Source organism: Citrobacter sp. S-77, from assembly GCF_963864895.1.
Classification (GTDB): Bacteria; Pseudomonadota; Gammaproteobacteria; order Enterobacterales; family Enterobacteriaceae; genus Citrobacter; species Citrobacter murliniae.
Map to the genome: position 1 here is coordinate 2,319,170 of NZ_CAWLWU010000002.1, position 57,671 is coordinate 2,376,840.

Here is a 57,671-nt window from a genome sequence, read left to right on the forward strand (position 1 = left end):
CTTCCAGACCAAACTGGTGCAAAAACGCGAGAATCTGCAGCACTGGGATACGCAAGAAGATGTGCTGTCGCTGCTCGACGTGGTTCGCAACGTTAAGCCGGACATTCTGATCGGTGTTTCCGGGCAAACGGGTCTGTTTACCGAAGAGATTATCCGCGAGATGCACAAGCATTGTCCGCGCCCGATCGTCATGCCGCTGTCTAACCCGACGTCGCGCGTGGAAGCCACGCCGCAGGATATTATTGCCTGGACTGAAGGTAATGCCCTGGTCGCCACCGGTAGTCCGTTTGCTCCGGTAGTCTGGAAAGATAAGACCTACCCAATTGCCCAGTGTAATAACGCCTATATCTTCCCGGGTATCGGTCTTGGCGTCATTGCCTCTGGCGCATCGCGTATTACCGATGAAATGCTGATGTCTGCCAGTGAAACGCTTGCGCAGTACTCACCGCTGGTACTGAACGGCGAAGGTCTGGTGTTGCCGGAGCTGAAAGATATTCAGACCGTTTCTCGCGCTATTGCGTTTGCCGTCGGGAAAATGGCCCAGCAGCAAGGTGTGGCGGTGAAAACGTCTGCCGAAGCGCTGCAACAGGCGATTGACGAGAATTTCTGGCAGGCAGAATATCGCGACTACCGTCGTACTTCTATTTGACGGTTTTACCCGGCGGCGCCTGCCGCCGGGTGTTCAAAGCTTGCGCGAATCCATAACTTACGATTACACTTTCATCATCGATTAACATTCTGAAAAATAAAAGGAGGTAATTATGCTGTACTGTGAACGTTTCATCGCTTCACATACATTTGGCGATCGCCAGAGCTCAAGCGTTATCGGTATCGTGCTGCGATAACTTCTGCTTGAGCGAAGCTAACTTCTAAATCCCCTTCTCTCGGGCTTACCGGGTTATCGTCAGCGATGTTTGACGAGGCGTTTTCACGCCTGTAACTCTTGAGTAAGCAACAATGAGCACATTACTAACCGCACAATCCTTACACGTTGATACGGCATTCGGCGCGCTTTTCGACGATCTCACCTTTACCCTTAAAAAAGGCGACCGCATTGGGCTAATTGGCTATAACGGCTGTGGCAAAAGCACGTTATTAAAACTGTTGGATGGCACAATTACGCCCACCAGCGGATTAATTGCGCAGGCCAACCACTGTCATCTAGCCCGCGTGGAACAACATTTGCCGGACGACATTCTCCCGCTAACGCTACAGGAGGCGGTTCTTGCCCAGCTTCCCGAACATGAGCGCGCAGCTCAGCAGTGGCGGGTTGAATCGCTTCTCGCTGAAATGGGCTTTACGCCGGACAATTTGCATCTTACAACGCGAACTCTAAGTGGTGGGCAGCACACGCGGCTGCTGTTAGCGCGTGCGCTGATGCGTAATCCTGATCTCTTGTTGCTGGATGAACCGGGTAACCATCTGGATTTACCGACATTGCTATGGCTGGAGCAGTTCTTACAGAAGTGGTCCGGTAGTTTTGTGGTGGTATCTCACGATCCGCAGTTACTGGATGCCGTTACCCATGGAACCTGGATCCTGCGCGATCGCACCCTGCACGCTTTTGATCTGCCCTGTAGCGCGGCGCGCCAGGCCCTTGTCGACCGGGACGTCAGCGATGCACTACGCTATAAAGCTGAGCAAAAAGAGATTGATCGGGTCGCCGCCAGCGCCAAACGGCTGGCCACATGGGGACGGGTTTACGACAACGAAGATTTGTCCCGCAAAGCCAAACAGATGGAAAAACAGGTGCTGCGCCTGAAAGACAGTCAGACGGAAGTGACTGCAGGAAGTCAGTGGACACTAACATTACAGGGGGATGCTTTGCGTGCAGACCGTTTGCTGGAGATGACTCACCTGTCGGTCTCGCCGGCGCCAGATGCTGCAACGCTGTTTTCTATCGAAGGTATCAGAATCAAAAGCGGTGACCGCGTGGCGATTGTTGGCCGTAACGGTTGTGGAAAATCATCGCTATTACGGCTTATCTGGCAGCAATACCAGTCGCAGATGGCGTCCCGTTCACTGGTGTTACACCCTCGTGTCACGCTGGGGTATTACGACCAGACACTGCATCAGCTCGCGGATGACGATTCGTTGTTTGATGCGCTGGAGCCGTTTGCCCCACAGCCTGATGTTCGCAAGATGGCGTTGATTAGTGCGGGCTTTCCGTGGATCCGTCACCAGCAGTTAGTCAGCACGTTAAGCGGTGGCGAGCGTTCTCGACTGCTGTTTGTCGGGCTGACACTCGCCCGCTATAGCCTGTTGATGCTTGATGAGCCGACCAACCATCTGGACATGGAAGGCAAAGAGGCGCTGGCAAAAACGCTGCAGAGCTTTAGCGGTGGCGTGTTGCTGGTCAGTCATGATCGTCACCTTATCAGCCAAAGCTGTAACCGGTTTTGGTTTATCGATGATGGTGAACTCAGCGAATGGCACGATCTGGAAGCGATTAGCGCACGCATTCAGGAAACCGCTGATGAAATAAGCGCCAGTAAAACCCGGGTAAAAGTGGTGCCAGAAATGAGTCCTGACAGCGATGCTGTACTGGAACAGCTTCTGGAACTGGAACAACGACTGGCCGACGATCTCGCGCGCAAGCCAAAACACCAGAAGCCGCAACTTCAGGCGCAATGGCGTAAGGAGATTGAACGACTGAATTCACAACTTGAGTAAACATATTGCCGGATAAGCAAACTCATCCGGCTTACATGCGCAAATGCTCGTGTAGGCTGGATAAGGCAGTAAGCCACCATCCGGTTATTCCTGCGTAGTGCTTTCCAGATATTCCCTGACCTGCTTTTCCTTTTAACCCGTTAACGGCACTATTTTACAAAATAGCGCCCCGTAACGTTGCGTTTAATGGAACACTAATGATAGCGTTCCTCCAGAAGGAACAAGGAAGGCATGGATGATCGTGAACTTCAGGCACAAAGGATTGCGCGACTTGTATCTTCATGGGCGAACATCAGGCGTTATGGCAGAGCATGTCCGGCGATTACGGCACCGGCTCGCTGTTATTGATGCGGCAAGCAGGGTTACAGACATCAATATGCCCGGTTATAGACTCCATCCCCTGACGGGCGATCGTGGTGGAATATGGGCAATTTCTGTTTCAGGCAACTGGCGCATTACGTTTGAATTCGTCAATGGCGACGCGTACATACTGAACTACGAGGACTATCATTGATGAAAATGGCAAATCATCCCCGTCCGGGAGATATTATTCAGGAAGCGTTGGACGAGCTGAACGTCAGTCTGCGCGAGTTTGCCAGAGCAATGGGGATTGCACCTTCAACTGCAAGCCGGTTGTTAACCGGAAAAGCAACGTTAACACCTGAAATGGCGATCAAACTTTCTGTCGTGATCGGCAGTTCTCCGGAAATGTGGCTCAACCTGCAAAATACCTGGAGCCTCGCACAAGCAAAAAAAAGCGTGGATATTTCACGTCTGCGCAAGCTTACCGTTCAATAACGCACGCTTTATGCTGCAACAGCAGCCCGGATAAGCTTGCGCTATCCGGCATGGCATTATTGCTGAGGTTTTTTCTCTTTCCAGGCATCCCAGGCCTGTTTGATTTCTTGCCTCGCCGCGGCGGCGTCGTTAAAACCGTTTAGCTCAACCTTCTTGCGCCCTTCCGGCAGTTCTTTGTACACGCGGAAGAATGACTCCAGCCGTTGCACTTCGATTTTTGGCAGATCGCTCAGTTCGTTGATGTCGTCATAAGTCGGGTCAATTTTACTGGCCGGTACCGCGACAATTTTGTCGTCCTTCTCACCGCCGTCGATCATCTTCAACACGCCAATGGCACGCAGCTTAATCAATGTTCCCGGTGCCAGCGGCGCACGGGTATAGAAAATAACATCCAGTGGGTCACCGTCACCCGCCAGAGACTGGGTAAGTGAGCCATAGTTAGCCGGATAGGCAACCGGCATCGACTGGAATCGATCGGCAACAATAAAGCCGGTTTTGGCATCGGTTTCATATTTAATGATCCCACCTGCCGGGATTTCGGTCACGGCATAAAACTCTTGCGGGTTATTTTCCGGCTGAGGAAATTCAAGGATGTTCTGCGCCTGAGCTGACGCACAAAGAAACAGGCTAACTGCGAGTAATTTTTTTACCAGAAGCATTGTCTTTTACTCTCTATTATTGGAAAGACAACACCTTACGTTTCACAGATGACACAAACATGACGTTTTTTTGGCAAAAAAATGGCGCTACATCGGTAGCGCCATTTTTATCAGCAGAACGTTAATGGGCTATTTCAACCCTTCCTCGTTCTCTTTTTTCGCCTCTTCGCGTTCAACTTCGCGATACCAGCGCGGGTGATGCTTCTTCGCCCAGCGGCGGCTGACCTTCCCTTCGACCATGCCTTTAATCGATCCTTTCACCCAAAATGCCATGTACATATGGATAAGGATGGCGTGCATTAAAATAATGCCTGCCGCGGCGTGGATCAGCAGGCTGTAGCGCACAACCTGCATCGGGAAGAACTGCGCGAAGTACGGACGCCAGATAATAATACCGGTGATCAACAGCACAAAAATCATGCTCATGATTGACCAGAACATCATTTTCTGCCCGGCATTGTACTTACCGACGTCCGCCACTTTGTGTTCATTGCCCTTCAGCACTTCCACAATGTTTTTCAGCCACGGAATGTCTTTCTTATCCGGGATGTTGTGGTGAACAAAACGAACGAACATGAACATCAACGCGACGAAGATCAGCAGACCGAAGAACGGGTGCAAAATGCGCCCCATCTGCGGCGTACCGAAGGTTTGCGTCAGCCATTGCAACGTCGGGAAGAAAAACGAAATCCCCGACAGTGCGACCAGGAAGAAGCAGATCACCACCGTCCAGTGACAGGCGCGGTCGATAAATTTCGTGCGCACAATCATTTTCGACTTACTCATGATGATCCTCCTCGTCGTCGTCCACTTCCTTATTCGGGCCAATACCAATGTAGTGGTAAATCAGTCCGGCGAAGGTGGCGATAAATCCGGCGGCGGCCAGCGGTTTCAGCGCACCTTTCCACAAGTTGATAGAAGTATCAATCTGCGGATCCTTCGGCAAACCGTGGTACAACTCCGGCTGGTTGGCGTGATGCAGAACGTACATAACGTGTGTTCCACCCACACCCTGCGGGTTGTAGACACCAGCATGTTCGAAACCACGTGCTTTCAGTTTTTCCACACGCTGCTCGGCCATTTCCAACATCTCTTGCTTGGTGCCGAAATGTATCGCCCCGGTCGGACAGGTCTTCACGCAGGCAGGTTCCTGCCCAACGCTGACGCGATCCACGCACAGCGTACATTTATACACGCGGTTATCCTCTTTATTGAGGCGCGGAATATTAAATGGACACCCGGCAATACAGTACCCGCAGCCGATACAATGCTCTGACTGGAAATCAACAATCCCGTTGGCGTACTGGATGATTGCTCCGGCAGACGGGCATGCCTTCAGGCAGCCCGGATCTTCACAGTGCATGCAACCGTCTTTACGAATCAGCCATTCCAGCTTGCCGTTCTGTTCAGTTTCGGTAAACCGCATCACCGTCCAGGACTTGGCGCTGAGATCGGCGGGGTTGTCATACACCCCGACGCAATGACCCACTTCGTCGCGGATATCGTTCCACTCTGAACATGCCACCTGACAGGCTTTACAGCCTATACAGGTGGAAACGTCGATTAGTTTCGCGACTTCTGCTTTGTAATCACGTGCCTGAGGCGGCGGCGTGATGGAGTTTGTTGCGGACCTTTTAATGATGTCCTGCGTTTCCATAGACATATGTTCGCCCCCTTACGCCTTCTCGATGTTAACTAAAAACGCTTTGTATTCCGGCGTTTGCGAGTTTGCATCACCGACATTCGGCGTCAGGGTGTTGGCGATAAAGCCTTTACGCGCGACTCCTTCAAAGCCCCAGTGAATTGGGATCCCCACCGTTTCGACCTGCTGACCATTAACATGCAAGGTGCGCAGGCGACGCGTGACTACCGCAACTGCACGAATAAATCCGCGTTTGCTGCTGACCTTCACATAGTCACCGTTGGCAATACCTTTTGCTGCCGCCAGCGTTTCGCTGATCTCCACAAACTGCTCTGGTTGGGCAATCGCATTCAGCAAGGCATGCTTAGTCCAGGTGTGGAAATGTTCGGTCAAACGGTAGGTCGTACCGACGTACGGGAAGTCCTGTTTATTCCCCATACGCAACGCATCCGCTTCGTACAGACGCGCAGCCGGGTTGGAGATAACGTTCGGGTGCAGCGGGTTAGTTCCCAGCGGCGTTTCCATCGGCTCGTAGTGTTCCGGGAACGGCCCTTCCGCCAGCTTATCGATGGCGAACAGACGCCCCAGCCCTTCCGGTTGCATGATAAACGGATTGGTACCACTGCCCGGTGCTGCGTTGTTGAAGTCAGGGATGTCGTTGCCTGTCCACTTCGTCCCGTTCCACTTGATCAACATGCGTTTTGGATCCCACGGTTTACCCTGCGGATCCGCCGAGGCGCGGTTATACAGTACGCGACGGTTCAGAGGCCATGCCCATGCCCAACCCAACGTATTACCCAGCCCTGACGGGTCGGCATTATCGCGGTTAGCCATCTGGTTACCCTGCTCAGTCCAGCTACCGGTATAAATCCAGCAGGAGGATGCCGTAGTACCATCATCACGCAGGAGCGCAAAGCTGTTGAGCAACTGACCTTTCTTCGCAACCAGCACGCCGTTGGCATCATAAAGATCTTCCAGCGCATAGCCGTTATTCTCTTTCGCCACCTCTTCAGAATGCGGCTCGTCCGGTTGCTTATAGTTCCAGCTCATTTTCAGCACAGGCTCGACGCCCTTACCACCTTCAGTACGATACATCTCGCGCAGACGATGATAAATACCGGCCAGAATCTCGCCGTCATTGCGGGCTTCGCCCGGTGCGTCCTGACCTTTCCAGTGCCATTGCAGCCAGCGACCGGAGTTGGCAATTGAGCCGTCTTCTTCTGCGAAGCAGGTTGATGGCAGACGGAACACTTCGGTCTGGATCGATGCCGGATCGACATCGTTAGAATCGCCGTGGTTTTGCCAGAACGTTGAGGTCTCAGTTACCAGCGGATCGATAATCACCAGATATTTCAGTTTGCTCAGCGACTGAACCACTTTGTTTTTGTCCGGGAAGGACGCAACCGGGTTAAAGCCCTGACAGATATAGCCGGTAACTTTCCCGCTATCCATCATGTTGAAGTATTTGATGACGTCGTAGGACTGATCCCACTTCGGCAGCCACTCAAAGCCCCAGTCGTTCTCTTTCTGCGCTGCATTGCCGTAGAAAGATTTCATCAGGCTGACGAAGAACTTCGGATAGTTGCCCCAGTAGTTAACCTGTTCGGCCAGCGTTGCTTTTGGTGTGTTCGCCGCCAGATAGGTTTGCAGATCCGCCTGCTTCTCTGACGGCAGCGTCAGATAGCCTGGCAGGCTGGTAGAGAGCAGACCTAAGTCAGTTAACCCCTGAATATTGGAGTGACCACGTAAGGCGTTTACGCCACCACCGGCCATCCCCATGTTACCGAGCAGCAACTGGATCATCGCCATGGTGCGGATGTTCTGCGCCCCTACGGTATGCTGCGTCCAGCCCAGCGCGTACAGGAAGGTCGTGGTACGGTCGGCTGCACTGGTGGAGGCCAGCACTTCACACACTTTCAGGAAGTCGGCTTTCGGCGTTCCGCAGATGTTTTCCACCACATCAGGCGTGTAGCGGGAAACGTGCTGTTTCAGCAGATTCCACACACAGCGCGGATGGCTTAATGTTTCATCACGTTTAGCGTAGCCGTTTTCATCGAACTGGTAGTTCCAGGACGATTTATCGTATTGACGTTTTTTCGCGTCGTAACCGCTGAACAGACCGTCTTCAAAAGCAAAATCATCCCGCACCAGCAGACTGGCGTTGGTGTAGTGCTTAACGTATTCAGCGTTGATTTTGTTATTTTCAATCAGGTACAGCAACACGCCGGAAAGGAACGTAATGTCCGTACCGGAACGAATCGGCGCATAGATATCCGCAACCGAGGCTGTACGTGTAAAACGGGGATCGACAACAATCAGCGTGGCATCATTGTTGTTTTTGGCTTCCATCGCCCAGCGGAATCCCACCGGATGTGCTTCAGCGGCATTACCGCCCATCACCATTACGACGTTAGCGTTTTTGATATCAACCCAGTGGTTGGTCATCGCACCGCGACCAAATGTTGGAGCAAGACTTGCTACCGTTGGTCCGTGTCAGACGCGCGCCTGGTTGTCTACCGCCAGCATGCCGAGTGAGCGCACAAATTTTTGCGTCAGCATGCCGGTTTCATTACTTGCCGCAGATGCACACAGCATCCCGGTTGAAAGCCAGCGGTTTACCGTTACGCCCTGCTCATTCTTCTCAATAAAGTTGGCGTCGCGGTCAGCTTTCATTAGTTTTGCAATGCGGGAGAATGCTTCATCCCAGCTAATGCGTTGCCATTTATCGGAGCCCGGAGCGCGATATTCCGGGTAGCGCAGACGATTCTCGCTGTGCACATAATCCAGTAATCCTGCGCCCTTAGGACAGAGTGCCCCACGGCTTACCGGATGATCCGGATCCCCTTCGATATGGTAAATCGACTCTTTGGCGTTTTTTGCTCCATCACCCAGGCTATACATTAATAGCCCGCAACCTACGGAACAGTATGTGCAGGTGTTTCGGATCTCTTTCGCACGTAACAGTTTATAGTTTCGTGCCTGAGCCAGTGCCATCTTGGGTGCGAAACCCAATGCAGCAACTGTTGTTCCCGCCATACCGCCCGCGCAGATTTTAAAGAATTGTCTGCGGCTGACGTCCATTGCTTTCCTCTTTTTTGCAGGGATGCGTACACTGACATCCTCAAGTTGCACTGAAAGCGGCAACCAGGAAGATGGCGTGTACAACTTCGCGACGAAACTATCAGCTATATCCATAATTTTTTTGCGTCAAATCAATAACGAAACGGTTCCGCTACTAAATAGTGCAGTTTGTTTAACCTTCGTACCCCCAAGGGGTTAGGCAAAAGGTAATTAGTTGGCGTGTTTTAGTGTAAAGGTGCTATAAATTTCAGCTTCATTTTCGCCAGTACCGTGGACTGAAATTCAGCATGACAAAACAAAAAGCAACGTTAATTGGGCTCATTGCCATTGTGTTATGGAGCACGATGGTAGGACTGATTCGTGGGGTTAGCGAAGGACTCGGGCCTGCAGGTGGTGCCGCGATGATCTTCTCATTAAGTGGTCTCCTGCTTATTTTTACTGTCGGATTTCCAAATATCCGCAAAATTCCTGTTCGTTATTTAATCGCCGGTAGCGTACTTTTTGTCAGCTATGAAATATGTCTGGCGCTGGCATTAGGATATGCCGCAACCCGACACCAGGCTATCGAGGTAGGAATGGTCAATTATCTCTGGCCAAGCCTGACAATATTGTTTGCCATATTGTTCAATGGTCAAAAAACAACCTGGTTGGTAATCCCTGGATTAATTGTCGCATTGACCGGAGTCTGTTGGGTATTAGGTGGTGATAATGGACTCAAACCTGGTGAAATTATCAACAATGTTGCGACCAGCCCACTCAGTTATTTCCTCGCTTTTCTCGGTGCATTTATCTGGGCAACATATTGCACAGTGACCAATAAATATGCGAAGGGTTTTAATGGTATTACCGTGTTCGTTTTACTTACGGCAACGAGTTTGTGGGTTTATTATTTTATCACTCCTCAACCAGAAATGGTTTTCAGCACTCCAGTGACCATTAAGCTGTTTACCGCAGCATTAACGTTAGGATTTGCCTATGCAGCGTGGAATATTGGTATTTTACACGGCAACGTGACGGTGATGGCCGTTGGTTCATATTTCACCCCGGTACTGTCGTCTGCACTCGCGGCCGTATTACTCAGCGCCCCACTTTCGTTTTCGTTCTGGCAAGGCGCACTGATGGTCTGTGCTGGTTCCTTGCTTTGCTGGTTAGCAACACGTCGCGCCTGAAAAAGAAGCTGGGCTTTCAGAACCCGGCTACACTATAATCAAATTATGGATAATTAACGTTCATTTAGCTTGTATTTAATGTTTGCATTTGTTTAATTAAATGTTAAATATGTGATTTATTAATCAATAGTCGAAAGTATTGCAATATGAACAATATTCTTTCGCATGCATATATTACACAACCGAAACTAACGTTAATTAAACCATACGCTCCTCAATAGTCCCCCAGGTAAATATATATATCCAGACAAGTCACATATATCGACTAATACAATCAGTTGTATTATGTAGATCTGGATCACACAAATTCAAATATTCCGTAATATTATGAAACTTATTATTGAACTCATACCACAACGTCATTTAAAAATGGTTTGCCATTGACGAACACCTTCGTTTAGCAATGGTTTAGGAATCACACCAAGAAAAAATTATAAGGATTATTTAGAATGAAACTTAAATTAGTTGCAGTGGCAGTGACTTCCCTGTTGGCAGCAGGTGCGGTAAACGCAGCTGAGATTTATAACAAAGACGCAAACAAACTGGATCTGTACGGTAAAGTTCACGCTCAGCATTACTTCTCTGATGATAACGGAAGCGATGGTGACAAAACTTATGCGCGTCTGGGCTTCAAAGGCGAAACTCAGATCAATGACCAGCTGGTCGGTTTTGGTCAGTGGGAATATGAATTCAAAGGTAACCGTGCTGAATCCACCGGTGGTTCTAACAGCGATAAAACCCGTCTTGCATTCGCTGGTCTGAAATTCGCTGAATACGGTTCTTTCGACTACGGCCGTAACTACGGCGTAGCGTACGACATCGGCGCATGGACCGACGTTCTGCCTGAGTTCGGTGGTGATACCTGGACCCAGACTGACGTATTCATGACCAGCCGTACTACCGGCGTTGCAACCTACCGTAACACCGACTTCTTCGGTCTGGTTGAAGGTCTGAACTTCGCAGCTCAGTACCAGGGCAAAAACGACCGTAGCAACGTACAAGAAGCTAACGGCGACGGCTTTGGTCTGTCTACTACTTACGAATACGAAGGTTTTGGCGTAGGTGCTACCTATGCGAAATCTGACCGTACCGACCTTCAGAACAACCGTAGCAGCATTTTCAAAGCTAACGGTGAAAACGCTGAAGTATGGGCTGCTGGTCTGAAATATGATGCGAACAACATCTACCTGGCAACCACCTACTCTGAAACCCGCAACATGACCACCTACGGTTCCAATGTTAACGGTATCGCTGAAAAAGCTCAGAACTTTGAAGCTGTTGCTCAGTACCAGTTCGACTTCGGTCTGCGTCCGTCCGTTGCTTACCTGAAATCCAAAGGTAAAGACATCGCTGTATTCGGTGACCAGGATCTGGTTGAATACGTAGACTTGGGTGCTACCTATTACTTCAACAAAAACATGTCCACCTTCGTTGATTACAAAATCAACCTGCTGGATGACAACAACTTCACTCGTATTGCTGGTGTAAGCACCGACAACGTTGTGGCTGTTGGCCTGAACTACCAGTTCTAATTTTGTTGTAGTCTGAATGCAAAGCCAGTCCACTTCGGGCTGGCTTTTCTCTTGAAGTAGACTCGGTCATAAGGAGTATGCCGTGCAGACGTTCACAGGTCGTTGTCTTTGCGGACAAAGTCATTTTACCGTTAACGTCGAAATGCTTGATGTCTATGCCTGCCACTGCACGCTATGCCAGAAGTGGTCAGGAGGCATCGCCATGTATCTGGAAGCCAGTGGTCATCCGCTGATGTCGCCAGAGTCAATCGAACCTTCGCACTTTCCCTCTTCAACGCGTGGAGAACGTTTTTTCTGTTCAGGTTGCGGCTGCCCACTGTGGTTTACGCTGACCGACAGCGATCGCTATTTTATTCCGTGGACGTTACTCGAACTTAACGAGGTAGATCGCCGCCGCCTGATTTTAGCGGCAGAAATCTATACTGAAACACAACCTGCGTTCTGGAGACTGACGGGGCAATATGCTCGTCTGAGTGGAAAAGAAGTCGAAGAGATGGATTACCCCTGTCATCTAGCCCACTAGTTATTGACTATTCACCTTCGCCAGACTGAACCACATCCCTACCGCTAACACGATAAGCATGCTGCCAGCGCTGCTCAATGCCACGCTGTGAGACCAGGTAAACGCTTCTCTGGCAGCTGCAAGCAACGCGTCACTCAGGGAAGGTGGAAGCGAATGCGCTAATTGAACCGCCTCGCCCATCGATGATGAAGCGCGCTCCAGCTCCTGCGGATTAAGTCCGGCAGGTGGCAGAATCGATGCGGAAAAACTGCGACTCAGCAACAAACCAAAAATAGCGATCCCCAGTCCGGCACCCAGTTCATAGGCCATGGTTTCGATCGCCCCTGCTGCTGCCGCTTTTTCAGCCGGGGCTGCCGCCATAATAGCTGCGGTTGAAGCCAATAGCGCACTGGCGGCACTGAAACCCAGTAAGGCCATTAAAATCCAGGCTTGTATCTGCTGGGAGCTGAAATCTGTCATTGCCAGTCCGTAAAAGCTGACTGCGCTCAGCGCCATACCTGCCGTTGCTACGCAGCGTAATCCCAGACGTGATACCAACATTCCGGCGATCGGTCCGCTGAATCCGCTCGCCAGCATCACCGGCAACATAAACAGCCCCGCCTGATACGGTGTTAAACCGTGAACAAACTGCAACTCCTGAGCCATCAACAGCTCAAAACCTACCAGCGTTATCATCGCGGTCATGGCCATCACAACGCCGCTAAGGATAATGCGATGCGTAAATAGACGCATATCAATCATTGGGCGCGAAGCAGCAAGCTGGATGCGAACAAACTGCATCAGCAACAGGGCGCCAACCAACAACGTCAGTACAATCACACCGGTCGCGATATGTCCTTTTAACGCAGTTTTGGCGCTATAAACCAGCAACAAGATAGCGACAATCAACATTATCGCATGACCGAAATTTAGCGACTGATCGCGACGTCCTGCCTGGCGCGGAACGTAACGCGCGGTCAATGCCATCACGACCAGAACAATCGGGACATTTATTAAGAATACAGATCCCCAGTAGAAGTGCTCCAGCAGCATGCCGCCGACTAACGGACCAAATGCCGCACCACCGGAACCCACTGCCGCCCAGACACCGAGGGCCATATTGCGGTGGCGTTGCTCGGCAAAGGTCGCACGAATGCCGGCAAGCGTCGCCGGTACGATCATCGCCGCACCGATGGCCAGCACCGCTCTGGTGGCGATGAGCCAGCCGGCAGTAGGTGCAAACGCTGCGGCCAGCGACGCCAGACCAAATAACCCTCCACCCAATAGCAGCAGGCGTTTAAAACCGATGCGATCGCCCAGAGCCCCCATCGGCAAGACCATCCCTGCCATTACCAGGGAATAAATATCGATGATCCACAGTAGCTCGTTACCACTGGCACCCAGCGTCATACTTAGCGTGGGCGCGGCAACGTGCAGCACCGTTGCATCAATCGCAACAGGGATGTAGACCAGCACAATAATCACTAACGTTAACCACTGACGAAACATAAAAATCCCTTCAAACTGAAACTGGACACATGTCCAGCTTTGGCGATCCTACGGAAAATTGAACACATGTCCAACTTTTTTTGTTAGACTGCGAACAACACAGGTACTGGAGGGTGTATGAGCTATTTGAATCGAGATGAACGTCGGGAAGTGATCCTGCAGGCAGCCATGCGAGTGGCGCTGGAGGAAGGTTTTACTGCCATGACGGTGCGACGAATAGCCTCAGAGGCTAACGTGGCAACTGGTCAGTTACACCACCACTTTACCTCCGCCGGTGAACTCAAATCCCTGGCTTTTGTTCGACTGATTCGTACTCTGCTCGATGCTGAACTGGTGAGTGAAGACGCTAGTTTTCGCGAACGACTGCATTCGATGCTCGGCAGCGAGGAAGGTGGGTTCGAGCCTTACATCAAGCTCTGGCGCGAAGCGCAAATCCTGGCGGATAAAGATCCTGAAATCAAAAGCGCCTATCTACTGACGATGCGAATGTGGCACGAAGAGACAACGGCTATCATTATCCGCGGCCAGCAGGCCGGCGAATTTTCCCGCGCACCGGATGCCGCTGACGTCGCCTGGCGTTTAATCGGTCTGGTCTGTGGTCTTGATGGCATGTATGTGCTGGGTATTGCGGAAATGGCCGATCCCGCCTTCACGCGGCATCTGGATCGTATGATAACTCTGGAACTATTTAGCTGAATTAATAGATGAGTTAACAATACATCTTTTTAAGTTTACAATTAGTAACACTTAAACAACGCGTTATTTCCCCATCACACCGCGCTATTGCACTTTTTTATCTATTCTTTCAGTCAATATTCCTAAAACTTTTCAATAGTTTCTAAAAAGAGCTCGCGCGGCTCTTCCTCTGCCTATTTCTTTTTTTCATGAACGACGTGTGCATGTGAGGACAATATGGCACTACAAAATGAGAAAAATAATCGTTATCTTTTAACTGACTGGAAACCTGAAAACCCCGCATTTTGGGATAATAAAGGTAAACATATAGCCCGGAGAAACCTCTGGATATCAGTAAGTTGCCTGCTGCTTGCCTTCTGCGTCTGGATGTTATTTAGCGCCGTGGCAGTGAATTTAAATAAAATTGGCTTTAATTTCACTACCGATCAACTCTTTTTATTAACCGCATTACCTTCCCTCTCTGGTGCAATATTACGCGTCCCCTACTCCTTTATGGTGCCTATATTTGGTGGTCGCCGCTGGACGATTTTCAGCACTGTAATTCTTGTTATTCCTTGTCTGTGGCTCGGATTTGCCGTGCAAAACACATCTACTCCGTTTGGCGTATTTATTGTTATTGCACTGATGTGTGGATTTGCTGGCGCCAACTTTGCCTCCAGCATGGGCAATATTAGTTTTTTCTTCCCAAAAGCCAAACAAGGCAGCGCGTTAGGCGTTAACGGCGGTCTCGGTAACCTGGGCGTCAGCGTAATGCAATTGATCGCGCCACTGGTTATTTTTCTGCCCATTTTTACCTTTTTGGGCGTACAGGGCGTACCACAGCCTGATGGCTCATTACTGTCGCTGGCTAACGCAGCGTGGATTTGGGTTCCATTGCTGCTGCTCTCAACGCTGGCGGCAGGTATGGGGATGAATGACATCGCCAGCTCAAAGGCTTCTATCGCCTCTCAGTTACCGGTCCTCAAGCGCTTTCATCTTTGGCTGTTAAGCCTGCTGTACCTCGCTACCTTCGGGTCATTTATCGGCTTTTCAGCAGGATTTGCCATGCTGGCAAAAACCCAGTTCCCCGACGTGAATATTCTGCAACTCGCGTTCTTCGGCCCGTTTATCGGCGCTCTGGCGCGTTCTGCAGGCGGCGTTATTTCTGACAAATTTGGCGGCGTACGGGTGACATTAATCAACTTCATGTTTATGGCGTTGTTTAGCGGCCTGCTGTTTCTCACCTTGCCAGGTTCAGGCTCGGGGAGTTTCACCGCCTTCTACCTCGTGTTTATGGGACTGTTCCTGACCGCAGGACTGGGGAGCGGATCGACCTTCCAGATGATTGCGGTGATCTTTCGCAAAATCACAATTTACCGGGTGAAACTGCGCGGAGGCACTGAAGAACAGGCCCAGCGTGAAGCGGTGACAGATACCGCCGCCGCGCTTGGGTTTATCTCCGCTATTGGCGCAGTTGGCGGTTTTTTCATCCCAAAAGCGTTTGGCTCATCCCTGGCGCTGACCGGATCTCCCGTTGGCGCTATGAAAATATTTTTAGTGTTTTACATCGTCTGCGTGCTGGTGACCTGGCTGGTCTATGGCCGCAAATCACAAAAAAAATAACAACGTACATACCGCAGGATCGAATGCTTTTGTCGGCCGGATAAGACCTTAGCCGCCCACAATTTCCTGATAGCAACGCTCTCGCGACTCATCAGGCCAGCAGTTCGGTTCACTGTCGGCAAAATTATCGGAGCAGGAGAAATGTCATGAGTAAACTGTTGGATCGCTTTCGCTACTTTAAACAAAAGGGCGATACGTTTGCCGATGGTCACGGACAAGTGATGCACAGCAACCGGGACTGGGAAGACAGCTATCGCCAGCGCTGGCAGTTCGATAAAATCGTACGCTCAACCCACGGCGTCAACTGCACCGGCTCATGCAGCTGGAAAATCTACGTAAAAAACGGACTGGTCACCTGGGAAACACAGCAGACCGACTATCCGCGCACCCGTCCTGATCTGCCCAACCATGAGCCACGAGGCTGCCCGCGCGGGGCAAGTTATTCCTGGTATCTCTATAGCGCTAACCGTCTGAAATACCCACTGGTGCGTAAACGCCTGATTGAACTGTGGCGCGATGCCCTCTCTCGCCAACCGGATCCAGTGCTGGCCTGGGAATCCATTATGAACGACCCGCAAAAGTGCCAGAGCTACAAACAGGTACGTGGACGCGGTGGGTTTATCCGGTCAAACTGGAAAGAGCTAAATCAGCTTATTGCTGCCGCCAACGTCTGGACAGTAAAAACTTACGGCCCGGATCGCGTCGTTGGGTTTTCACCAATTCCGGCTATGTCGATGGTTTCTTACGCAGCCGGAACGCGCTATCTCTCACTTATCGGCGGGACCTGTCTGAGCTTCTACGACTGGTATTGCGATTTGCCTCCCGCATCGCCGATGACCTGGGGAGAGCAGACCGATGTACCGGAATCCGCCGACTGGTATAACTCCAGCTACATTATCGCCTGGGGTTCCAACGTCCCGCAGACCCGTACGCCAGATGCACACTTCTTCACGGAAGTGCGCTACAAAGGCACCAAGACAATTGCTATTACGCCGGACTACTCGGAAGTGGCCAAGCTGTGCGATCAGTGGCTGGCTCCGAAGCAAGGTACCGACAGCGCGCTGGCGATGGCGATGGGCCACGTGATCCTGAAAGAATTCCACCTCGACAAACCCAGCGACTATTTCCTGAATTACTGCCGTCGTTATACCGATATGCCGATGCTGGTACTGTTGAATGCCCGTGAAGACGGTAGCTATGTCCCGGGCCGGATGATGCGTGCCTCCGATCTCGTCGATGGACTGGGTGAAAGCAATAACCCGGAATGGAAAACGGTTGCCTTTAACAGCGCCGGTGAACTGGTGGTGCCAAACGGTTCGATCGGTTTTCGCTGGGGAGAAAAAGGTAAGTGGAACCTCGAGGCGCTGGCTGCAGGCACGGAAACCGAACTGTCCTTGTCGTTGCTCGGTCAGCACGACGAAGTTGCCGGGGTGGTCTTCCCCTATTTTGGCGGTAATGAAAACCCACACTTTCGTAGCGTCAAGCAGGAGCCGATACTGGTGCGTAAGCTGCCGGTAAAACACCTTACGCTTGCCGATGGCACACTTTGTCCGGTAGTCAGCGTTTACGATTTGGTGCTGGCAAATTACGGCCTCGATCGCGGTCTGGATGACGCTCACAGTGCTCATGATTACACCGAAATCAAAGCCTATACCCCGGCCTGGGGCGAACAAATTACCGGTGTGCCGGCCCGCCATATCGAACAAATCGCCCGGGAGTTTGCGGATACCGCACACAAAACCCACGGTCGATCGATGATTATCCTCGGTGCCGGCGTCAACCACTGGTATCACATGGACATGAACTACCGTGGGATGATTAACATTCTGGTGTTTTGTGGCTGTGTCGGTCAAAGCGGCGGTGGCTGGGCGCACTACGTTGGTCAGGAAAAGCTACGTCCGCAAACCGGTTGGCTTCCCCTGGCTTTTGCACTGGACTGGAACCGTCCACCGCGTCAGATGAACAGCACCTCGTTTTTCTACAATCACTCCAGCCAGTGGCGTTATGAAAAAGTCACTGCTCAGGAACTGCTCTCCCCGCTGGCTGATGCGTCGAAGTTTACCGGACATCTGATTGACTTCAACGTACGCGCCGAGCGCATGGGCTGGTTGCCCTCCGCGCCTCAGCTCAACCTAAATCCGTTAACCGTAAAAGCGAAGGCAGAACAGGCAGGCTTGTCACCTGCGGATTACACCGCACAGGCACTGAAGTCGGGGGATATCCGCATGGCCTGCGAGCAACCAGACAGCGGTAAAAACCATCCTCGTAACCTCTTCGTCTGGCGTTCAAACCTGCTCGGCTCCTCAGGTAAAGGGCATGAATACATGCTCAAATATCTGCTTGGTACGGAAAGCGGTATTCAGGGTGAAGCGCTTGGCTCAAGCGAGGGTATTAAACCTGAAGAGGTGGAGTGGCAATCGGCGGCTATCGAAGGCAAGCTCGATCTGTTGGTGACGCTGGATTTCCGGATGTCGAGCACCTGCCTGTTTTCAGACATCGTGTTGCCTACCGCCACCTGGTATGAAAAAGACGATATGAACACCTCGGATATGCATCCGTTTATTCACCCGCTGTCGGCGGCGGTTGATCCCGCCTGGGAATCAAAAAGCGACTGGGAGATTTATAAGGACATCGCCAAAGTGTTCTCAGAGGTGTGTGTTGGACATCTGGGACAAGAAACCGACGTGGTGTTGCAACCGCTGCTGCATGACTCCCCGGCAGAACTGTCGCAACCGTTTGATATTCAGGACTGGCGCAAAGGCGAATGCGAACTTATTCCGGGTAAAACGGCACCCAATATTGCCGTCGTGGAACGGGACTACCCCGCCACTTACGAACGCTTCACATCGCTTGGGCCATTGATGGACAAGCTGGGTAACGGCGGGAAAGGTATCTCCTGGAACACCCAGACGGAAGTCGATTTCCTCGGCAAGCTCAACTACACCAAGCGTGAAGGCGCGGCAAAAGGTCGCCCGCTGATTGACACCGCGCTGGATGCTTCCGAAGTGATCCTGGCGCTTGCGCCGGAAACGAATGGTCAGGTGGCGGTGAAAGCCTGGCAAGCGCTGGGCGCAATGACCGGGCGTGACCATACGCATCTGGCGCTAAACAAAGAAGACGAAAAGATCCGTTTTCGCGACATTCAGGCGCAACCGCGCAAAATTATCTCCAGCCCGACCTGGTCAGGTCTTGAAAGCGAGCATGTCTCTTATAACGCCGGCTATACCAACGTTCATGAGCTGATCCCGTGGCGCACGCTGTCTGGCCGCCAGCAGTTGTATCAGGATCACGCGTGGATGCGCGCCTTCGGCGAGAGTCTGGTGGCCTACCGTCCGCCAATCGACACCCGCAGCGTGAGTGAAATGCGCGAAATTCCACCAAACGGTTTCCCGGAAAAAGCGCTGAACTTCCTGACGCCACACCAGAAATGGGGTATCCACTCCACCTACAGTGAAAACCTGTTGATGCTTACGCTGTCGCGCGGTGGTCCGATTGTCTGGATCAGTGAAACCGATGCTAAAGAGCTGGGTATTGAGGATAACGACTGGATTGAAGCCTTTAACGCCAACGGTGCACTGACTGCCCGCGCGGTGGTTAGCCAGCGCGTGCCGCCCGGGATGACGATGATGTACCACGCTCAGGAGCGGATCATGAATATTCCTGGCTCTGAAGTTACCGGAATGCGCGGCGGCATTCATAACTCCGTGACCCGCGTGTGCCCGAAACCCACGCACATGATCGGCGGCTATGCGCAACTGGCTTACGGCTTCAACTATTACGGCACGGTCGGCTCTAACCGCGATGAGTTCATCATGATTCGAAAAATGAAAAATATTAACTGGCTGGATGATGAAGGTCGCGATCAGGTACAGGAGGCGAAAAAATGAAAATACGCTCACAGGTAGGCATGGTTCTTAATCTGGATAAATGCATTGGCTGCCACACCTGCTCCGTCACCTGTAAAAACGTCTGGACCGGACGTGAAGGTATGGAATATGCGTGGTTCAACAACGTCGAAACCAAACCGGGTATTGGTTATCCGAAAAACTGGGAAGACCAGGACGAGTGGCAAGGCGGCTGGGTTCGCGACGTTAACGGTAAGATAAGACCGCGTCTGGGCGGTAAGATGGGCGTCATCACTAAAATCTTCGCCAACCCTGTCATTCCGCAAATCGATGATTACTACGAACCGTTCACCTACGACTATCAGCATTTGCATAGCGCGCCAGAGAGCAAAAATCAGCCCACCGCCCGCCCGCGTTCGCTAATTGATGGCAAACGAATGGACAAAATTATCTGGGGGCCAAACTGGGAAGAACTGCTTGGCGGGGAATTTGAAAAACGCGCCCGTGACCGTAACTTCAAGGCGATACAAAAAGAAATGTACGGTCAGTTTGAAAACACCTTCATGATGTATCTGCCGCGCCTGTGCGAACACTGTCTGAACCCCAGTTGCGTGGCAACCTGCCCGAGCGGCGCGATTTACAAGCGTGAAGAAGACGGCATTGTGCTGATCGACCAGGATAAATGTCGCGGCTGGCGCTTGTGTATCAGCGGCTGCCCATACAAAAAAATCTACTTTAACTGGAAGAGTGGCAAGTCAGAAAAATGCATTTTCTGCTACCCACGTATTGAATCCGGTCAGCCAACGGTATGTTCGGAAACCTGCGTCGGACGTATTCGCTATCTCGGCGTACTGCTGTACGACGCAGACCGTATTGAAGAGGCGGCCAGCACTGAACATGAGACCGATCTCTATGAACGCCAGTGCGATGTGTTCCTCAACCCTAACGATCCGGCGGTAATTGAGGAAGCACTGAAACAGGGGATCCCACACAACGTCATCGAGGCGGCCCAGCGGTCACCGGTCTACAAAATGGCGATGGACTGGAAGCTGGCACTGCCGCTGCACCCTGAATACCGCACCCTGCCGATGGTCTGGTATGTGCCGCCGTTGTCACCGATTCAGTCAGTCGCAGACGCCGGTGGCCTGCCGCACAATGGCAATATTCTGCCGGCCGTCGAGTCGCTGCGTATTCCGGTGCAGTACCTTGCCAATATGCTCAGCGCCGGAGATACCGGCCCGGTACTGCGCGCGCTGAAACGTATGATGGCAATGCGTCACTATATGCGTTCGCAAACAGTAGAAGGCGTAACGGATACCCGCGCTATTGAAGAAGTGGGTTTAAGCGTTGAGCAGGTCGAAGAGATGTATCGCTATCTGGCCATTGCTAACTATGAAGACCGCTTCGTGATCCCAACCAGCCACCGTGAAATGGCTCGCGATGCCTTCCCGGAGAAAAACGGCTGCGGCTTTACCTTTGGCGACGGCTGTCACGGTTCCGACACCAAATTCAACCTGTTCAACAGCAGCCGCATTGATGCTATCGATATCACCGAAGTGCGCGATAAAGCGGAGGGTGAATAATGCAAATCCTTAAGATTATCGGACTGCTGATGGAGTATCCGGACGAATTGCTATGGGAATGCAAAGACGATGCTCTACAACTGATCGCCAGCGATGCGCCAGTGCTTACCAGGTTTACAACGGAACTGCTAAACGCTCCGTTACTCGATAAACAAGCTGAATGGTGCGAGGTGTTTGACCGGGGCCGCTCCACCTCGCTTTTGCTGTTTGAACATGTGCATGCTGAATCTCGCGATCGCGGCCAGGCGATGGTTGACCTGCTGGCTCAGTACGAAAAGGTGGGGCTACAACTCGACTGTCGGGAACTGCCGGATCACCTGCCATTGTATCTGGAGTATTTAAGCGTTTTGCCTGAAGCCGAAGCCAGAGAGGGATTACAGAATGTGGCGCCAATCCTGGCGTTGCTTGGCGGTCGCCTGAAGCAGCGAGAGGCACCATGGTATCAGCTGTTTGACGCCCTGCTGGCTTTAGCAGGAAGCCCACTTTCAAGTGACAGTGTCACCAAGCAGGTGGGTGCGGAATCCCGGGATGATACCCGTCAGGCGCTGGATGCGGTCTGGGAAGAAGAACAGGTGAAGTTCATTGAGGATAACGCCACTGCCTGTGACAGTTCACCGTTACAAAACTATCAACGACGCTTTAGCCAGGACGTCGCCCCCCAGTATGTCGACGTCAGTGCGGGAGGCCCGAAATGATACAGTATCTGAACGTCTTTTTTTACGACATCTACCCGTATCTGTGCGGCACGGTGTTTATCCTTGGCAGTTGGCTACGCTACGACTACGGGCAATATACATGGCGCGCCTCCTCCAGCCAGATGCTCGATAAGCGCGGCATGGTGCTTTGGTCGAACCTGTTCCATATCGGCATTCTGGGGATCTTCTTCGGTCATCTGTTCGGCATGCTAACCCCGCACTGGATGTACGCCTGGTTCCTGCCTGTTGCAGTCAAACAGCAAATGGCAATGATTGCAGGGGGCCTCTGTGGTGTGCTGACGCTGGTTGGTGGAGCTGGTTTGCTGGTTCGTCGTCTGACAAACTCGCGAATTCGCGCCACCTCATCCACAGCCGATATTCTGATCCTGTGCGTATTGCTGATTCAGTGTATTCTCGGCCTGACCACTATACCGTTCTCCGCTCAACATCCTGACGGCAGTGAAATGCTGAAACTGGTAGGCTGGGCACAGTCAGTGGTGACCTTCCAGGGGGGCGCGTCTGCGCATCTGGATGGTGTCGCATTGATCTTCCGTGTACATCTGGTATTAGGCATGACCATCTTCCTGCTGTTCCCGTTCACCCGTCTGGTCCATGTGTGGAGCGCGCCGGTTGAATATTTTACCCGTCGCTATCAGATCGTTCGTTCTCGCCGCTAATGCTCTGCGATGCCCGGTGGTGCTTGCACTAACCGGGCATACGTTAGCCATACGAATTTTTGCACGCTATGATGCTTCTCCATCCCAGGGAGAACATCAATGAAACCACAGATTTATCACGTCGATGCCTTTACCTCTGAACCTTTTCGCGGCAATTCGGCGGGGGTTGTATTGCATGCTGATGGCCTGAGCGATACGCAGATGCAGCTGATCGCGCGGGAGTTGCGCCATTCAGAAACGGCATTCATGCTCTCCAGCGATGACAGTGATGTCCGGATTCGCTACTTTACCCCCACGATCGAAGTACCCATCTGCGGACACGCCACCGTCGCGGCTCACTATGTGCGGGCGAAAGTGCTCGGTCTGGGAAATACCACCGTCTGGCAGACTTCTCTGGCCGGTCGTCATCGGGTTGAAATTCACGCTGAAGGCGGCGATCACCGTATCACTCTGGAACAGGGTGCGCCGGTTTTTGAGCCCCCGCTGGAAGGCGAAACGCGTGCGGCAATCATCAGCGCCCTGCACCTGACTGAAAGCGATATGCTGCCAGGGGTACCTGTTCAGGTGGCCTCCACTGGTCATTCAAAAGTAATGATCACACTGAAGCCAGAGGTCGATATTGATGCCTTGTCCCCGAACCTGTCGGCATTAACAGCACTCAGCCAGCAAATTGGCTGCAACGGTTTCTTCCCGTTCCAGATCCGCCCTGGGAAATACGAAACTGATGGTCGCATGTTTTCACCCGCGATCGGTATTGTGGAAGATCCAGTGACGGGCAATGCCAACGGTCCGATGGGAGCATGGCTGGTGCATCATAATCTGATGGTGCATGACGGAAAATTATTGCGCGTCCAGGGGCATCAGGGTCGCGCGCTGGGACGCGACGGCATCGTCGATATTGCGGTGACCATCCGCGATAACCAACCAGAAAAAGTGACTATCTCTGGTGCTGCGGTGATCCTGTTTCATGCCGAATGGGCGATTAATCTCTGACGAAACAGATAAGCCGGATAAGGTGTTACCCTGTCATCCGGCTATATTCCGCTTCGCGCTATTTTCCTGCCTCCGGATGGGTATCAAACGCAGCCATCACCGTGGCCAGTTCTGCCTCAGTAAATCCGTGTTTTGCATCGTCAACACCCAGATCAAAGCGTTCCTGCAATAGCATATACAGGCTGGCGACATCGGGTACATTCATCTGCTCGACCGCATGACCGTCCTGGTAATGGGTAAAGTGAAAATTGGTTAACGTCAGCTTACCCCCGTCCGGCAGATGGCGGCACATCAGCAGATGATGACGAAAATGCGATTGTGGCCAGTGTGCTGACCAAAAATTGCCCATCACATAATCGCTCTGGTGCTGCATGACGAGATCAAAGTGGTACATTGATTGCCAGTGTTCATGGTGTCGGAACTGCAGGATCCAGTCCTCCCCCTCCTGAATCAGGCGATACTCACCGTGCGGTGTCTGCTGTTCCAGGTTAGCCTGCAACCGAATAGGCGCCGTCAGCGTTTGTCCGCCAAATCCTACGTCGGCAATCCACTGCTCTCCCTGCAACTCAACCAGTAGCAGGCGATGAGTACGTGGCGGCAGGGTTGATGGATTCGCCAGTACCACACGTCCGAGTAAACTGCGCACCGTAAAACCTGTCTCCCGCAGTGCTCGCTCAAGTACTCCGTTCTGTTCAAAGCAATACCCGCCACGACGAGCGTTCACCAGCTTCTCTTCCAGAGCCAGATCGTCGAGCTGTATCTCTCGGGGTAGCAACACATCCAGATTTTCAAACGGAATAGCGGCGTTGTGCAGTAAATGCAGTCTCTTCAAAGTGTTAATGTCGACTGCTGGCGTACCTGACCAGCCAATACGGGAAAAATAGGCTTTTAAAAAAGGCGTCATATAGCGTTCCTGTTTGTTCAATGTTGTACTTATAACGCATTTTTAATTTTACGCCGGCGATTTTGTGCGCTGGGTCTTGTTGTGGGATGACAAAATCGCTAATACCGTTAATTATGACGCTGTTTTTATCTTTCAGAGGAGTCGCCATGAGTCATTTTCGTCCAGTTGAATTGCATCATGCCAGTCGGCTGTTGAATCACGGCCCTACCATTTTGATTACCAGTCGGGACTCGACGACAGAACGCCGTAATGTGATGGCAGCAGCATGGTCAATGCCCGTTGAGTTTGAGCCACCACGCATAGCCATTGTGGTGGATAAGACTGCCTGGTCGCGCGAACTCATTGAACGCAGCGGCATGTTTGGCATTGTTATCCCGGGCGTTGCGGCAACCAACTGGACCTACGCCGTGGGAAGCGTGTCCGGTCGTGAGGAAGATAAATTCAACTGCTACGGTATCCCGGTGATAAATGGTCCAGTGCTTGGCTTACCGGTGATAGAGACAAAATGTCTGGCCTGGATGGAGTGTCGCCTGCTGCCAGCGACATCTGCACAGGAGAAATACGACACCTTGTTTGGCGAAGTGGTTTCAGCCGCAGCGGACGAGCGCGTATTCATCGACGGTCGCTGGCAGTTTGATGATGACAAACTCAATACCCTGCATCATCTGGGTGCAGGAACGTTTATTATTAGTGGGAAACGTATCACTGCAGGCGAGTAATAGTGCATTTACCGATGGCAGTGAACGACTGCCATCCTGGTCTTATTTAATCTAAAGCCTAATAATCCCACCCTTCCTTGCCGATTCATTAACGCCAGTTATAGTTAATCTTGCACTAACCCAAATATCTATTCAAAACACTATCCGTAAAAGCAGCATCCCCCTTAACACTGTACTTCGTGAAGTATCAGAGAGGTTTTACGATGCAACTTAATAGAATCGCGAAATGTTTTATTCTTGCTGGGTTATTAACATCTTTCTCTGTTCCTCTTATGGCCGCAGAAGCACCAAAAGACGCTACTGCATCCACGCAACAAGCTAACAATGCGCTCTACAACCAACTTCCTTTTGACGATAACACTGACTTTACCGATGCCCATAAAGGCTTTATCGCCCCTATCCCCCAGGAAATGATTAAAGGCGAACAAGGCAACGTGATCTGGGATCCGCAGCAGTACACGTTTATTAAAGAAGGTGATAAAGCCCCGGACTCAGTGAATCCCAGCCTGTGGCGGCAGGCTCAGTTAATCAACATCAGTGGCTTGTTTGAAGTAACCGAGGGTGTGTATCAGATCCGTAACCTCGATCTTTCAAACATGACGATTATCGAAGGTAAAGAAGGCATAACCGTTGTCGATCCACTGGTCTCAGCTGAAACAGCTAAAGTCGGTATGGATCTTTATTTTAAAAATCGCGGTAATAAGCCCGTCGTCGCCGTCATTTATACTCACAGTCATGTAGATCACTACGGTGGCGTACGCGGTGTGGTCGACGAAGCGGATGTAAAATCAGGAAAAGTGAAGATCTATGCGCCTTCGGGCTTTATGGAAGCCGCAGTTGCCGAAAATATAATGGCCGGGAACGTAATGAGCCGTCGAGCCAGCTATATGTATGGCAACCTGTTGAAACCTGATACCAAAGGCCAGGTTGGTGCCGGGCTGGGTACCACAACATCTGCGGGTACAGTCACCCTGATTGCACCAACCAATATCATTGAGAAAGACGGGCAAAAAGAGGTTATAGACGGTTTAACCTATGACTTTATGCTGGCGCCAGGCTCAGAAGCTCCATCAGAAATGTTATGGTTTATCGAAGAGAAAAAACTTATTGAATCGGCAGAGGATGTCACACATACCCTGCACAATACCTACTCTTTGCGTGGCGCAAAAATACGTGAACCACTGCCCTGGTCTAAATACATCAATGAAGCCATCGTTCGCTGGGGAGACAAAGCGGAAATCCTGATGGCCCAACACCACTGGCCAACCTGGGGTAATGACAACGTGGTGAAGCTGCTCAAGAGCCAGCGTGACCTGTATCGATACATCAATGACCAGACGCTACGTATGGCGAACGAAGGCCTGACCCGCGACGAAATAGCCGCTAACTTCAAGCTGCCTGATTCACTGGCGCATACATGGGCTAACCGCGGTTACTACGGTTCTGTCAGCCATGATGTGAAAGCTACCTATGTGCTTTATCTCGGCTGGTTTGACGGTAACCCGGCGACGCTGGATGAACTGCCGCCGGAAGACGCCGCGAAAAAGTACGTCGATTATATGGGCGGTGCGGATGCCATACTGCAGAAAGCAAAAACCGACTATGACCAGGGTAACTATCGTTGGGTGGCACAGGTCGTGAGCAAAGTGGTGTTTGCCGATCCGAACAATCAGGCGGCCCGCAATCTGGAAGCTGACGCGCTGGAACAATTAGGATATCAGGCAGAGTCCGGCCCGTGGCGTAACTTCTATCTCACCGGTGCGCAAGAGTTACGTAACGGCGTGGTTAAAGGACCAACCCCGAATACCGCCAGCCCGGATACCGTACGGGCGATGACGCCAGAAATGTTTTTCGACTACCTGGCGGTACATATTAATGGACAGAAAGCTGGTGATGCGAAATCCGTATTCAACATAGATCTCGGTAACGACGGAGGAAAATACAAGCTGGAGCTGGAAAATGGCGTTCTGAATCATACCGCCAATGCTGAAGCGAAAGAGGCTGACACGACTATCACTCTTAGCCGCGATACGTTGAACAAAATCATCCTCAAGGACATAACCCTGAAGCAGGCTGAAGAAAGCGGTGATGTGAAGATAACCGGCGACAGTGCCAAACTCGAGGCTATGCTTGGCTATATGGATAAATTCGAATTCTGGTTTAATATTGTCACACCGTAAATATATTATTAAACGGGCGGCCTTCCCGCCCGTTTAATCTCACATACTGTAGCCCGGTTTTTTTATCAGCGTCGCCATCTGGGGCGCGATTTGCTCATCCCACACAATTTGCCATGCATCCGGCTCAATTTCATTGAGCGCCACGCTCACCGAGCTCTCTTTACTTTGCAGATGGCGAATGATGACCTCGGTTATATCCGCAGCCAGCGCGGATTTTTGTTCGTCATTCAGGTCGCGGGGAAAACATTTAATATCCACGTGCGGCATAGCAGGTTCCTTATTGTCTGTATTCGGGCAGGTATCTTATGCGGACTCTCGTTCTACCAGATGGAAGCCAACATCAATAATATCGTCATCACGCGCAATATTTTCAATACGGTCGGCAAGCAGCGAGGCGGCACGTTGTCCGATAGCGCGTCGGTCTACGCTGACTGTGGTAATCGAGGGCCGATTGCTGGCGGCAAAATCGAGATCGCCAAAACCAATCACCGCTAAATCTTGCGGGACCCTCAAACCACGGCTTTCTGCCTCCATGATAGCCCCCTGTGCGAGAGTGTCTGAACTACAGACAATGACGTCAAACTCACCCTCGGTAAAAAGCTGGGTCAGGCCACTACGACCAAGGGACAAAGAGGCCGGAAGCGGGACATCCACTTGTGGGACAGAGGAAATCTCATGTCGGCTCAGAACATCGCACAACCCTTGTTTACGCTGACCCGCCCGACGATCGGCCGTCCACAGTAAACCGGGACGACGATAGCCTTTCTTAATGATGTATTCCGCCACTGCCTGCCCCACTTTTTCGTGAGAGAACCCCACCAGCATGTCGACAGGCGTTGGCGTTAAATCCCAGATTTCCACCACCGGAATGGCAGCATTCAGGATCACTTTTTTCAGCTCAGCAGTATGGTGGATCCCGGTGAGTACGATGCCATCAGGCCGACGTGATAACAGTGCAGCCACCAGTTCGGCTTCGGTTTGCTGCGTGTATCCGGCCACACACAACAATATGTGATAACCACGCTCAGCCAGTTCATCACTCAACGACTGGATAGTATCAACAAACATGTTGTTGTTTATTTGCGGCACCACCACAGCAATAAGTTTACTTCGACGTGACGCCAGCCCCCCTGCCAGAGCGTTAGGAATATAGCCCGTAGCGCGCACGGCAAGCATCACTTTTTCTACCGTTTTCGGCCGTACCAGTTGCGGGGTATTCAGTGCCCGACTCACCGTCATAGGAGACAACCCAGCGGTACGGGCAACATCTTCCAGCGTGGGTGCGCGCGAAGGTCTGGAGTTTTTCACTGTCGATGCCCTTGTAAAAATCGCCGATTAAGTTGTGCATTATTCATCATGAAATCGACCAATGCCAGCGGCCTTCTTTTTTACGCTGAGAAAACAGCGGCTTAGCATAGCTTTATCACTTGAAATGTTAACGCAATCATTTGTATTTGTGCATTTTCACACAAAGTATTGGAATGTGACATTACTTACAATATCGTGGCCTTTTATCTCTTGGTTTGTGATCAATTGTTCAAATCAAAAGTAATTCGCTGGCTTAATGATTGCGCCACCATTAAAAATGTTAGCGCAATCATTTATTCATCACCAGGAGAGAATAATATGTCTTTAAGTGCTAATTCCGACGCCGTAACCTATGCCAAAACGGTGAATACTAAAACCGCTGCTGAAACCGGCGATCGTATTGAGTGGGTTAAGCTATCTCTGGCATTTCTTCCGCTGGCAACGCCAGTCAGCGATGCAAAAGTGCTTACGGGTCGCCAGAAACCGTTAACTGAAGTGGCGATTATCATCGCGGAGATCCGCAGTCGTGATGGTTTCGAGGGCGTAGGATTCAGCTATTCCAAGCGTGCGGGTGGCCAAGGGATTTATGCTCACGCGAAAGAAATTGCCGATAACCTGCTGGGAGAAGATCCAAACGATATTGACAAGATCTACACCAAGTTACTGTGGGCAGGCGCTTCCGTAGGTCGTAGTGGAATGGCGGTACAGGCCATCTCCCCTATCGATATTGCTCTGTGGGATATGAAAGCCAAACGCGCAGGCCTGCCGCTGGCAAAACTGTTGGGCGCACACCGCGACTCCGTCCAGTGTTACAACACCTCTGGTGGATTCCTGCATACACCGCTGGATCAGGTGCTCAAAAACGTCGTTATCTCTCGTGAAAACGGTATTGGCGGTATCAAGCTGAAAGTCGGACAACCTAACTGTGCCGAGGATATTCGCCGTTTAACCGCAGTGCGTGAAGCACTGGGCGATGAATTCCCGCTGATGGTGGACGCGAATCAACAGTGGGATCGCGAAACGGCTATCCGCATGGGTCGTAAAATGGAACAATTCAATCTGATCTGGATTGAAGAGCCGCTGGATGCCTACGATGTAGAAGGTCACGCACAGCTTGCCGCCGCGCTTGATACCCCTATTGCCACCGGTGAAATGTTAACCAGCTTTCGCGAGCATGAACAGCTGATCCTCGGTAACGCCAGCGACTTTGTACAGCCAGATGCGCCACGTGTAGGCGGCATTTCACCCTTCCTCAAAATTATGGATCTGGCCGCCAAGCATGGCCGTAAGCTTGCCCCACACTTTGCAATGGAAGTTCATCTGCATCTGTCTGCCGCCTACCCGCTGGAGCCATGGCTGGAACATTTCGAATGGCTGAATCCGTTATTCAATGAACAACTTGAACTGCGCGATGGCCGTATGTGGGTTTCCGATCGTCATGGTCTGGGCTTCAGCATTAGCGAACAGGCGCGACGCTGGACGCAATTAACCTGCGAGTTTGGCAAACGCCCGTAACGTATCTGGCGGGAAATAAAAACCCGCCCTCTTCCCTACATATACGCTCTCAAACCTAATGACAGGAGTGGGTGATGAATACAATAATAAAGCGCACTAAAGTGCGTTACAGCATCCTGATATTTCTATTTCTTGCCACAGTATTTAATTATGCTGACCGTGCGACGTTATCCGTCGTCGCGCCAATTATGAGTAAGGAACTCGGGTTTGATCCCGAAGCCATGGGGCTGGCCTTCTCAGCCTTTGGTATTTCTTACGTTATTATGCAATTACCCGGCGGTTGGTTACTGGATCGTTACGGTTCCCGCCTGGTGTATGGATGTGCATTGATCGGCTGGTCAGTGGTGACCATGTTTCAGGGCACTATCTATCTCTATGCAAGTCCGCTTGTTGTACTGATTATCCTGCGTCTGATGATGGGAGCCATCGAAGCGCCTGCATTCCCGGCCAACAGTCGTTTAAGCGTGCAGTGGTTTCCCAATAGCGAGCGAGGTTTTGTCACATCGGTCTACCAGGCCGCACAATATATTTCGCTAGGTATTATTACGCCGCTGATGACCATTATTTTGCATAATCTGAGCTGGCATTTTGTCTTTTATTACATCGGGGCGATTGGCGTTATTCTTGGCATATTCTGGTTGGTTAAAGTCAAAGACCCTATGCACCATCCTAAAGTGAACCAACAGGAAATTGATTATATTCGTGCTGGCGGAGGCGAACCATCGTTGGGAAATAAAAAGGAACCGCAAAAAATCACCCTGGCGCAAATTAAAAGCGTCTGTGTCAACCGGATGATGATTGGCGTTTATATTGGTCAATTCTGTGTCACCTCGATAACCTGGTTTTTCCTGACCTGGTTCCCGACCTATCTGTATCAGGCTAAAGGGATGTCGATCCTCAAAGTGGGATTTATCGCCAGTATCCCCGCGATTGCCGGATTCATTGGTGGATTGCTGGGCGGGGTCTTCTCTGACTGGCTCTTGAAACGCGGCTACAGTCTGACTGTCGCCCGTAAGTTGCCGGTCATCTGCGGCATGTTACTCTCCTGCGTCATCGTTATCGCCAACTATACCTCTTCAGAATTTGTGGTTATCGCTGCAATGAGTCTGGCCTTTTTCGCCAAAGGCTTTGGCAATCTTGGCTGGTGCGTACTCAGCGATACCTCGCCAAAAGAGGTGCTGGGCATTGCCGGAGGTGTGTTCAATATGTGTGGCAATATGGCCAGTATTATTACCCCGCTGGTTATCGGCATTATTCTGTCTAATACCCAGTCATTTGATTACGCCATTCTGTACGTTGGTTCAATGGGACTGATTGGCCTGATTTCTTATCTGTTTATCGTAGGGCCGTTGGATCGCATAACGTTGGCACCTTCTGCCGCTTAATTTAACCGTATGGCGATATTTCGCCCGCTGTTCCGGGATTTGCACTCCTGCGGAACAGCGTTTTTTTACGATAACACCTTCGACAAGAACTGCTGTGTTCGCGTATGACGAGGATGGTTCAGTACCTGCTCGCTGCTCCCTTGCTCCACGATTTTGCCATCGACCATAAACACGACCTGATCCGCCACTTCCCGGGCAAAACCAATTTCGTGGGTCACAACGACCAGTGTGGTTCCCGATTGCGCCAGTGCTTTAATCACATCAAGCACTTCGCCTACCAGCTCAGGATCAAGCGCAGAGGTTGGTTCGTCAAACAGCATTACACGTGGATTTAACGCCAGCGCGCGGGCAATAGCGATACGTTGCTGCTGCCCACCAGACAAGTGCCGAGACCAGGCATCGGCTTTATGACGCAGCCCAACCGCATCCAGTAATGTCAATGCCCTCTCAGTGGCGGCTTTACGCGACGCCAGCCCGTGCGCAATCGGCGCTTCAATCAGGTTTTCCAGTACGGTTAAGTGTGGGAACAAATTAAAGTTCTGGAAGACATAGCCGACGTTGATGCGCTGGCGCAGGATCTCCGCCTCTTTAAGTTCATACAACCTGTCGCCCTGTCGGCGGTAGCCAATATAGTCGCCATCAATCTGAATAAATCCCTCGTCGACGCGTTCGAGATGGTTAATTGCCCGCAATAGCGTTGATTTTCCCGACCCTGAAGGTCCGAGAATAACCGTTACCGTACCTGGAAGGATCTCAAGAGAAACATTATCCAGCGCTTTATGGCGCCCGAAGTATTTACTGACGCTGGTAATTGAAATATGACCATCAGGCGAGTGGGACATGGACAGCCTCCTGCGACGGGATTTGACGACTACGTTTAACCGCACGGCTCGCGCGAGTGGTATTTATTGCTGAACGTCGCTCGCTGCGTGCCAGTGCGCGCTCGACCAGATGTTGAATGAGCGACAGGACGCTGGTAATGACCAGATACCACACGGCCCCGACCATCAGCAGCGGGATCACTTCCTGCGTGCGGTTGTAGATCATCTGGATGGTATAAAACAGCTCCGGCATCGCCAGTACATAAACCATCGCAGTCCCCTTTGCCAGACTGATAATTTCATTGAATCCTGAGGGTAAAATGGTTCGCAATGCCTGTGGCAGGATGATACGCAGTGTCCGACGCCAGGCTGGAAGTCCCAGTGCGGCGGCAGCTTCATACTGACCGTGATCAACCCCGAGAAAACCGCCACGGATAATTTCGGCGGTATAGGCACTTTGCACCAGCGTCAGGCCAACTACCGCGGTGGAAAACTGACCGAGTACATTGATGGTTTCAAAACTGCCCCACTGAACAGCGGTGAAGGGAATCCCAATCGTCAGCGTGTCGTACAGATAAGAGAAGTTGTACAGGATAATCAGCACCACGATCAGCGGCAACGATCGGAACAACCAGATATATCCCCATGCCAGTCCGTTCAACAGCCAGGACGATGAAAGTCTGGCCAGTGCCAGTAAACCACCAAAAATAATGCTCAACAACGTGCCGATAAGCGTTAGCAATAACGTTTGCCCAAGGCCGGACAAAATGACCGGATCAAAAAACCAGCGGGCAAATACGCTCCATTCCCAACGGGGATTAAACGCCACCGACTGGATAATCACCGCCAGCACAAACAGAGCCACTATCGCGCCAGCGGTGCGCAGCGGATAACGCGCGGGTACGACTTTGATGGTTTCAGTCGTTTTCATTTTCTCTCCTCAGGCTATTTTTGCCTGACCTGCGATGGTCAACAGTTTGGTAAAGCGCAGTCGTCCATCGAATGGCGGTTGACTGTACTCTTCAGGATCGCGCGCAATATCGAATTGCGGATCGTAGCCCTGGCGTAAATAGAGCTGAACGGCTTCCGGCTGGCGAAACCCCGTCGTCAGGTAGATGCGGCTGTAGCCCGCGAGCAATGCCCTGCGTTCCAGCTCCTGCACAACTCGGCCCGCAAGCCCTTGCTTACGCAGGGTACTTTTGGTCCATATGCGCTTAATCTCTGCGGTATCAGCGTTGTAGGGTTTGTAAGCGCCGGTAGCGATAATTTCGCCGTCGCGTTCCAGCACCACAAAAATCCCCTGCGGTGCCAGATACCATTCGGTTAACTCCACTTCGGCATCACGGGAAAAATAGTCACCATAGCGTGAGGCATATTCGCCAAACAGACCGTTAAGGATCGGCTGCAGCTCCGCAGCTTCTGGCGACACCACGCGGAATTCATCGCTCATACAGGTCTCCTTAATCGCCTAAACCCGCCGGATTAATTTCGGATTGCGGGATACGTTCAACCCCTTCTCCCCAGCGGTTCAGCACTTTGTCATAGTCACCATTGCCAATCACACCGTTAAGCGCGGTTTGTACCGGCTGCACTAAACCGCTGTCTTTTTTCAGCGTTACCGCGATATGCGCCGCCTTCGGCCATCCTCCATCCACGCTGCCGACCAGTTGCGTTTTCCCGTTGAGAGCGGCTTTCCAGGCACCGATGACGTTAGGACCAAAATAGGCATCAGCACGGCCTGACTGCAGGGCCAGCGTCTGGGCGGCATCATCTTTGGTATACACCGGAGTAAACGGCTTTAATCCGTTCTTCAGGTTTTCTTCGTTCCACGCCAACAAAATGGCTTCCTGATTTGTGCCGGAACCGACAATAATGCGCAGACCTGCAATATCTTCTGCTTTCTCAATTTTTGTCAGCTGGCTGCCGGTTTTGACATAAAAACCGAGGGAATCTTTGCGATAGGTAGCAAAATCAAACTTCTCTTTGCGCGCCTTGGTCACGGTAATATTGCTGATTGCGGCATCATATTTGCCGGATGTCACGCCCAGCGGCCAGTCTTCCCACGACGTCGGCACGACGTTCAACTCCAGTCCCAGACTGTCGGCAACCAGGCGGGCAATATCGGCTTCACTGCCGATTAGCGTTTTATTGTCATCCGCAAAAACGGTCAGCGGCGGCTGACTCAGCCCGGCAATCGCCACGGTGAATTTGCCCGGTACAGCGAGGCGCAGGTTGGCGGGTAATTGCGCGATCGCCTGCGGGTTTTTCGCCGTATTGATAGGGGTTTTATTGGCTTCCAGGCTGACGCCAGTACCATTAATCGTGACGTCATTTGCCCAGACTGAGGCGCTGAAAGCCAGTGACAGCGCGAGAAGTAATGATTTTTTCTGCATAGCGTTTTTTCTCTTATTGTGTGAGTTTATTGTGTGAATTGATTTGCCGGTGCCGCTAACCCCAGACTTTCGCGCAGGGTTGTGCCAGGGTATTCATAACGGAACAGGCCACGCGCCTGGAGCACCGGAATCACCTGCTCAACAAAGCGTGGGAAGGTATCCGGCGTTCCGCCCTGGATGATAAAACCGTCTGCCGCTTTCTCGTCGAACCACTGCTGTAAGCCATCTGCTACCTGTTCTGGCGTACCGCTAAAACGGGGACGAGGGCTGGCAGCCTCCAGCGCAACCTGCCGCAACGTTAGCCCGCGTTCCCGCGCATTACGCTTGATTTCATCGGTGGTGCTACGAAAGCTGTTTTGCCCCAGATCGCCGATATCCGGGAATGGCGCATCCAGTGGATATTGCGCAAAATCGTGATGTTCAAAATAGCGACCCAGGTAATTCAGTGCGTCGGTAACAGAAACCAACGCGGCGGTGGTTTGATATTGCTGCTCAACATCCTGTTCACTGTCGCCAACAATAACGCTGACGCCCTGAAAAATATGCAACTCATCAGGATGACGCCCGGTGAGCGCTAATTGGTTTTTTACATCCTGATAAAATGCTTTGGCCTCGGCCAGTGAATCCTGATGGGTAAAAATAGCATCAGCATGCTGCGCTGCTAATTTTTTGCCATCTGCAGAAGCACCAGCCTGAAATATAATTGGGCGTCCCTGCGGTGTGCGGGCAATGTTTAACGGGCCGGCAACCTGAAAATAATCGCCGTGATGATTTAGCGTGTGCAGTTTCTGCGGATTAAAAAATTCACCACTGGCTTTATTACGGATAAACGCGTCGTCTTCCCATGAGTCCCACAGACCTTTCACCACCTGCAAATATTCGTCAGCAATGCGGTAACGCTGGGCATGTTCAGGATGCTGTGCACGGGAATAGTTCTTTGCCGATCCTTCCAGTGGCGATGTCACCACGTTCCATCCGGCCCGCCCCTGGCTGAGGTGGTCTAGGCTGGCAAACTGGCGCGCGGTGGTAAAAGGCTCGCTGTATGATGTCGATACCGTCCCGACCAACCCAAGATTGCGGGTAATACTGGCCAGCGCAGATAATACCGTTAACGGTTCAAATCGATTTAAAAAATGCGGAATAGATTTTTCATTAATATACAGCCCATCGGCGACAAAAATAAAGTCCAGTTTACCTTGCTCAGCAATTAACGCCGTTTCTTTAACGAATTCAAAATTAATACTGGCATCGGCCTGTGCAGCCGGATGACGCCATGCGGACATATTACCTGACGCACCGTGCAGAATAGTACCCAGCCGTAGTTGCCGATTTTTAGCCATAGTAACCCCTTACCCAACAGGTAAAATTAAAGATGTTCGAATGCCGTTTTTGCTAAATGGGCAAAATAATTCGCGGCGGGTTCAATTAATCGTTCGTCCGGATTAAATCCCGGATGGTGTAGTCCATATTCACTGGCGCTACCGATACTGACAAATGCGCCAGGCGTATTTTGTAGATAGACCGCAAAATCTTCGCCCCCCATATGGAGATCGGCTTTGTGCGTGGTATAGCCGGACTTTTTTGCCACGTTGGTGGCAATATCGGCCCAGTATGTGTCGTTGACCAACGCACTCGGTCCGGCATGCCAGATAACATCAATTTGTGCGCCAAAAGCGTGAGCAAATCCGGCGGCGATATCGCTCACTCGCTTTTTGACCTGCTGCTGAACTTCAGTGCGATGTGTCCTGAGCGTCCCTTCCAGCTCGACAAATTCTGGCAGGACGTTCCACGTATTTCCGCCCTGAATCCGGGTCACGCTCAGTACCACTGAATCCAGCGTATTAACCTCCCGACTGGCAACGCTTTGCAATACCGTCACCAACTGGCTGGCGAGCAGAATGGCATCTTTACCTTCGTGTGGACGTGCGGCATGTGCGCCTTTACCCGTAACACGCAGCACAAAGCGATCAACGTTGGCGTAAAAAGCGCCGCCCCGAGTGGCAAACTCGCCTACCGGCAAGCCGGGTTCATTGTGCATGCCAAAAATTGCCGCCACGTTTTGCAGTGCTCCGGCACGGATCAACGTTTTCGCACCACCAAAATTTTCTTCCGCGGGTTGAAACAAAATGCGTACTCGCCCCGGCAAATGGAATTCCTGCTGCTTCAGCAATATTGCCGCACCGAGCATGACGCTGGTGTGGATGTCATGTCCGCAGGCATGCATCACGCCAGGTGTAAGCGAGCGAAACGGAACATCGGCATTTTCTTCTATCGGCAATGCGTCAATATCCGCTCGCAGGGCGATAACCTCTTCTCCCTGACCAATTTCTGCGACCAGACCCGTTTTCAGTTCAAACGGTAAAATAGTGACATCCGCACTGTGCAACCAGTCGCGAATACGGGCCGTCGTCGCCACCTCCTGGAGGGAAAGCTCCGGATGCTGGTGCAGTTCGCGACGCCAGTTAATAAGCTGTGAGGCGAGCGACATCAGGCGACCTCCACGGCTGCATGGGCTTTTGCTAATAAACGCAAAGATGTCAGACGCGCATGACCTTCCGCCACCGGGGTATCGATAATGAACTCATCAATGCCGTAGTGCGTATGCAGGTCAGTGAGTTTTTCGATCACTTCCTGCGCAGTACCGTGCAACAACGCCTGCTCGCGTCGGGCAATTTTTCGCGGCGCGCTTCCCGCTTGTGCGGCAAAAGCCAGAGCCTGTTCTTCGCTGGCAACCGTGACGCGTTGGCCATCTTCCAGCTCCACGCCCCAGATCTGCACGTTTTCCGCCAGTTGCGCGGCGATCCCGGCACTGTTTGCCACTATCACCTGTACCGCAACAATCGTTGGGCGAGAGCTGTTGTTTTGCCAGTACGTCAGAACATCTCGCAGTAGTGCTTTGTCACCATTAAGATGTGCAGCGAAGATAAAGTTCCAGTCTGAGTCTGCCGCCAACTGCGCGCTTTGAACGCTGGCTCCCAGAACAAATCCTTCCGGGGGTGTGGGTGGAAGCGGTGTCGGGAACACCGTTTGCGCAGTTTCCTTACCGGTCAGCGACAGCCAGCCATTAAGCTGAGAAAGCTGTTCGGCAAACGTTCCCTTTTCTGTCTGGTTGATGCCCTGCTGTAGCGCCTGTGTTGACAGCGGTAATCCTCCAGGCGCTTTCCCCACACCGAGGTCAACGCGACCCGGGGCCAGTGACGCCAGAAGATTGAAATTTTCTGCCACTTTATACGGACTGTAGTGCTGCAGCATGACCCCACCGGACCCCACGCGGATACGCTGTGTTTGCCCGAGGATCCACGCAATCACCAGTTCTGGCGACGGACTGGCGAGCTGCGGCGTATTGTGGTGTTCCGCTATCCAGAAGCGGTGATATCCCCACTCTTCTGCCAGTTGCGCCAGATGAAGCGTCCTGGCAAGGGCAATGGCGGCGGTTTCAGCTTCCCCTACGGGGCTTTTATCAAGAATGCTCAGGCGATATGACATGTTGCAGGCCCATGTTTGTTAACATGTCTTTATTATTAAATTATCAAATAACCATATAGAAACATTTAATTCACATTTACTCAGCTAAAAAACAGATAACCACCCCTGTTCCCGGCATGGGTAAGATCGCTTCAGAATGGTTTGGTCATTCCTGCACAGGCGATGGCACGATTCAGAAAAAATGTCTTGTTTTTACTGACTACAAAATATAATAGGGTCTCTGTTGAGGGTGAACATTCAGCGACATCATTGCTTATCAATTTTATTTTTGCGGAACTCGCCGGGGCCTAATTTAATTTAAGTCAGTTTAACTGACTTTTCAGGTTATGCATTTGTATTTATTGTTTCATATTTATGACAGGACACTAATCACCTGCATTAAAATTTTTATTTGAGATACTTTCGCAGAACTGATGATTAGTAGAGAATGCAGCGTTTCTTATTAAAATGGTTTAAAACGGCTTTTTAATATCCCCTGGTATTAATGCGGGGATCTTTGTATGAATTATACATAACATCATGGGGCTTTTATGAAAAGTAACACGCCCGTTACACAAATTGAGCACGAACTTAACGCTAAAGCGACGCTGCTTTCGACGACGGATAAAGAGAGCCATATTACCTATGCGAACTCCGCCTTTATCGATGCCAGTGGCTTTAACGAAAACCAGCTAATGGGCGAGCCGCATAATATTATTCGCCATCCCGATATGCCCCCTGCGGCCTTCGCTGACATGTGGTACACGTTACAGCAGGGGGATAGCTGGACAGGCATGGTGAAAAACCGCCGACAAAATGGCGATCATTACTGGGTCCGTGCAAACGTCACTCCCGTCTGGCACCATGAAAAATTAACCGGCTACATCTCAGTGCGCACAGTTCCTTCGCGAGAAGAAATAACGGCGAGTGAACAGCTATATGAAAAAATAAATAACCAGAAATTTAAAGGCTTTCGTCTTTTTAAAGGCATTGTTATTCGCCGTGGCGCAATGGCATGGGCCTCTATGTTTAAATGGCTGAGTATTAGTCAACGCGTCAATTATGCTCTAGTTATCGTTGCCCTGCTCTCTGCATTATTAATCTTTACCCCAGTGAATGCGTTTATTCAGGCAGGTGGAATGCTGACATTGTTTGTGTTATTTGGTATTTACCTTAAGTATCAAATTTGTCAGCCAGTTAATACTTTGCTCAGCCAAATGAAGAAAGTGGTCTCCGGACGTAAACCCGATAACTGCCATTTAAATCGTGTGGATGAAATCGGGATGTTGATGCGACTGGTTAATCAGTCCGGACTGAATCTGAATTCCCTGGTTGATGACGTCAGTATGCAGATAGCCGGTATTCGCTCTATTAGCCAGCGCGTGTCAAAAGAAGGCATTGCTCTGCATACGCGTTCCGAAGAAACGTCTGCGGATCTGCAGCAAACAGCGGCCGCCATTGAAGAGATTGGCAGTGCGGTACAACAAACCGCAGATACCGCAGCTCAAACCATGACAATGGCCGATAAGACCAGCGTTAATGCGACAGAAGGCGGCGATATCATGAAGCAAACTATCGCCATGATGCAGGCCATTTCACGCGATAATAGCCAGATCGTCGATATCATCGGCGTTATCGACAGTATTGCCTTCCAGACCAATATTCTTGCGCTTAATGCTGCCGTCGAGGCTGCGCGCGCCGGAGAGTCCGGACGCGGTTTTGCGGTGGTGGCGGCTGAAGTACGAAATCTGGCACAGCATTCTGCGTCTGCAGCCAAAGAGATCAAGTTGCTTATCGAGAAAAACGTCGCGAACGTTAACTCCGGCGTGAAAATGGTGGAACAGACGGAAACGCATCTGACAGGCATGATTGGCGACGTGTTACAGATGTCGATGATGATCAAAGACATTAGCCTGGCGACACGGGAACAAACTCAGGCGCTGGATCTGATTAATGATTCAATATCGCGCGTAGGTATCATGACCCATAATAATGCCGAAATGGTGGAGCGCGTGACCGACGCCACCGCTGATTTAACTCAGCGTTCGTCACGTTTACAACAGGCCGTCCAGGTCTTTGGCATATCCGCATAAAAGGTATGACGCTCATCATGGTGACAATCACGATGAGCGTATTTTTTATCCCCTCACAGTCCCCGTCCCTTAATTTTGCTGAAACGAGACCACAGCCCGTCAACTCAGGCCGCAGAAAAAAGCGCTTTCTGGCTGGTCAGGCTTTGCGTCACTTATCAATTGAATGTAGGATGCTCGGCCGACAGTTTTCTCCCTGTAACACAATGAAGGGTAACGCTGTTTTCGCCGCGAGCTGACTTTCGTATGGTCGCTGCAGGTGCGGCAAAAAGGATTTTGTGAATTTACCAGGCCAACAGGAAAAGTAATGAACACACACAACACGCAAGCCGCGGAACAACATGCGGCAAAACGACGCTGGTTGAATGCTCACGAAGAGGGGTATCACAAAGCGATGGGCAACCGGCAGGTACAAATGATCGCCATCGGTGGCGCCATCGGAACCGGGTTATTTTTAGGGGCGGGTGCACGCTTGCAAATGGCCGGTCCCGCTTTGGCGCTGGTCTATCTGGTATGCGGCATTTTTTCGTTCTTTATCCTTCGCGCACTCGGTGAACTGGTATTGCATCGCCCTTCCAGCGGTAGCTTTGTCTCCTACGCTCGTGAATTTCTGGGCGAAAAAGCAGCCTACGTGGCAGGCTGGATGTACTTCATCAACTGGGCAATGACCGGGATCGTTGATATCACTGCGGTGGCACTGTATATGCACTACTGGGGCGCTTTTGGCGACGTGCCACAGTGGGTGTTTGCCCTCGGCGCGCTGGCGATCGTCGGTACCATGAACATGATCGGCGTAAAATGGTTCGCGGAGATGGAGTTCTGGTTTGCGCTGGTGAAAGTATTGGCCATTGTCATTTTTCTGGTGGTCGGTACGGTTTTTTTAGGTACCGGAAAACCTCTGGATGGTAACACTACCGGCTTTCATCTGATCACCGACAATGGCGGCTTCTTCCCGCATGGTCTGTTGCCTGCTCTGGTGCTGGTGCAGGGCGTCGTCTTTGCTTTTGCCTCCATTGAACTGGTGGGTACAGCCGCCGGCGAATGCAAAGATCCGCAAACAATGGTACCAAAAGCGATTAATAGCGTTATCTGGCGAATTGGTCTGTTCTATGTTGGTTCGGTCGTCCTGCTGGTATTGCTGTTGCCCTGGAATGCTTATCAGGCAGGTCAAAGCCCGTTTGTCACTTTCTTCTCAAAGCTCGGCGTGCCGTATATCGGCAGCATTATGAATATTGTGGTGCTCACTGCGGCGCTCTCCAGTCTTAATTCCGGACTGTACTGCACAGGACGCATTTTACGTTCGATGTCGATGGGCGGTTCTGCACCTAAATTTATGGCTAAAATGAGCCGCCAACAGGTGCCCTGGGCCGGGATCCTCGCCACGCTGGTCGTGTATGTCGTAGGGGTTTTCCTTAACTATCTGGTACCTTCGCAGGTTTTCGAGATCGTGCTTAACTTCGCCTCGCTGGGCATCATTGCGTCATGGGGATTCATCGTAGTATGTCAGATGCGTTTGCGTCGGGCGATTAAAGAAGGTAAAGCGGCAGATGTCAGCTTCAAGTTGCCAGGCGCGCCGTTTACTTCGTGGTTAACGCTCTTGTTCCTGCTGACTGTGCTGGTGCTGATGGCATTTGATTATCCGAACGGTACCTGGACTATCGCGTCATTACCGTTGATTGCCATTCTGTTGGTTGCCGGGTGGTTTGGCGTGCGTAAGCGCGTGGCAGAAATTCACCGCACCGCACCGTAACATTTGCGGGGGAGATCGGATATCCGGCCTCCCCTTTTTTCTGGCGCTTAGTTAGCTTCAATTAACTGAGCAACATCATTGCTGTTAATTTCCCTCGCGTTCCCATCCTGATCGGTATAACTGGTCATCCCTGTGTCTTTATCCAGCTTCGGTTTACCCTGGGTAACAATGGTTTGTCCGCTTTTCGTCGTCATGACGTAATCAGTGGTACAGCCCGCCAGTGTAAACAACATCACACCCGCACAAAGGCAGATAAATGGCTTTTTCATGGTAATCCCGTGTTATTCAGTTAGCCGTAGAGGACGTAGTGTAAGTCCCTGATGTTTGTCAGGCCAGAGATGGGGTGTAACGAGGCGTATCGTGGGGTGTGGATAAATGACTGGAGGGGTTTCCCCCTCCGGGCAATTACAGCGCGATGCGAATAACATCATCCGGCTGAGTCGCTTCCTGCTCGCGTGAAGATTTCTGTTTCACGCTGACATACAAGGTTTTGCCATCACCTGAAAGCGCCAGGCTGTTCGGGAAGGTTGGGGTATCGAATGTTTTGACGACTTTGTAGCTTTTCGCGTCAATCACACTAACTTTACCTGCCTGACGGTGCGTCACGTAGACTTCGTTACGCGCCGGGTTGAACAGTACGGCCAGAGATTCCGGCGCGGCAACTTTAGCCAGCACGTTGCCGTTACGGGTGTCGATAACCAAAACTTCTGCCGCTTTAGAATCGGTGATAAACGCGCGGTTACCCGCCGTATCCAGGCTCAGGTTGATGAAGAAATGCTCTTTCCCGTCATCAAGCAGCTTTTTACGGCTGAGAATTTTGTTATCTGCAGTATCGATGGTAATAAACTCGCCATCGGCATTGGTGGTGTACAAGCGTTTGGCCTTACTGTCGATAGCCAGACCGGTGCTCATTTTACCAGTGTTCTGAATAGTGGTTTTCAGTTTGATCGTTTCACCGTCCACAACCCAGATAGCGCTCTCTTTGCCTATTCCGCTAATGTACACCGTGTTGGTAACATCATCAGCGACCAGTTCACGAGGCTGCAGCGGACGGACATCTTCAGAACGTTTACGATCGTCCAGCACCAGACGCCCTTTCACGTCGCCAGTTTTGGCGTCCAGCGCCGTTACCGCGCTGTTGACGGTGTTACCAAACCATAATGTCTGAGTGGCATTGTTGATCGTGGCACCGAACGGTTTGAGATCGTTATGAATAACCTGGGTCACTTCAAGCGTGACCGGATCAAGACGATAAACCACCCCGCCCTTATCCAGCTTGCGGCTCTGCGATGTGGCAACCCACAGCGCATTTTCTTGCTGGCTGTACGCCATTTCGTAGGCGCCTTTGCCCACGGCTTTGCGCAGCAGTTCTTCCGCAGCCTGCGTGCTAAATGACGATGCAACGAGCAGTGAACCTAACAGTAAAGAACCACGCAGACGCGGTGAAAACAGATGACGTAAAGACATGACGACTCCCTTTGATAAATTCGTATGTTACTGCTTCACATAGCCTCAATGAGCAAAATCATGGTCTTGCTCTTCTTAAGAATGAGAATAGTAATCATTATTTATCTCAAAGTGGAGTGTTAATTCACTTTTTGGCTACAACCTTCTTAATTTCTCCATGAATGATTGCAGGTTATGCTTTTATGAAACAGAGAACAATTTGCCAGGATACATGATGACGTTCACCTCATATCCACTGCTTCTCTACGTGTAATGGAGGCTCATTGTCGCCTCCATTACAACTCTGGCTCCTGGCGCGGAAAATCATCGTTGCGCAATTCATTCGTCAGTGGCGGCCTAACCAATGGAGATTCATCTCTGGCATAGCGCAATTTTGTACACGACGCATACGACCCAGTGTTAAATCCTGTCGGCTTTTGTTCTCAAGCGCGTATCACGCTGATTTTGACGGGCGCGCAAAATCGATCTCGATATTTTTAATATTGTTATCTTGCACAGGTAATACGATGAGTTCTCAGCAAATCTCGTCGAAAAATCAATGTATTAAATACAACCATCTTTACTGATTTTCTTTAGTTTCGCCGCATCTGTAAGCCGAATGTTGAAAGTGAAACAAAATTTATACAATCACAGTTAATGAGATGCGTAAGACGAATATGGAATGCTGTTACTGTAAGCAATTAGCTCATGAAATGAAGCTCATCATCATGATGAACACCTGTTCTAAAATTGAAATCACTATAAAATTTAAGATTTTTTGTTTTTTACCGCATTATATATTCATCGACAAATCCGACACTACCATAACAACATCAATGTAAAAATTTTAACATAAAAGGCTACAATATGAACGACCATGTTAATTTCCTTCTTTGTTTGCGAACTTTAATATTAAAACTCTATAAAAATAAAACCGACCTCGATGTCATAATTTTAAAAGAATATGTATTAAATAACTCAAAATATTTCACTGGCACACCTGAAACCATAAGATTTATTGATGAGCTATTCTATCTGTGTGAAGATTTTAAACGTGAAAATATAAAATCATTTTACATCATTTGCTATGATTTATATGTTTCTATTTTAGACAATACAATCATGGATATTTACTTTTTAGGTGAACAAGAAAGTTTCGTTGAATTTAAGAAGAAGATAAGCAAAAAAAATGTAAACTTTATATTCCATGATATAAAAACATATTCTTTTGATAAGAATGTTATCAAAAAAGAATTATCAGAGAGTAAGTTATCAATTTTTGCATATGATTATTCAGGAAGTACTGTTTTTTTAAAAGGCGGGATTGGAAAACCTTTTTCCTGTCATTTACATGAAAACGCAATAAAACAAAGAGAGTTGTCCATCTGGTATGATTTCCTTTCACATCAATACAATAGATTTATAGATCAAAAATTTAACACTGTCATTTTCGGTTCATCATATGCCTTCCATGCATTAACAGATATAAATTCAATACATTCGACAAGCCTTTCTATTCCAGGTCTGGATATAACAAACGCACACGATCTTTACTTTAAAACAAACACCATCAACCCTATAAACAAAACAATATTATGCTTTGGATTCTATGATCTTTACAAGGAGATTAGTAAAGGGAAATCAATTGTCTATACATATGCAAAAGAAAGCATGAATAAATTCAATGATCGACACTATAACTCAATTAAAAAAACAGAAATAAATGACTCAAATGATACATTAATGCATAAATTCAACACGGAATCTATAGATGTTTTCATTGAGAGTATCTACATTAATCAAAGGAACATTAGTGAATGTTCTTGTCATAGTACAGAAAGTATTGCAGAAAAACTATCAACAATGCAACGTGATATAAACACTGAAAAATTTCTAAATGCAGATAAACACTATCTTGACGGACTCGGTATTGTTGCACAACATAATAAATACAAAAAACATGCAGACTCTTTCAAGTTAAACTGTGAAAGAATCATGGATATTAAAAATGCAGCAGAAAATAATAAAAATCATGTTTACATGATAATACCTCCCGTATCAGTAGCCTATATAGAAAATCTTGATGAACAGATAAAAAACGAATGCAAACGTTTTTTATCTTCCATAGAGTCAAAACATTTTCATATCTTTGATTTTTCTGCCGATAAAGACTTTAACTACACGGAGTTTACTGATGGCCATCATTTAAATATTAATGGAGCTATAAAATTTCGGGAAAAACTCTATTCTGCAGGAGTATTATCGAATAGAGAGTTATAAACATCCAGGATACCCCTAGTTAAGTACGCAGAAACAGGGGCATTATACCTGACAATATAGCCAGCACGAGAGGCTGGATTTAGGGCGCCTATAACTCGTTCCAGCAGAGGCAATATTTTCAATGCCGTAGGCGCCCAATCACCTACCTTAAGTATCATTCATCAGCAAGGCGAATTACGACTTTGCCAAAGTTTTTCCCTGTGAGCAGGCCAATAAACGTTTCCGGCGCATTTTCCAGACCGTCGGTTATTTGTTCACGATACTGGATCTTGCCTTCTTTAACCCACCGCCCCATCTCTTGCTGAAATTCATGAATACGATGGCCGTAATCCTGACTAATGATAAAACCCTGCATCCGAATACGTTTTTTCAATATTGTTGCCATCAACAGCGGTAACCTGTCAGGACCAGTCGGTAACGCCGTCGCGTTATACCCACTGATCAGGCCACAAACAGGGATTCGCGCTGAGGTATTGAGTAACGGCAGAACTGCGTCAAAAACTTTGCCACCCACGTTTTCATAATAAATGTCGATCCCCTGCGGACAAGCCTGCGCCAGCTGTTTTGCGAAATCCTGCGCATGGTGATCGAGACAAATATCAAACCCGAGGACTTCTGTCGCATGGCGACATTTCTCCGCTCCGCCAGCGACACCCACTACCCGACATCCTTTGAGCTTACCGATTTGCCCAACGGTTGCGCCAACAGGTCCGGTCGCCGCCGCAACCACCAGCGTTTCTCCGGCTTTAGGCTGTCCGATATCGAGCAGGCCCATATATGCCGTAAATCCCGGCATGCCGAGCAGGCCCAGCGCCCATGAAGGATGTTCAGGGTTGTCGCCTAATTTTACCAGTCCACTGCCATCGGAAATATCGAAGTCCTGCCAACCGCTGTAGCTCAGGACCCATTCCCCCGTTTTATAGTCAGGATGATTCGATGTGACCACCCGGCTTACGGTGCCTCCTACCATGACTGCACCAATTTCAACCGGAGGAGAGTACGACGGTTCCTCGCTCATGCGGCCACGCATGTAGGGATCAAGAGACAGAAAAACGTTGCGCAGTAAAACCTGCCCTGCACCAGGAGTCGCTACGGTATCCTCTTCAAGCCGGAAATTACCCGGTACTGGCGCACCATGCGGACGTGAAGCCAGTACCCAGCGGCGATTGCGTTGCATTTGTTGACCCATTGATGTTCTCCTCAGCTTTTGGCATGAATCCATCAATAGTAGTTCCCCTCCGGTGGAGATGCTTTCACATTAATTGCCTGCATGGTTTAACCGCACAACCAGGTAAACGCAGGATTGCGAGGTTTCATTGATAAAGCGGCAGTCATTCGGTGGACCGAGTTCCAGGCAATCACCCGTTTTCATTTCATGTCTCGTGTCTCCTTCCACAAACACTAACTCCCCCTGCTGCAACCAGATAAGCTGTCTGGCCTGCACATAGGAAGAGGCTGGCATCGGGATATCACTGCCGGCGGGCAATTCAATCTGCACCAGATCAATGGGCAGATCGCTTCGCGGGGAGACATGGCGGCGCAAATAGTGGCTTTGCGGATCGTGCCAGACAGGCTGATCGGCGAAACGCAGTAGTTTCCCCTCCTGCATTTCAGCACGCGCAATCAGCGTAGACATGCTGATGCCAAAAGCGCCGGACAGTCGTCCCAGCAGCGTTGCTGTTGGACTGCTTTCTCCACGCTCAATTTTATGGATCATCGCCCGCGACACGCCTGCGCGCTCAGCAAGCTCGGTCAGCGACCAGCCGCGAGATTCCCGCTCAACGCGAATTCTTGCACTGATCCGTTGATTTATACTGTCTTCAATAGTATTCATATCGTAATACTATAGTGAACAACGCCTGAGGTTCAACATGTCAATTCGATTCGCCAGCAAAGAAGACTGCACGGCCATTGCAGAAATCTATAATCACGCAGTACTCCATACGGCAGCTATCTGGAACGATCAGACGGTCGATGCCGAAAACCGGATCTCATGGTACGAAGCCCGACAGTTGATGGGATATCCAGTGCTGGTGAGTGAAGAGAATGGCGTGGTCACGGGGTATGCCTCCTTTGGCGACTGGCGTAATTTTGACGGATTCCGCCATACCGTCGAACACTCGGTGTATGTGCATCCGGATCATCAGGGAAAGGGTCTGGGACGGGCGCTACTCAGCAGGTTAATTGATGAAGCCCGCGCATGTGGCAAACACGTGATGGTGGCGGGAATTGAGTCACAGAACGAGGCATCTCTGCACCTGCACAGCACGCTAGGTTTTAAGCTGACCGCGCAAATGCCGCAGGTCGGAACCAAATTTGGTCGCTGGCTGGATTTGACTTTTATGCAACTACAACTGGACGATCGTAGCGAACCGGATGTGCGCGAATGAACCAGACGCTGACACTCTCCTTTCTGATTGCTGCAGGCATCGGTCTGGTGGTGCAAAACACCATAATGGTGCGTATAACTCAGACCTCATCGACAATCCTTATCGCCATGTTGCTCAACTCGCTGGTGGGGATCGTGCTGTTTGTCAGCATTCTGTGGTTTAAACAAGGTGTGGCCGGATTTGGCGAGCTGGCCTCCAGTGTGCGCTGGTGGACGTTAATTCCCGGATTGCTGGGGTCTTTTTTTGTCTTCGCCAGTATTAGCGGATACCAGAACGTGGGCGCAGCCACCACCATTGCGGTACTGGTTGCCAGCCAGCTGATAGGCGGTCTGGTACTGGATATACTGCGCAGCCACGGCGTACCGCTACGTGCGCTGGTGGGGCCGGTTTGTGGTGCGGTGATGCTGGTAGTTGGCGCCTGGTTAGTGGCGAGACGTTCGTTTTAACTGCCGGATGGCACTACGCTGTTCCGGCCTACAAATAACACGAAAATGCAGGCCGGAACCACTCTGTTCGTCAGGGTGTCAAAGGATAGTACCGCCTTTGGTCAGTTGTTCACGACGAACTTCCATATCCTCTTTATATTGACGCCCATGGTGCGCGATAGCCGTTCGCAAACGCTGCTGCTGGGTGTAACGCTCTTCCCGGCTTAGCTCTGCATCATCGCTGAGCGCAATCAGCAGTTCATTCATATGCGTAACAACGCTCTCTCCAATGGCGGCGTCGACACGTGCACTGACCTCATCCAGGTGCGACATACTTTCTCCTTAACACATTAATTTAGTTTTGCTTTTGAAAAATCACTGCCCATCAGACTCACGCTGTATCCGCTGACATTGCTGCGCGTAGCATAAAACGTCTTACCGTTTGCCAGCGCTATCCATGGTGCCTGCTGGTAGAATATCTCTTGCGATTGCTGGTAAAGCGCGGCGCGATCTTCCGGTTTGCTCACCAGTTTCGCCTTTTGAACCAGGGAATTATACTCTTTATCACACCAGCGCGCGGCGTTTGATCCAGTTTTAATACTGTTGCAACCCAACAGTACATCGGCAAAGTTATCAGGATCCCCGTTGTCAGACATCCAGCCAAACAGCGCGGTGTCATGCTCACCCTTGCGCATTCCAGACAGGTATTCTCCCCACTCGTAAGAAACGATTTTCGCCTTTACGCCGACTTTCGCCCAGTCGCTTTGGATCATCTCGGCGATACGACGGGAATTCGGGTTGTACGGACGTTGAACCGGCATTGACCACAGCGTCGCCTCAAAACCGCTCTCCAGCCCCGCCTGCTTCAGCAACGCTTTCGCTTTCTGCGGGTCGTAATCATAATCTTTAAAATCTTTATTGAAGCCCATCATATTCGGTGGGATTGGTGATTTTGCCACCGTGCCAGAACCTAAAAAGACGGCATTGATAATCGCTTTTTTATCGGTAGCGTAGTTCAGCGCCTGACGAACCAGCACGTTATCAAACGGTTTTTTCTCGGTGTTAAACGCCAGATAACCGACGTTCAGCGCATCAACAGAATGCAGTGTCAGGTCGCTATTTTTCTTAATTTCCTCAAACTGCACTGGCGCAGGCGCGGGGATAATCTGGCATTCGTTGGTTTGCAGTTTTGCCAGTCGCGTCTGTACGTTTGGCGTAATCGAGAAGATCAGATGCTTCGTCGGCACCTCGCCATCCCAGTAGTTCGGGTTAGCCAGATAGCGGATTTGTGAATCCTGCTTGTACTGTTGCAGCACGTAAGGTCCGGTACCAATCGGCCAGTTATCGACGTTTTCCGGGGTGCCTTTTTTCAGCATTGCATCCGCATATTCAGCGGAAAGAATGGATGCGAAGTCCATCCCCCAGTCGGCCAGAAATGCCGCGTTTGGTTCATTCAGCACAAACTGGACATGGTAATCATCGACCTTCTTCACTTCTTTGATCAACTTGTCCAGCCCGACATCGTTGAAGTACTCATAGTTGCCCTGCGATACTTTGTGGTACGGATGATCGGCATCTTTCTGACGTAATACAGAAAAAACAACATCATCAGCATTGAAATCGCGGGTGGGTTTAAAGAATTTATTGCTGTTGAATTTTACGCCCTGACGCAGGGTAAAGGTGTACGTTTTACCGTCCGGTGAAATTGTCCAGTCGGTTGCCAGCGACGGTACAGGGGTATTTTTTACCGGATCAAAATTGATGAGCCGGTTGTACAGCACCTGCGAACTGGCCACAAACGATGGACCGGAACTGGCGATTTGCGGGTTAAATGATTCCGGCGACGCTTCAGAGCAGTAAATAATGGTGTCAGTACTGGCCGCGAATGCAGCGCCGGTTGGTAATACTGCACTGAGTGCCAGCGCGAGCAACGTTTTCCTTGCAGTCATGGTTATAAGCCTTCTTATTTTATTATTAACACGATTATCAGAGCATAGCTGACAAAAACTGACTAATAACAAATCACTATCAGGTTATTCTAATCCGGTGTATTTCGCTGATTAATTCGACAGCACAGGTGGAATAATTTCCGTTAAGTCTTTTTCAGGACGTCAAGATTTTTCCCAATACTCTATGCCATGAAAATTCGCCCCTTTTTGCCTCTCTTCTGACGTTTGCTTGTTTTCATAACCCGTAAAGTAGATGTGTGAAGAAGTCTAAGGGATAACAACGTGGCAAAAACTCTCTTGCGCAGCGGCAATTTGGATGACTATCAGGCCGTGGGCGGCGGCGGTCAGGCCGTTTTTGATTCAGCATTGCAAATTCGTGAAACGCTTCGTTTGCGTAAACAGCAGGCGATGGCGGATTGTCTGGCAATTCCACAAATTAACGACAACGGCGATCGGGTTGACTGGTATTCCCCGATCGAGGGAAAAGCTGTCGCGTGGAAAGCCGCGGATGAAGACACACGTTTGCGGGCAATGCGTTATCTGGGAAGCACCCTGGAAAATGCGGCGGCCCTGAGTCGCAAAAGCCTGCAATCGGGTAAAACCGCACTGCAACTGTTTGGTTCACTGCTCGAAAAAGCGATTCAATTTCCGGGAGAGAACCACGTTTTTCTGGTTGATGGTAAGCCTGTCATTACGTTCTGGGGCTTCGTCAATCTAAACGAAAATACCCGTGATGATGTGCTCGATTGCCTGCGAGTCAGCGATGTTCCCCCGGTCGTGCCTGCCCCGGAGCCAGAGGCTGAAGAAGATGTCACGCCGGAAATCACCTTTGCCGAGGCCGATGCACCGTTGCTGACGCCGGTCGTTGAATTGCCTGAACCTGCCGAACCAGAACCGCAAGCTCCGGTCATCATTAGCGAACCCAAGGTTACACCGCCAACTGCACAAATACAGAGTAAGTCGACACGCCGTCTGCCGTTGTGGAGCCTTCCCGTTGCTGCGGTGATTGTCGCTGCCATAGCCGCTCCACTGTTGTGGAAGCAACAAGCTCCAGCACCAGCTGTAGCAGCTGTTGAGACACCTGTTGAGGTCGCAAGAGTTGACAGTAAACCGTTGCCAGAACTGAGATCGGTGTTGCCGTTGCATCGGGCGGAAGTCACTCCAGCAGCCAAAAATGAAAAACCCGTTGACGGTCCCGTTGTTATTGCCGCCATCCCGAAAGATGCGTTGGTCATGGACGCCAACCAGATGAAAGCGGGTACCACACGTTTCCTTAACGGAAACTGGCGCGTAATGGTCGATGTTAAAGATCCGGTCAGCGGCAAAGCGCCATCACTGCGTTATCAGATCCAGACTAATAAAGGCACTGCACGGGTTGTCCATGGCGACAATATTGTGTGTCGTGCAGAGATTTTCTCTGGCCTGCACCAGTCGGGCGAATTAATGATTAAGAGTCGCGGGAATGCACGATGCACTGACGGCTCGCGTTATCCGATGCCTGAAATCACCTGTAAAGCGGGAACCAACGATGTTGCGGCCTGTACCGCGCGTTATGACGATCACGCTGAGATCCCACTGACTATCAAAAAAATAGGTGCCTGATTTTATGTTGGTCAATCTGTGTGATTACAAACAGAGCGTAACGCTCATCGCTAATAGCGGCGTGCAGTTTCTCGATTTCGGACTGACTCCGCAGGAATCCGCTCACCACGGTCGTTTCGTTCGCAAAACGGCAAACGGTCCACTGCTGAGGCTGGATTTCGATCTCACAACGGGACGCTATACCCTGCCAGGTAACACCGGCGGACAACCTGAGGTGGTGAAGCCGGAAAGTACCCAGACGTTACATTATTCGCTGGACGTACTCGATGGTGTCTGGTTACCCCTGCCGTTCCTGCGTTTTAACCCACCCCGCACGTTTGTCGAAGGCCCGGATAACTGGGCGCGCGTACAAGTGCGAAAGCTGGCGCAGCCAGACAGCGCAGGCAACACCCACCGCGTCACTATCGCGCTGGACAGTCAGCTTGCCGAACACGCACCAGCCGCATTGACGCCAAACGAAAACGATCTGCTTAACGGAACGCGATTTGCGCTGGCCTGGCAGGATAACGAAATTGCAGATTTCCTCGACCAGACCTGGATTGACGGCTGGTTGCGAGAGTCCTTCCTGCATCATGTCACGCAGGAAGAGAGCCGTTCAGAGCAGGAGATCCAACTGGCGCTGCGTAACTTCGAATATCAGGCGCACTGGCTGAATTTGCTGGCACTGTTAGGTGAACAGTTATCTGTCCCGGAAGTGAAGTTGGTCACGCATACCCTCAGCACCCCCGCTATTCCTGTCGATCTCATTTTAGATATCGGCAATACCCATACCTGCGGTGTATTGATTGAAGATCACGGGGATGCCAATGACGGTCTGCGCCAGACTGCTGAACTGCAGGTCCGTTCGTTAAGCGAACCTCAGTTTCTTAACGATCCGCTGTTCACCAGCCGACTGGAGTTTTCCGAAGCGCGCTTTGGTAAGCAGCACTTTTCCGTTGAAAGTGGCCGCGATGACGCCTTTATCTGGCCGTCTATCGTGCGCGTCGGCGATGAAGCCCGAAAACTGGCAATGCAGCGTTTGGGGACGGAAGGCAGCAGCGGGATCTCCAGCCCACGCCGTTATTTATGGGATGAAACGCCCGTTTTACATGGCTGGCGCTTTAGTCAGATAAATGGCAAAACCCAGCGCGAACCGCTTGCCACGGCCTTTCCGTTAATGAATCTGATGAACGATGACGGACAACCGCTGTTTAGTCTGCCACAGGATGACCGGCTGCCAGTTTTCTCCCCGCAGTACAGTCGCAGTACGCTGATGACGCATATGCTGTGCGAGATTCTGGCTCAGGCTCTGGGGCAAATTAACAGCGTGGCAACACGTCTGCGCCTCGGATTCCCGGCCTCTCCACGCCAGTTGCGCACGCTGATCCTCACCCTGCCCTCTGCGATGCCAAAACAGGAGCGCGAGATCTTCCGCCTGCGCATGTTTGAAGCGATTGCCCTGGTCTGGAAAGCGATGGGCTGGCACCCGCAGGATGAAGATTTCACCACGCGCAAACAGCAGGAAAAGAGCGTGGTTCCCGTCCCGGAGATCCAGATGGAATGGGATGAAGCCAGCTGCGGACAACTGGTGTGGTTGTATAACGAAGCCATTTCGCATTATGACGGGCACACCGAATCATTCTTTAACGCTCTCTCCCGTCCGGATCGCCAGCCGGAGCCTGATGAAGTCAAAGGTCGCGCGCTGCGCGTCGCATCAATCGACATTGGCGGAGGCACAACGGATTTGGCCGTCGTGCATTATCAGCTTGATGATGGCGTTGGCGCGAATGTCAAAATTACGCCGCACCTGCTGTTTCGTGAAGGCTTCAAGGTTGCCGGCGATGACATGCTGCTGGATGTGATTCAGCGCTGTGTGTTACCTGCTCTGCAAACCCGGTTACAGCAGGCGGGCGTCACCGATGCCGCCGCACTGCTGGCTACGCTGTTTGGCGATTCGGGGCGCATCGACACCCAGGCAATTTTACGCCAGCAAACGGCGTTACAGCTCTTTATGCCGCTCGGTCATGCTGTGCTCTCCGCCTGGGAGCAGAGCGACATTAACGATCCGGTAGCAGGACTGCATGCCACTTTTGGCGAATTGCTGTCTCAACGTCCAACGCGCAATGTGATGAACTACATTCAACAGGCTATTGATCATGCGCTGCCGTCGGGTTCGCCAGTCTTTGACTTGCTGAGTGTCCCGTTACAGGTACAGTTCAGGCAGCTCCAGGAGGCATTGCTGGCTGGACAATTTACCCTTACTGCCCCACTGCACGCTGTCTGCGAAGCCATTTCACACTATCGCTGCGATATTTTATTAGTCACCGGCAGACCCGCCTGCCTGCCAGGCGTACAAGCGCTGATCCGTCATCTGCAACCGGTACCGGTTAACCGCATGATCTGGATGGACAACTACCGTGTACATGAATGGTATCCGTTCAGTCAGCAAGGTCGCATTGGCAATCCGAAATCCACCGCCGCCGTTGGTGCAATGCTGTGTAGTCTGGCGCTGGATCTACGCCTGCCACGCTTTAACTTTAAAGCCGCCGATATCGGTGCGTACTCTACCGTACGCTATCTTGGCGTACTGGATAATACGGTCAATACGCTGCGTGATGAGAACATCTGGTATCACGATATCGATCTCGATAAGCCAGGGGCAAAACTGGATACTCGTCTGCACTTTCCGCTGCGTGGCAACGTGACGTTAGGTTTTCGTCAACTGGCTAACAGTCGCTGGCCCGCCACTCCGCTGTATACGCTCAGTATTAACTCTGCCGAACTGGCGAAAACCATTGCTGGCGATGGCGTCTTAAATGTGCGCTTACAACTACGCGGCGGTACTAAAGAGACAGGCCCGGAATTCTTCGTTCTGAGTGATGCCTGGCTGCAGGATGGCACACCCGTTGCCGCCAATGCCTTAACGTTAAAACTGAATACGCTGGCAGACCGTCGTCATAGCGGCAGCCATTACTGGATTGATAGCGGGAGCGTGTACCTGAAATGAGCAAGATGTTAAACACCGCACAGGCCGCCATCAAATGGGTGACTGAAACACGTCAGCGTACCACACGTCTTGATGATGAAGCGGACGCTCTGTTGGCTCAGCTAACGCTGACGGCAGTTAATGAATCTGCGCTGAATGCGGCATTAACCGCGCAAGGTTGTGTTGGATTATATGGACATTCTCAACCGGCGAAAGCGCATCTGTTATCCGCCCTGTGTAGCAATGACAATGGCAAACTGAACATCACCGCCCCGGACCGTAGTTTTGATTACTTTACGCATATTAACCCCGGACATGCACCGACCAATATGGCGATCCGTTTTACGCGTAAAGAAAACCCGATTGATAGCGAATGGCCTCTGCGTCTACGGTTGATGAGTGAGGCAGAACTGGTACAACTGTTTATCGCGCAGTTCTGCTCATTACCCGACAACCGCCAGGTTGAGAGGTCAATCATTGAAGCACGACTGGAAAAATGGCAGACGCTGCGCCAGCGTCATCCAGTTCAAGGGGTTTCCGCACAAGATGTGGCGGCAATCGGCCGCTTCTGGCGAAACAGTGTTCCCTCCAGCCAGCAGCAAATTGACGATGCATTGTGGCATCACTTTGCCACACTACTTCCCGCACTGGATCTGACTACCCGGGCACACGCATGGGCGTTGCTATGGGGGGAACAACCGGAGCTAACGCAGCAATGGCTGGCGCTGGCACACACGTTGCAGCAGACCGGTCATGCGCAAGAGATAGCCGCGCCGCTAAGTTTGCTGGTCGACCATTTTGGTTTGCCCGCCGAAAACTTCCTGACCCAGGTAGCATTAACCGGAAGTGATGCACAAAGCGACGTGGTCGTTCATCCCATTAATAATAATCAGTTACTCAATGCGGTCAGCCTCTCGCTGGACTCCCTGGCCTTGCTAACGCGTGAACTGGTACTGACAGTTGAAGACAATGTGCTTGGCAATGTGGATCTGCTGGATATTCCTCTTGCACCTGATACGCACCCGCATCCGTTGTGGCGTGCAAAATTAGGCTGGATGCTGGAACATTACCGCCAGCATCTACAACCGGATGTCTTAGTGATCTGCAATGCCGTATCTACGCGTTCACAGACGCCAGCGATTACCCGAACGCTGCTGGGTTGGGTCAACGATACCCAACCGCTGCATGATGCCGCGTTGCCTGGCGTGGTATGGGCGATTACTCCCCAGGACGCACGTTTTACTACGCAGCAAAACCTGGATGAAGCCGTTCAACAATTAATGGGCAAACCCGGATTACACTGGGGCACGTTGCAGGCACTGGACAAACACAGTGTTCAGCGACTTGTTGAATGGTTGTCTCAGGCAACGTCACCGCACCAGCGCGAGGCCCGATTGACTTCCCTTCGCGAGCAGTACCAGCAGCGCATTCGCGAAACCCTGAACACCTGGTTGAATGTTGCTGATGAGGGATCCGGTGCGAGCGAATCAGTGATCCGCCAGTTACAGGCACAGGCGGCAAAACATGGCGAGCTGTTGGATGGTCTGCTGCCGCCAATGCGCAGTTTTGAGTCTCTGCTACGTATTCAGCAGCCACGGGAAGAACAGGTCAGTGGCTTATTTAATGAAGAGATCGATCTGTTTGCTGAGGTGCAGGACATATCGCATCAGCATGAGAATAAAGAAACCGGATATCAGGCGCATAAAATGTGGGTCAACCATGTACGTCAATGGTGCCGCAATGAGAATAATGCGCGCCGTCTACGTCTGGAACCCCGTACGTTAAGGCGGGTTGCCGACATACTGGTCACGACCAGCTACAGACTGCAGATGCCTCAGCAGTTACAGCGTATTATGCAACGCGAGAACGTCTGCGGGGCACAGTTGCACGCCGATATCGGTGATTTTATTACCTGGCTTGGCTATGCCAACGTCGCGGAGGAAAAGCGGCCAGCCAGCAGGATCCAAAAGGGTACGGCTATTTTTAGCGCGCCGATGCAACAACCTATGCTCCGTCTGACAAAGCTGGATGAACAGCCACTGCATGGTGCAAGCCGTTATGTGTACGACTGGCTGGTTGCTCTCTACACTCGTGCTAATGAGAATGTGGGCTATCAACATCCTTCAGATATTACTGAGGCAGACAGGAAACAATTGCTCGCCTTGCTCAGTACCTGAAGCGGCGGTAACGCCGCCATCAAAAAAGAGAAAACAGGAGTGCGACGGGAAAACTCATCGGCCATGTCGCCCCAACTAACACCGCACTCAGAAAGCGAATACGCTTTTTATCGCGGGATAGAAACCAGGTGATGATAGCCGCGACTGCGGCCATCACCGCATAAAAAACCAGCATTTTTTGGTACAAAGACATTTGGGGCATCCAGGCCAGAGGGGAAAATCGCGCGCAATATGCTCTTTTTCATGACTCA

At 50.9% G+C, this 57,671-nt stretch carries 46 protein-coding genes and 1 pseudogene; 26 read left to right on the top strand and 21 right to left on the bottom strand.

The features are described 5' to 3' along the window. The 4 genes from AACS05_RS11550 to AACS05_RS11565 form a co-directional block, all read left to right on the top strand. On the top strand, positions 1-649 hold a 649-nt coding region (locus AACS05_RS11550), incomplete at its 5' end, for a malic enzyme-like NAD(P)-binding protein (RefSeq protein ID WP_045442959.1). A 308-nt stretch (positions 650-957) separates the two neighbouring features. Next, a complete protein-coding gene (locus tag AACS05_RS11555) occupies positions 958-2,673 on the top strand; it encodes an ABC-F family ATP-binding cassette domain-containing protein (RefSeq protein ID WP_045442962.1) in 1,716 nt (571 codons plus the stop codon). 235 nt (positions 2,674-2,908) lie between these two features. After that, complete coding sequence (locus tag AACS05_RS11560) at positions 2,909-3,187, top strand: type II toxin-antitoxin system RelE/ParE family toxin (RefSeq protein WP_045442965.1); 279 nt, start codon at positions 2,909-2,911, stop codon at positions 3,185-3,187. Beyond that, positions 3,187-3,471 carry a HigA family addiction module antitoxin gene (locus AACS05_RS11565; protein WP_045442967.1) on the top strand — a complete coding sequence of 95 codons (285 nt, stop codon included), beginning with the start codon at positions 3,187-3,189 and terminating at the stop codon, positions 3,469-3,471. Before AACS05_RS11560 ends, AACS05_RS11565 begins: the two co-directional genes overlap by 1 nt. A gap of 56 nt (positions 3,472-3,527) precedes the next feature. Here the strand turns inward: AACS05_RS11565 and AACS05_RS11570 are convergent, their stop codons facing one another. The 4 genes from AACS05_RS11570 to fdnG form a co-directional block, all read right to left on the bottom strand. Further along, complete coding sequence (locus AACS05_RS11570) at positions 3,528-4,130, bottom strand: inorganic diphosphatase (protein WP_045442970.1); 603 nt, start codon at positions 4,128-4,130, stop codon at positions 3,528-3,530. 129 nt (positions 4,131-4,259) lie between these two features. Then, the gene (gene fdnI / locus AACS05_RS11575) at positions 4,260-4,916 is read right to left on the bottom strand and encodes a formate dehydrogenase-N subunit gamma (RefSeq protein WP_045442973.1); all 657 of its coding nucleotides are present in this window, start codon (positions 4,914-4,916) and stop codon (positions 4,260-4,262) included. Beyond that, complete coding sequence (gene fdnH, locus AACS05_RS11580) at positions 4,909-5,793, bottom strand: formate dehydrogenase N subunit beta (RefSeq protein ID WP_045442976.1); 885 nt, start codon at positions 5,791-5,793, stop codon at positions 4,909-4,911. Before fdnH ends, fdnI begins: the two co-directional genes overlap by 8 nt. Positions 5,794-5,805: 12 nt before the next feature. Beyond that, positions 5,806-8,853, bottom strand: coding sequence for a formate dehydrogenase-N subunit alpha (fdnG, locus tag AACS05_RS11585; protein ID WP_136345514.1), 3,048 nt, complete (start codon positions 8,851-8,853; stop codon positions 5,806-5,808). Positions 8,854-9,140: 287 nt separating this feature from the next. On the opposite strand from fdnG, the gene yddG reads away from it, so the two are divergent. The 3 genes from yddG (at position 9,141) to AACS05_RS11600 (ending at position 12,077) form a co-directional block, all read left to right on the top strand. Next, the gene (gene yddG / locus AACS05_RS11590; RefSeq protein ID WP_045442981.1) at positions 9,141-10,022 is read left to right on the top strand and encodes an aromatic amino acid efflux DMT transporter YddG; all 882 of its coding nucleotides are present in this window, start codon (positions 9,141-9,143) and stop codon (positions 10,020-10,022) included. Positions 10,023-10,471: 449 nt separating this feature from the next. Continuing rightward, positions 10,472-11,554 carry a porin OmpC gene (ompC, locus tag AACS05_RS11595; RefSeq protein WP_045442984.1) on the top strand — a complete coding sequence of 361 codons (1,083 nt, stop codon included), beginning with the start codon at positions 10,472-10,474 and terminating at the stop codon, positions 11,552-11,554. A gap of 82 nt (positions 11,555-11,636) precedes the next feature. Then, entirely contained in the window at positions 11,637-12,077 is a 441-nt protein-coding gene (locus AACS05_RS11600; protein WP_045442987.1) for a GFA family protein, read from the top strand. Here AACS05_RS11600 and AACS05_RS11605 read toward each other — a convergent pair whose 3' ends face one another. After that, complete coding sequence (locus AACS05_RS11605) at positions 12,078-13,565, bottom strand: MFS transporter (protein WP_045442990.1); 1,488 nt, start codon at positions 13,563-13,565, stop codon at positions 12,078-12,080. It lies immediately after the preceding gene. Positions 13,566-13,682: 117 nt separating this feature from the next. Between AACS05_RS11605 and AACS05_RS11610 the strand changes: the two genes are divergently transcribed. From AACS05_RS11610 to AACS05_RS11640, 7 genes are all read left to right on the top strand, one after another. After that, entirely contained in the window at positions 13,683-14,261 is a 579-nt protein-coding gene (locus tag AACS05_RS11610; protein ID WP_045442993.1) for a TetR family transcriptional regulator, read from the top strand. A gap of 216 nt (positions 14,262-14,477) precedes the next feature. After that, positions 14,478-15,863, top strand: a complete 1,386-nt coding sequence (locus AACS05_RS11615; protein ID WP_045442996.1) for a NarK family nitrate/nitrite MFS transporter — start codon at positions 14,478-14,480, stop codon at positions 15,861-15,863. A gap of 146 nt (positions 15,864-16,009) precedes the next feature. After that, positions 16,010-19,750 carry a nitrate reductase subunit alpha gene (locus AACS05_RS11620; RefSeq protein ID WP_045442999.1) on the top strand — a complete coding sequence of 1,247 codons (3,741 nt, stop codon included), beginning with the start codon at positions 16,010-16,012 and terminating at the stop codon, positions 19,748-19,750. Continuing rightward, a complete protein-coding gene (gene narH, locus AACS05_RS11625; protein ID WP_045443002.1) occupies positions 19,747-21,291 on the top strand; it encodes a nitrate reductase subunit beta in 1,545 nt (514 codons plus the stop codon). Before AACS05_RS11620 ends, narH begins: the two co-directional genes overlap by 4 nt. Then, positions 21,291-21,986, top strand: coding sequence for a nitrate reductase molybdenum cofactor assembly chaperone (narW, locus tag AACS05_RS11630; RefSeq protein WP_045443005.1), 696 nt, complete (start codon positions 21,291-21,293; stop codon positions 21,984-21,986). Before narH ends, narW begins: the two co-directional genes overlap by 1 nt. Then, entirely contained in the window at positions 21,983-22,663 is a 681-nt protein-coding gene (gene narI / locus AACS05_RS11635) for a respiratory nitrate reductase subunit gamma (RefSeq protein ID WP_045443008.1), read from the top strand. The genes narW and narI overlap by 4 nt, the downstream gene beginning before the upstream one ends. A gap of 99 nt (positions 22,664-22,762) precedes the next feature. Then, positions 22,763-23,656: a PhzF family isomerase gene (locus AACS05_RS11640; protein WP_045443011.1), complete on the top strand. Its 894-nt coding sequence runs from the start codon at positions 22,763-22,765 to the stop codon at positions 23,654-23,656. Between the two features lie 58 nt (positions 23,657-23,714). Here the strand turns inward: AACS05_RS11640 and nhoA are convergent, their stop codons facing one another. Continuing rightward, the gene (nhoA, locus tag AACS05_RS11645) at positions 23,715-24,560 is read right to left on the bottom strand and encodes an N-hydroxyarylamine O-acetyltransferase (protein WP_045443015.1); all 846 of its coding nucleotides are present in this window, start codon (positions 24,558-24,560) and stop codon (positions 23,715-23,717) included. Between the two features lie 146 nt (positions 24,561-24,706). On the opposite strand from nhoA, the gene AACS05_RS11650 reads away from it, so the two are divergent. Further along, the gene (locus AACS05_RS11650) at positions 24,707-25,279 is read left to right on the top strand and encodes a flavin reductase family protein (RefSeq protein ID WP_045443018.1); all 573 of its coding nucleotides are present in this window, start codon (positions 24,707-24,709) and stop codon (positions 25,277-25,279) included. Positions 25,280-25,482: 203 nt separating this feature from the next. Then, positions 25,483-27,459 carry an alkyl/aryl-sulfatase gene (locus AACS05_RS11655; protein WP_045443020.1) on the top strand — a complete coding sequence of 659 codons (1,977 nt, stop codon included), beginning with the start codon at positions 25,483-25,485 and terminating at the stop codon, positions 27,457-27,459. Between the two features lie 39 nt (positions 27,460-27,498). On the opposite strand, the gene pptA is transcribed toward AACS05_RS11655, so the two are convergent. After that, positions 27,499-27,726, bottom strand: coding sequence for a tautomerase PptA (gene pptA, locus AACS05_RS11660; protein ID WP_045443023.1), 228 nt, complete (start codon positions 27,724-27,726; stop codon positions 27,499-27,501). A gap of 36 nt (positions 27,727-27,762) precedes the next feature. Then, positions 27,763-28,698: a LacI family DNA-binding transcriptional regulator gene (locus tag AACS05_RS11665; RefSeq protein ID WP_045443026.1), complete on the bottom strand. Its 936-nt coding sequence runs from the start codon at positions 28,696-28,698 to the stop codon at positions 27,763-27,765. Positions 28,699-29,085: 387 nt separating this feature from the next. Here AACS05_RS11665 and AACS05_RS11670 point away from each other — a divergent pair, with 387 nt between their 5' ends. Next, complete coding sequence (locus AACS05_RS11670) at positions 29,086-30,282, top strand: L-talarate/galactarate dehydratase (RefSeq protein WP_045443029.1); 1,197 nt, start codon at positions 29,086-29,088, stop codon at positions 30,280-30,282. A gap of 74 nt (positions 30,283-30,356) precedes the next feature. After that, positions 30,357-31,667 carry an MFS transporter gene (locus AACS05_RS11675; RefSeq protein WP_045443032.1) on the top strand — a complete coding sequence of 437 codons (1,311 nt, stop codon included), beginning with the start codon at positions 30,357-30,359 and terminating at the stop codon, positions 31,665-31,667. Positions 31,668-31,732: 65 nt separating this feature from the next. On the opposite strand, the gene AACS05_RS11680 is transcribed toward AACS05_RS11675, so the two are convergent. The 6 genes and pseudogenes from AACS05_RS11680 to AACS05_RS11705 form a co-directional block, all read right to left on the bottom strand. Further along, positions 31,733-32,509 carry an amino acid ABC transporter ATP-binding protein gene (locus AACS05_RS11680; protein ID WP_045443034.1) on the bottom strand — a complete coding sequence of 259 codons (777 nt, stop codon included), beginning with the start codon at positions 32,507-32,509 and terminating at the stop codon, positions 31,733-31,735. After that, positions 32,493-33,419: an amino acid ABC transporter permease gene (locus AACS05_RS11685; protein WP_045443037.1), complete on the bottom strand. Its 927-nt coding sequence runs from the start codon at positions 33,417-33,419 to the stop codon at positions 32,493-32,495. Before AACS05_RS11685 ends, AACS05_RS11680 begins: the two co-directional genes overlap by 17 nt. 9 nt (positions 33,420-33,428) lie before the next feature. Beyond that, positions 33,429-33,938: a GNAT family N-acetyltransferase gene (locus AACS05_RS11690; RefSeq protein ID WP_045443040.1), complete on the bottom strand. Its 510-nt coding sequence runs from the start codon at positions 33,936-33,938 to the stop codon at positions 33,429-33,431. A gap of 10 nt (positions 33,939-33,948) precedes the next feature. Further along, positions 33,949-36,221: pseudogene (locus AACS05_RS11695) on the bottom strand (NtaA/DmoA family FMN-dependent monooxygenase). 26 nt (positions 36,222-36,247) lie between these two features. Beyond that, the gene (locus AACS05_RS11700) at positions 36,248-37,369 is read right to left on the bottom strand and encodes an amidohydrolase (RefSeq protein ID WP_045443050.1); all 1,122 of its coding nucleotides are present in this window, start codon (positions 37,367-37,369) and stop codon (positions 36,248-36,250) included. Further along, positions 37,369-38,367: an MsnO8 family LLM class oxidoreductase gene (locus tag AACS05_RS11705; RefSeq protein WP_045443053.1), complete on the bottom strand. Its 999-nt coding sequence runs from the start codon at positions 38,365-38,367 to the stop codon at positions 37,369-37,371. The genes AACS05_RS11700 and AACS05_RS11705 overlap by 1 nt, the downstream gene beginning before the upstream one ends. 530 nt (positions 38,368-38,897) lie before the next feature. Here AACS05_RS11705 and AACS05_RS11710 point away from each other — a divergent pair. Further along, on the top strand, positions 38,898-40,439 hold the full coding sequence (locus tag AACS05_RS11710; RefSeq protein WP_045443056.1) for a methyl-accepting chemotaxis protein: 1,542 nt from the start codon (positions 38,898-38,900) through the stop codon (positions 40,437-40,439). A 304-nt stretch (positions 40,440-40,743) separates the two neighbouring features. After that, positions 40,744-42,186, top strand: a complete 1,443-nt coding sequence (gene ansP / locus AACS05_RS11715) for an L-asparagine permease (RefSeq protein ID WP_045443068.1) — start codon at positions 40,744-40,746, stop codon at positions 42,184-42,186. A 47-nt stretch (positions 42,187-42,233) separates the two neighbouring features. Here the strand turns inward: ansP and AACS05_RS11720 are convergent, their stop codons facing one another. Both AACS05_RS11720 and yncE read right to left on the bottom strand, forming a co-directional pair. Then, positions 42,234-42,455 (bottom strand): YgdI/YgdR family lipoprotein, encoded by a 222-nt coding sequence (locus tag AACS05_RS11720; protein WP_045443071.1) that lies wholly within the window; start codon positions 42,453-42,455, stop codon positions 42,234-42,236. A 136-nt stretch (positions 42,456-42,591) separates the two neighbouring features. Beyond that, the gene (yncE, locus tag AACS05_RS11725; protein ID WP_045443074.1) at positions 42,592-43,653 is read right to left on the bottom strand and encodes a 7-bladed beta-propeller protein YncE; all 1,062 of its coding nucleotides are present in this window, start codon (positions 43,651-43,653) and stop codon (positions 42,592-42,594) included. Between the two features lie 846 nt (positions 43,654-44,499). Here yncE and AACS05_RS11730 point away from each other — a divergent pair. Further along, positions 44,500-45,912, top strand: a complete 1,413-nt coding sequence (locus AACS05_RS11730) for a hypothetical protein (protein WP_045443077.1) — start codon at positions 44,500-44,502, stop codon at positions 45,910-45,912. Between the two features lie 154 nt (positions 45,913-46,066). Here AACS05_RS11730 and AACS05_RS11735 read toward each other — a convergent pair whose 3' ends face one another. Further along, entirely contained in the window at positions 46,067-47,101 is a 1,035-nt protein-coding gene (locus AACS05_RS11735) for an NADP-dependent oxidoreductase (protein WP_045443080.1), read from the bottom strand. A 69-nt stretch (positions 47,102-47,170) separates the two neighbouring features. Continuing rightward, complete coding sequence (locus AACS05_RS11740) at positions 47,171-47,746, bottom strand: helix-turn-helix domain-containing protein (RefSeq protein WP_045443083.1); 576 nt, start codon at positions 47,744-47,746, stop codon at positions 47,171-47,173. 37 nt (positions 47,747-47,783) lie between these two features. Between AACS05_RS11740 and AACS05_RS11745 the strand changes: the two genes are divergently transcribed. Continuing rightward, positions 47,784-48,302, top strand: coding sequence for a GNAT family N-acetyltransferase (locus AACS05_RS11745; RefSeq protein WP_045443085.1), 519 nt, complete (start codon positions 47,784-47,786; stop codon positions 48,300-48,302). Then, the gene (locus AACS05_RS11750; RefSeq protein ID WP_045443087.1) at positions 48,299-48,748 is read left to right on the top strand and encodes a DMT family transporter; all 450 of its coding nucleotides are present in this window, start codon (positions 48,299-48,301) and stop codon (positions 48,746-48,748) included. The genes AACS05_RS11745 and AACS05_RS11750 overlap by 4 nt, the downstream gene beginning before the upstream one ends. Positions 48,749-48,826: 78 nt before the next feature. Here AACS05_RS11750 and AACS05_RS11755 read toward each other — a convergent pair whose 3' ends face one another. Then, positions 48,827-49,060 carry a YdcY family protein gene (locus tag AACS05_RS11755; RefSeq protein ID WP_045443092.1) on the bottom strand — a complete coding sequence of 78 codons (234 nt, stop codon included), beginning with the start codon at positions 49,058-49,060 and terminating at the stop codon, positions 48,827-48,829. Positions 49,061-49,077: 17 nt separating this feature from the next. Continuing rightward, complete coding sequence (locus AACS05_RS11760; RefSeq protein WP_045443094.1) at positions 49,078-50,676, bottom strand: ABC transporter substrate-binding protein; 1,599 nt, start codon at positions 50,674-50,676, stop codon at positions 49,078-49,080. 282 nt (positions 50,677-50,958) lie between these two features. Between AACS05_RS11760 and AACS05_RS11765 the strand changes: the two genes are divergently transcribed. From AACS05_RS11765 to AACS05_RS11775, 3 genes are read left to right on the top strand one after another with little or no spacing between them, the layout of a single operon-like run. Continuing rightward, positions 50,959-52,278 (top strand): SrfA family protein, encoded by a 1,320-nt coding sequence (locus AACS05_RS11765; protein WP_045443096.1) that lies wholly within the window; start codon positions 50,959-50,961, stop codon positions 52,276-52,278. Positions 52,279-52,282: 4 nt separating this feature from the next. Further along, complete coding sequence (locus AACS05_RS11770) at positions 52,283-55,264, top strand: virulence factor SrfB (RefSeq protein ID WP_045443099.1); 2,982 nt, start codon at positions 52,283-52,285, stop codon at positions 55,262-55,264. Next, on the top strand, positions 55,261-57,420 hold the full coding sequence (locus AACS05_RS11775; protein WP_045443103.1) for a virulence factor SrfC family protein: 2,160 nt from the start codon (positions 55,261-55,263) through the stop codon (positions 57,418-57,420). The genes AACS05_RS11770 and AACS05_RS11775 overlap by 4 nt, the downstream gene beginning before the upstream one ends. Positions 57,421-57,439: 19 nt before the next feature. On the opposite strand, the gene AACS05_RS11780 is transcribed toward AACS05_RS11775, so the two are convergent. Beyond that, positions 57,440-57,613, bottom strand: coding sequence for a GhoT/OrtT family toxin (locus tag AACS05_RS11780; RefSeq protein WP_136345510.1), 174 nt, complete (start codon positions 57,611-57,613; stop codon positions 57,440-57,442). Between the last annotated feature and the right edge of the window lie 58 nt (positions 57,614-57,671).

What these genes read in the sequence shown, in the direction of transcription:
- AACS05_RS11670 (WP_045443029.1), top strand. Translation starts at nt 29,086, where the DNA reads ATGTCTTTAAGTGCTAATTCCGACGCCGTAACCTATGCCAAAACGGTG.
- AACS05_RS11770 (WP_045443099.1), top strand. Translation starts at nt 52,283, where the DNA reads ATGTTGGTCAATCTGTGTGATTACAAACAGAGCGTAACGCTCATCGCT.
- narW (WP_045443005.1), top strand. Translation starts at nt 21,291, where the DNA reads ATGCAAATCCTTAAGATTATCGGACTGCTGATGGAGTATCCGGACGAA.
- AACS05_RS11700 (WP_045443050.1), bottom strand. Translation starts at nt 37,369, where the DNA reads ATGTCGCTCGCCTCACAGCTTATTAACTGGCGTCGCGAACTGCACCAG.
- AACS05_RS11760 (WP_045443094.1), bottom strand. Translation starts at nt 50,676, where the DNA reads ATGACTGCAAGGAAAACGTTGCTCGCGCTGGCACTCAGTGCAGTATTA.
- AACS05_RS11730 (WP_045443077.1), top strand. Translation starts at nt 44,500, where the DNA reads ATGAACGACCATGTTAATTTCCTTCTTTGTTTGCGAACTTTAATATTA.
- AACS05_RS11640 (WP_045443011.1), top strand. Translation starts at nt 22,763, where the DNA reads ATGAAACCACAGATTTATCACGTCGATGCCTTTACCTCTGAACCTTTT.
- AACS05_RS11675 (WP_045443032.1), top strand. Translation starts at nt 30,357, where the DNA reads ATGAATACAATAATAAAGCGCACTAAAGTGCGTTACAGCATCCTGATA.
- AACS05_RS11665 (WP_045443026.1), bottom strand. Translation starts at nt 28,698, where the DNA reads ATGACGGTGAGTCGGGCACTGAATACCCCGCAACTGGTACGGCCGAAA.
- AACS05_RS11555 (WP_045442962.1), top strand. Translation starts at nt 958, where the DNA reads ATGAGCACATTACTAACCGCACAATCCTTACACGTTGATACGGCATTC.
- AACS05_RS11740 (WP_045443083.1), bottom strand. Translation starts at nt 47,746, where the DNA reads ATGAATACTATTGAAGACAGTATAAATCAACGGATCAGTGCAAGAATT.
- fdnI (WP_045442973.1), bottom strand. Translation starts at nt 4,916, where the DNA reads ATGAGTAAGTCGAAAATGATTGTGCGCACGAAATTTATCGACCGCGCC.
- AACS05_RS11570 (WP_045442970.1), bottom strand. Translation starts at nt 4,130, where the DNA reads ATGCTTCTGGTAAAAAAATTACTCGCAGTTAGCCTGTTTCTTTGTGCG.
- AACS05_RS11685 (WP_045443037.1), bottom strand. Translation starts at nt 33,419, where the DNA reads ATGAAAACGACTGAAACCATCAAAGTCGTACCCGCGCGTTATCCGCTG.
- yddG (WP_045442981.1), top strand. Translation starts at nt 9,141, where the DNA reads ATGACAAAACAAAAAGCAACGTTAATTGGGCTCATTGCCATTGTGTTA.
- AACS05_RS11655 (WP_045443020.1), top strand. Translation starts at nt 25,483, where the DNA reads ATGCAACTTAATAGAATCGCGAAATGTTTTATTCTTGCTGGGTTATTA.
- pptA (WP_045443023.1), bottom strand. Translation starts at nt 27,726, where the DNA reads ATGCCGCACGTGGATATTAAATGTTTTCCCCGCGACCTGAATGACGAA.
- AACS05_RS11690 (WP_045443040.1), bottom strand. Translation starts at nt 33,938, where the DNA reads ATGAGCGATGAATTCCGCGTGGTGTCGCCAGAAGCTGCGGAGCTGCAG.
- yncE (WP_045443074.1), bottom strand. Translation starts at nt 43,653, where the DNA reads ATGTCTTTACGTCATCTGTTTTCACCGCGTCTGCGTGGTTCTTTACTG.
- nhoA (WP_045443015.1), bottom strand. Translation starts at nt 24,560, where the DNA reads ATGACGCCTTTTTTAAAAGCCTATTTTTCCCGTATTGGCTGGTCAGGT.
- AACS05_RS11780 (WP_136345510.1), bottom strand. Translation starts at nt 57,613, where the DNA reads ATGTCTTTGTACCAAAAAATGCTGGTTTTTTATGCGGTGATGGCCGCA.
- AACS05_RS11680 (WP_045443034.1), bottom strand. Translation starts at nt 32,509, where the DNA reads ATGTCCCACTCGCCTGATGGTCATATTTCAATTACCAGCGTCAGTAAA.
- narH (WP_045443002.1), top strand. Translation starts at nt 19,747, where the DNA reads ATGAAAATACGCTCACAGGTAGGCATGGTTCTTAATCTGGATAAATGC.
- fdnH (WP_045442976.1), bottom strand. Translation starts at nt 5,793, where the DNA reads ATGTCTATGGAAACGCAGGACATCATTAAAAGGTCCGCAACAAACTCC.
- AACS05_RS11745 (WP_045443085.1), top strand. Translation starts at nt 47,784, where the DNA reads ATGTCAATTCGATTCGCCAGCAAAGAAGACTGCACGGCCATTGCAGAA.
- AACS05_RS11605 (WP_045442990.1), bottom strand. Translation starts at nt 13,565, where the DNA reads ATGTTTCGTCAGTGGTTAACGTTAGTGATTATTGTGCTGGTCTACATC.
- ansP (WP_045443068.1), top strand. Translation starts at nt 40,744, where the DNA reads ATGAACACACACAACACGCAAGCCGCGGAACAACATGCGGCAAAACGA.
- AACS05_RS11775 (WP_045443103.1), top strand. Translation starts at nt 55,261, where the DNA reads ATGAGCAAGATGTTAAACACCGCACAGGCCGCCATCAAATGGGTGACT.
- AACS05_RS11755 (WP_045443092.1), bottom strand. Translation starts at nt 49,060, where the DNA reads ATGTCGCACCTGGATGAGGTCAGTGCACGTGTCGACGCCGCCATTGGA.
- AACS05_RS11710 (WP_045443056.1), top strand. Translation starts at nt 38,898, where the DNA reads ATGAAAAGTAACACGCCCGTTACACAAATTGAGCACGAACTTAACGCT.
- AACS05_RS11650 (WP_045443018.1), top strand. Translation starts at nt 24,707, where the DNA reads ATGAGTCATTTTCGTCCAGTTGAATTGCATCATGCCAGTCGGCTGTTG.
- ompC (WP_045442984.1), top strand. Translation starts at nt 10,472, where the DNA reads ATGAAACTTAAATTAGTTGCAGTGGCAGTGACTTCCCTGTTGGCAGCA.
- narI (WP_045443008.1), top strand. Translation starts at nt 21,983, where the DNA reads ATGATACAGTATCTGAACGTCTTTTTTTACGACATCTACCCGTATCTG.
- AACS05_RS11750 (WP_045443087.1), top strand. Translation starts at nt 48,299, where the DNA reads ATGAACCAGACGCTGACACTCTCCTTTCTGATTGCTGCAGGCATCGGT.
- AACS05_RS11615 (WP_045442996.1), top strand. Translation starts at nt 14,478, where the DNA reads ATGGCACTACAAAATGAGAAAAATAATCGTTATCTTTTAACTGACTGG.
- AACS05_RS11720 (WP_045443071.1), bottom strand. Translation starts at nt 42,455, where the DNA reads ATGAAAAAGCCATTTATCTGCCTTTGTGCGGGTGTGATGTTGTTTACA.
- AACS05_RS11560 (WP_045442965.1), top strand. Translation starts at nt 2,909, where the DNA reads ATGATCGTGAACTTCAGGCACAAAGGATTGCGCGACTTGTATCTTCAT.
- AACS05_RS11735 (WP_045443080.1), bottom strand. Translation starts at nt 47,101, where the DNA reads ATGGGTCAACAAATGCAACGCAATCGCCGCTGGGTACTGGCTTCACGT.
- AACS05_RS11565 (WP_045442967.1), top strand. Translation starts at nt 3,187, where the DNA reads ATGAAAATGGCAAATCATCCCCGTCCGGGAGATATTATTCAGGAAGCG.
- AACS05_RS11610 (WP_045442993.1), top strand. Translation starts at nt 13,683, where the DNA reads ATGAGCTATTTGAATCGAGATGAACGTCGGGAAGTGATCCTGCAGGCA.
- AACS05_RS11705 (WP_045443053.1), bottom strand. Translation starts at nt 38,367, where the DNA reads ATGTCATATCGCCTGAGCATTCTTGATAAAAGCCCCGTAGGGGAAGCT.
- AACS05_RS11620 (WP_045442999.1), top strand. Translation starts at nt 16,010, where the DNA reads ATGAGTAAACTGTTGGATCGCTTTCGCTACTTTAAACAAAAGGGCGAT.